Source organism: Bergeyella zoohelcum ATCC 43767, from assembly GCF_000301075.1.
Classification (GTDB): Bacteria; Bacteroidota; Bacteroidia; order Flavobacteriales; family Weeksellaceae; genus Bergeyella; species Bergeyella zoohelcum.
Genome location: NZ_JH932293.1, coordinates 1,399,673 through 1,453,797, shown reverse-complemented (window position 1 = coordinate 1,453,797; position 54,125 = coordinate 1,399,673). Strand labels below are relative to the sequence as shown.

General features: G+C 34.8%; 70 protein-coding genes and 2 pseudogenes (1 of these 72 cut by a window edge). 11 read left to right on the top strand and 61 right to left on the bottom strand.

Annotation, left to right across the window (positions count from 1 at the left end; translation table 11 throughout):
- Positions 1-350: the 3' portion of a JAB domain-containing protein gene (locus tag HMPREF9699_RS06715; protein WP_002663503.1), read on the top strand. 88 nt of this gene lie to the left of the window's left edge; 350 of the gene's 438 nt are visible here — the last part of the coding sequence; its start codon lies beyond the left edge, outside the window; it ends in the stop codon at positions 348-350.
- 87 nt (positions 351-437) lie between these two features.
- On the opposite strand, the gene HMPREF9699_RS06710 is transcribed toward HMPREF9699_RS06715, so the two are convergent.
- From HMPREF9699_RS06710 to HMPREF9699_RS06455, 53 genes are all read right to left on the bottom strand, one after another.
- A complete protein-coding gene (locus tag HMPREF9699_RS06710) occupies positions 438-704 on the bottom strand; it encodes a helix-turn-helix domain-containing protein (protein WP_002663501.1) in 267 nt (88 codons plus the stop codon).
- Positions 688-1,656, bottom strand: a complete 969-nt coding sequence (locus HMPREF9699_RS06705; protein WP_002663498.1) for a phage integrase SAM-like domain-containing protein — start codon at positions 1,654-1,656, stop codon at positions 688-690. Before HMPREF9699_RS06705 ends, HMPREF9699_RS06710 begins: the two co-directional genes overlap by 17 nt.
- Positions 1,657-1,680: 24 nt before the next feature.
- Positions 1,681-2,262 (bottom strand): IbrB-like domain-containing protein, encoded by a 582-nt coding sequence (locus tag HMPREF9699_RS06700; RefSeq protein WP_002663496.1) that lies wholly within the window; start codon positions 2,260-2,262, stop codon positions 1,681-1,683.
- Positions 2,244-3,374: a phosphoadenosine phosphosulfate reductase domain-containing protein gene (locus HMPREF9699_RS06695; RefSeq protein WP_002663494.1), complete on the bottom strand. Its 1,131-nt coding sequence runs from the start codon at positions 3,372-3,374 to the stop codon at positions 2,244-2,246. Before HMPREF9699_RS06695 ends, HMPREF9699_RS06700 begins: the two co-directional genes overlap by 19 nt.
- Positions 3,367-4,239, bottom strand: a complete 873-nt coding sequence (locus tag HMPREF9699_RS06690; RefSeq protein WP_002663492.1) for a hypothetical protein — start codon at positions 4,237-4,239, stop codon at positions 3,367-3,369. The genes HMPREF9699_RS06695 and HMPREF9699_RS06690 overlap by 8 nt, the downstream gene beginning before the upstream one ends.
- On the bottom strand, positions 4,236-5,459 hold the full coding sequence (locus tag HMPREF9699_RS06685; RefSeq protein ID WP_002663491.1) for a DEAD/DEAH box helicase: 1,224 nt from the start codon (positions 5,457-5,459) through the stop codon (positions 4,236-4,238). The genes HMPREF9699_RS06690 and HMPREF9699_RS06685 overlap by 4 nt, the downstream gene beginning before the upstream one ends.
- The gene (locus tag HMPREF9699_RS10825; protein ID WP_147292181.1) at positions 5,456-5,812 is read right to left on the bottom strand and encodes a hypothetical protein; all 357 of its coding nucleotides are present in this window, start codon (positions 5,810-5,812) and stop codon (positions 5,456-5,458) included. The genes HMPREF9699_RS06685 and HMPREF9699_RS10825 overlap by 4 nt, the downstream gene beginning before the upstream one ends.
- Positions 5,813-5,870: 58 nt before the next feature.
- Entirely contained in the window at positions 5,871-6,326 is a 456-nt protein-coding gene (locus tag HMPREF9699_RS06675) for a hypothetical protein (RefSeq protein WP_002663488.1), read from the bottom strand.
- Between the two features lie 128 nt (positions 6,327-6,454).
- Positions 6,455-8,170 (bottom strand): hypothetical protein, encoded by a 1,716-nt coding sequence (locus tag HMPREF9699_RS06670; protein ID WP_002663486.1) that lies wholly within the window; start codon positions 8,168-8,170, stop codon positions 6,455-6,457.
- Positions 8,142-8,792: a hypothetical protein gene (locus HMPREF9699_RS06665; RefSeq protein WP_002663484.1), complete on the bottom strand. Its 651-nt coding sequence runs from the start codon at positions 8,790-8,792 to the stop codon at positions 8,142-8,144. Before HMPREF9699_RS06665 ends, HMPREF9699_RS06670 begins: the two co-directional genes overlap by 29 nt.
- Positions 8,770-9,096 (bottom strand): hypothetical protein, encoded by a 327-nt coding sequence (locus HMPREF9699_RS06660; RefSeq protein ID WP_002663482.1) that lies wholly within the window; start codon positions 9,094-9,096, stop codon positions 8,770-8,772. The genes HMPREF9699_RS06665 and HMPREF9699_RS06660 overlap by 23 nt, the downstream gene beginning before the upstream one ends.
- 42 nt (positions 9,097-9,138) lie before the next feature.
- Positions 9,139-9,396, bottom strand: coding sequence for a hypothetical protein (locus tag HMPREF9699_RS06655; protein WP_002663480.1), 258 nt, complete (start codon positions 9,394-9,396; stop codon positions 9,139-9,141).
- Positions 9,393-9,977 (bottom strand): hypothetical protein, encoded by a 585-nt coding sequence (locus HMPREF9699_RS06650; RefSeq protein ID WP_002663479.1) that lies wholly within the window; start codon positions 9,975-9,977, stop codon positions 9,393-9,395. Before HMPREF9699_RS06650 ends, HMPREF9699_RS06655 begins: the two co-directional genes overlap by 4 nt.
- Positions 9,955-10,770 carry a hypothetical protein gene (locus HMPREF9699_RS06645; protein ID WP_002663477.1) on the bottom strand — a complete coding sequence of 272 codons (816 nt, stop codon included), beginning with the start codon at positions 10,768-10,770 and terminating at the stop codon, positions 9,955-9,957. Before HMPREF9699_RS06645 ends, HMPREF9699_RS06650 begins: the two co-directional genes overlap by 23 nt.
- Before the next feature lie 85 nt (positions 10,771-10,855).
- Positions 10,856-11,074 carry a hypothetical protein gene (locus HMPREF9699_RS06640; protein ID WP_147292182.1) on the bottom strand — a complete coding sequence of 73 codons (219 nt, stop codon included), beginning with the start codon at positions 11,072-11,074 and terminating at the stop codon, positions 10,856-10,858.
- A gap of 1 nt (position 11,075) precedes the next feature.
- Positions 11,076-11,342, bottom strand: a complete 267-nt coding sequence (locus HMPREF9699_RS06635) for a hypothetical protein (RefSeq protein WP_002663469.1) — start codon at positions 11,340-11,342, stop codon at positions 11,076-11,078.
- Between the two features lie 5 nt (positions 11,343-11,347).
- Positions 11,348-11,692 (bottom strand): hypothetical protein, encoded by a 345-nt coding sequence (locus tag HMPREF9699_RS06630; protein ID WP_002663466.1) that lies wholly within the window; start codon positions 11,690-11,692, stop codon positions 11,348-11,350.
- 201 nt (positions 11,693-11,893) lie between these two features.
- Positions 11,894-12,388: a hypothetical protein gene (locus tag HMPREF9699_RS06625; protein ID WP_002663464.1), complete on the bottom strand. Its 495-nt coding sequence runs from the start codon at positions 12,386-12,388 to the stop codon at positions 11,894-11,896.
- A gap of 2 nt (positions 12,389-12,390) precedes the next feature.
- Positions 12,391-13,302 carry an exonuclease domain-containing protein gene (locus tag HMPREF9699_RS06620; RefSeq protein ID WP_002663462.1) on the bottom strand — a complete coding sequence of 304 codons (912 nt, stop codon included), beginning with the start codon at positions 13,300-13,302 and terminating at the stop codon, positions 12,391-12,393.
- Between the two features lie 111 nt (positions 13,303-13,413).
- Positions 13,414-14,262 carry a hypothetical protein gene (locus HMPREF9699_RS06615; RefSeq protein ID WP_002663461.1) on the bottom strand — a complete coding sequence of 283 codons (849 nt, stop codon included), beginning with the start codon at positions 14,260-14,262 and terminating at the stop codon, positions 13,414-13,416.
- A 114-nt stretch (positions 14,263-14,376) separates the two neighbouring features.
- Entirely contained in the window at positions 14,377-14,766 is a 390-nt protein-coding gene (locus tag HMPREF9699_RS06610) for a DUF5053 domain-containing protein (protein ID WP_002663460.1), read from the bottom strand.
- A gap of 48 nt (positions 14,767-14,814) precedes the next feature.
- Entirely contained in the window at positions 14,815-14,967 is a 153-nt protein-coding gene (locus HMPREF9699_RS11215) for a hypothetical protein (protein ID WP_002663459.1), read from the bottom strand.
- Positions 14,968-15,109: 142 nt separating this feature from the next.
- The gene (locus HMPREF9699_RS06605) at positions 15,110-15,505 is read right to left on the bottom strand and encodes a hypothetical protein (protein ID WP_002663458.1); all 396 of its coding nucleotides are present in this window, start codon (positions 15,503-15,505) and stop codon (positions 15,110-15,112) included.
- A 27-nt stretch (positions 15,506-15,532) separates the two neighbouring features.
- Positions 15,533-15,712, bottom strand: coding sequence for a type II toxin-antitoxin system HicA family toxin (locus HMPREF9699_RS06600; RefSeq protein WP_002663457.1), 180 nt, complete (start codon positions 15,710-15,712; stop codon positions 15,533-15,535).
- A 149-nt stretch (positions 15,713-15,861) separates the two neighbouring features.
- Positions 15,862-16,281, bottom strand: a complete 420-nt coding sequence (locus HMPREF9699_RS06595; RefSeq protein ID WP_002663456.1) for a hypothetical protein — start codon at positions 16,279-16,281, stop codon at positions 15,862-15,864.
- Positions 16,282-16,299: 18 nt separating this feature from the next.
- Positions 16,300-16,743 carry a hypothetical protein gene (locus HMPREF9699_RS06590; RefSeq protein WP_002663455.1) on the bottom strand — a complete coding sequence of 148 codons (444 nt, stop codon included), beginning with the start codon at positions 16,741-16,743 and terminating at the stop codon, positions 16,300-16,302.
- A complete protein-coding gene (locus tag HMPREF9699_RS06585; RefSeq protein WP_002663454.1) occupies positions 16,721-17,590 on the bottom strand; it encodes a hypothetical protein in 870 nt (289 codons plus the stop codon). The genes HMPREF9699_RS06590 and HMPREF9699_RS06585 overlap by 23 nt, the downstream gene beginning before the upstream one ends.
- A 13-nt stretch (positions 17,591-17,603) precedes the next feature.
- Entirely contained in the window at positions 17,604-18,515 is a 912-nt protein-coding gene (locus HMPREF9699_RS06580) for a DUF6712 family protein (protein WP_002663453.1), read from the bottom strand.
- 109 nt (positions 18,516-18,624) lie between these two features.
- Positions 18,625-19,974, bottom strand: a complete 1,350-nt coding sequence (locus HMPREF9699_RS06575) for a hypothetical protein (RefSeq protein ID WP_002663446.1) — start codon at positions 19,972-19,974, stop codon at positions 18,625-18,627.
- The gene (locus tag HMPREF9699_RS06570) at positions 19,955-20,248 is read right to left on the bottom strand and encodes a hypothetical protein (protein ID WP_034985730.1); all 294 of its coding nucleotides are present in this window, start codon (positions 20,246-20,248) and stop codon (positions 19,955-19,957) included. The genes HMPREF9699_RS06575 and HMPREF9699_RS06570 overlap by 20 nt, the downstream gene beginning before the upstream one ends.
- A gap of 60 nt (positions 20,249-20,308) precedes the next feature.
- Positions 20,309-21,115, bottom strand: coding sequence for a hypothetical protein (locus HMPREF9699_RS06565; RefSeq protein WP_002663440.1), 807 nt, complete (start codon positions 21,113-21,115; stop codon positions 20,309-20,311).
- A 63-nt stretch (positions 21,116-21,178) separates the two neighbouring features.
- Positions 21,179-23,257, bottom strand: a complete 2,079-nt coding sequence (locus HMPREF9699_RS06560; RefSeq protein ID WP_002663438.1) for a coiled-coil domain-containing protein — start codon at positions 23,255-23,257, stop codon at positions 21,179-21,181.
- Between the two features lie 6 nt (positions 23,258-23,263).
- Positions 23,264-24,076: a Clp protease/crotonase-like domain-containing protein gene (locus tag HMPREF9699_RS06555; protein ID WP_002663436.1), complete on the bottom strand. Its 813-nt coding sequence runs from the start codon at positions 24,074-24,076 to the stop codon at positions 23,264-23,266.
- 127 nt (positions 24,077-24,203) lie between these two features.
- Positions 24,204-24,647 (bottom strand): M15 family metallopeptidase, encoded by a 444-nt coding sequence (locus tag HMPREF9699_RS06550; protein ID WP_002663434.1) that lies wholly within the window; start codon positions 24,645-24,647, stop codon positions 24,204-24,206.
- Between the two features lie 2 nt (positions 24,648-24,649).
- Positions 24,650-25,207: a hypothetical protein gene (locus tag HMPREF9699_RS06545; protein ID WP_002663433.1), complete on the bottom strand. Its 558-nt coding sequence runs from the start codon at positions 25,205-25,207 to the stop codon at positions 24,650-24,652.
- Positions 25,179-25,655 (bottom strand): phage holin family protein, encoded by a 477-nt coding sequence (locus HMPREF9699_RS06540; protein WP_002663432.1) that lies wholly within the window; start codon positions 25,653-25,655, stop codon positions 25,179-25,181. The genes HMPREF9699_RS06545 and HMPREF9699_RS06540 overlap by 29 nt, the downstream gene beginning before the upstream one ends.
- A 2-nt stretch (positions 25,656-25,657) precedes the next feature.
- Positions 25,658-26,095, bottom strand: coding sequence for a DUF1353 domain-containing protein (locus HMPREF9699_RS06535; RefSeq protein WP_002663431.1), 438 nt, complete (start codon positions 26,093-26,095; stop codon positions 25,658-25,660).
- A complete protein-coding gene (locus HMPREF9699_RS06530) occupies positions 26,095-26,544 on the bottom strand; it encodes a hypothetical protein (RefSeq protein ID WP_002663430.1) in 450 nt (149 codons plus the stop codon). Before HMPREF9699_RS06530 ends, HMPREF9699_RS06535 begins: the two co-directional genes overlap by 1 nt.
- A gap of 6 nt (positions 26,545-26,550) precedes the next feature.
- Entirely contained in the window at positions 26,551-28,518 is a 1,968-nt protein-coding gene (locus HMPREF9699_RS06525; protein WP_034985724.1) for a hypothetical protein, read from the bottom strand.
- Positions 28,519-28,573: 55 nt separating this feature from the next.
- A complete protein-coding gene (locus tag HMPREF9699_RS06520) occupies positions 28,574-29,116 on the bottom strand; it encodes a hypothetical protein (RefSeq protein ID WP_002663428.1) in 543 nt (180 codons plus the stop codon).
- Entirely contained in the window at positions 29,109-29,510 is a 402-nt protein-coding gene (locus HMPREF9699_RS06515) for a hypothetical protein (protein ID WP_002663426.1), read from the bottom strand. Before HMPREF9699_RS06515 ends, HMPREF9699_RS06520 begins: the two co-directional genes overlap by 8 nt.
- 585 nt (positions 29,511-30,095) lie before the next feature.
- Positions 30,096-30,368, bottom strand: coding sequence for a hypothetical protein (locus HMPREF9699_RS11325; RefSeq protein ID WP_245946030.1), 273 nt, complete (start codon positions 30,366-30,368; stop codon positions 30,096-30,098).
- Positions 30,332-30,745, bottom strand: a complete 414-nt coding sequence (locus HMPREF9699_RS06505) for a hypothetical protein (protein ID WP_245946031.1) — start codon at positions 30,743-30,745, stop codon at positions 30,332-30,334. Before HMPREF9699_RS06505 ends, HMPREF9699_RS11325 begins: the two co-directional genes overlap by 37 nt.
- The gene (locus tag HMPREF9699_RS06500) at positions 30,738-33,689 is read right to left on the bottom strand and encodes a primase-helicase family protein (RefSeq protein ID WP_002663420.1); all 2,952 of its coding nucleotides are present in this window, start codon (positions 33,687-33,689) and stop codon (positions 30,738-30,740) included. The genes HMPREF9699_RS06505 and HMPREF9699_RS06500 overlap by 8 nt, the downstream gene beginning before the upstream one ends.
- Before the next feature lie 87 nt (positions 33,690-33,776).
- Positions 33,777-34,025: a hypothetical protein gene (locus HMPREF9699_RS06495; protein WP_002663419.1), complete on the bottom strand. Its 249-nt coding sequence runs from the start codon at positions 34,023-34,025 to the stop codon at positions 33,777-33,779.
- Positions 34,026-34,122: 97 nt separating this feature from the next.
- On the bottom strand, positions 34,123-34,338 hold the full coding sequence (locus tag HMPREF9699_RS06490) for a hypothetical protein (protein WP_147292183.1): 216 nt from the start codon (positions 34,336-34,338) through the stop codon (positions 34,123-34,125).
- An 84-nt stretch (positions 34,339-34,422) separates the two neighbouring features.
- On the bottom strand, positions 34,423-34,689 hold the full coding sequence (locus HMPREF9699_RS10820) for a hypothetical protein (protein ID WP_002663415.1): 267 nt from the start codon (positions 34,687-34,689) through the stop codon (positions 34,423-34,425).
- Positions 34,676-35,083: a hypothetical protein gene (locus HMPREF9699_RS06480; protein ID WP_002663414.1), complete on the bottom strand. Its 408-nt coding sequence runs from the start codon at positions 35,081-35,083 to the stop codon at positions 34,676-34,678. Before HMPREF9699_RS06480 ends, HMPREF9699_RS10820 begins: the two co-directional genes overlap by 14 nt.
- Positions 35,080-35,814 carry a methyltransferase gene (locus HMPREF9699_RS06475; protein WP_002663413.1) on the bottom strand — a complete coding sequence of 245 codons (735 nt, stop codon included), beginning with the start codon at positions 35,812-35,814 and terminating at the stop codon, positions 35,080-35,082. Before HMPREF9699_RS06475 ends, HMPREF9699_RS06480 begins: the two co-directional genes overlap by 4 nt.
- Before the next feature lie 3 nt (positions 35,815-35,817).
- On the bottom strand, positions 35,818-36,660 hold the full coding sequence (locus HMPREF9699_RS06470; protein ID WP_002663411.1) for a tyrosine-type recombinase/integrase: 843 nt from the start codon (positions 36,658-36,660) through the stop codon (positions 35,818-35,820).
- Between the two features lie 22 nt (positions 36,661-36,682).
- Positions 36,683-36,859, bottom strand: a complete 177-nt coding sequence (locus HMPREF9699_RS06465) for a hypothetical protein (protein WP_174266622.1) — start codon at positions 36,857-36,859, stop codon at positions 36,683-36,685.
- A gap of 40 nt (positions 36,860-36,899) precedes the next feature.
- Entirely contained in the window at positions 36,900-37,232 is a 333-nt protein-coding gene (locus tag HMPREF9699_RS06460) for a hypothetical protein (protein ID WP_002663409.1), read from the bottom strand.
- A 40-nt stretch (positions 37,233-37,272) separates the two neighbouring features.
- On the bottom strand, positions 37,273-37,518 hold the full coding sequence (locus HMPREF9699_RS06455) for a hypothetical protein (protein ID WP_002663408.1): 246 nt from the start codon (positions 37,516-37,518) through the stop codon (positions 37,273-37,275).
- Between the two features lie 141 nt (positions 37,519-37,659).
- Between HMPREF9699_RS06455 and HMPREF9699_RS06450 the strand changes: the two genes are divergently transcribed.
- Positions 37,660-38,094 carry a hypothetical protein gene (locus HMPREF9699_RS06450; RefSeq protein WP_002663406.1) on the top strand — a complete coding sequence of 145 codons (435 nt, stop codon included), beginning with the start codon at positions 37,660-37,662 and terminating at the stop codon, positions 38,092-38,094.
- A 363-nt stretch (positions 38,095-38,457) separates the two neighbouring features.
- Positions 38,458-39,573, top strand: a complete 1,116-nt coding sequence (locus tag HMPREF9699_RS06445; protein WP_034985715.1) for a site-specific integrase — start codon at positions 38,458-38,460, stop codon at positions 39,571-39,573.
- A 43-nt stretch (positions 39,574-39,616) separates the two neighbouring features.
- Here the strand turns inward: HMPREF9699_RS06445 and HMPREF9699_RS06440 are convergent, their stop codons facing one another.
- Genes HMPREF9699_RS06440 through HMPREF9699_RS06430 form a run of 3 tightly spaced genes read right to left on the bottom strand, consistent with a single transcriptional unit; the run spans position 39,617 to position 42,983 of the window.
- Positions 39,617-41,521, bottom strand: a complete 1,905-nt coding sequence (locus tag HMPREF9699_RS06440) for a hypothetical protein (RefSeq protein WP_002663404.1) — start codon at positions 41,519-41,521, stop codon at positions 39,617-39,619.
- Positions 41,512-42,753, bottom strand: a complete 1,242-nt coding sequence (locus tag HMPREF9699_RS06435) for a hypothetical protein (protein WP_002663403.1) — start codon at positions 42,751-42,753, stop codon at positions 41,512-41,514. The genes HMPREF9699_RS06440 and HMPREF9699_RS06435 overlap by 10 nt, the downstream gene beginning before the upstream one ends.
- Positions 42,750-42,983 (bottom strand): hypothetical protein, encoded by a 234-nt coding sequence (locus tag HMPREF9699_RS06430; RefSeq protein ID WP_002663400.1) that lies wholly within the window; start codon positions 42,981-42,983, stop codon positions 42,750-42,752. The genes HMPREF9699_RS06435 and HMPREF9699_RS06430 overlap by 4 nt, the downstream gene beginning before the upstream one ends.
- Positions 42,984-43,188: 205 nt before the next feature.
- On the opposite strand from HMPREF9699_RS06430, the gene HMPREF9699_RS06425 reads away from it, so the two are divergent.
- The 4 genes from HMPREF9699_RS06425 to HMPREF9699_RS06410 all read left to right on the top strand — a co-directional run bounded on the left by HMPREF9699_RS06425 (position 43,189) and on the right by HMPREF9699_RS06410 (position 46,365).
- On the top strand, positions 43,189-44,199 hold the full coding sequence (locus HMPREF9699_RS06425) for an AAA family ATPase (RefSeq protein WP_002663399.1): 1,011 nt from the start codon (positions 43,189-43,191) through the stop codon (positions 44,197-44,199).
- 207 nt (positions 44,200-44,406) lie between these two features.
- Positions 44,407-45,051 carry a rhomboid family intramembrane serine protease gene (locus HMPREF9699_RS06420; RefSeq protein WP_002663397.1) on the top strand — a complete coding sequence of 215 codons (645 nt, stop codon included), beginning with the start codon at positions 44,407-44,409 and terminating at the stop codon, positions 45,049-45,051.
- Between the two features lie 73 nt (positions 45,052-45,124).
- Complete coding sequence (locus HMPREF9699_RS06415; protein ID WP_002663395.1) at positions 45,125-45,364, top strand: hypothetical protein; 240 nt, start codon at positions 45,125-45,127, stop codon at positions 45,362-45,364.
- Positions 45,365-45,489: 125 nt separating this feature from the next.
- Entirely contained in the window at positions 45,490-46,365 is an 876-nt protein-coding gene (locus HMPREF9699_RS06410; RefSeq protein WP_002663394.1) for a hypothetical protein, read from the top strand.
- 62 nt (positions 46,366-46,427) lie between these two features.
- Here the strand turns inward: HMPREF9699_RS06410 and HMPREF9699_RS06405 are convergent, their stop codons facing one another.
- Complete coding sequence (locus HMPREF9699_RS06405; RefSeq protein ID WP_002663391.1) at positions 46,428-46,904, bottom strand: cytidine deaminase; 477 nt, start codon at positions 46,902-46,904, stop codon at positions 46,428-46,430.
- A gap of 99 nt (positions 46,905-47,003) precedes the next feature.
- On the opposite strand from HMPREF9699_RS06405, the gene HMPREF9699_RS06400 reads away from it, so the two are divergent.
- Positions 47,004-48,050 (top strand): NADH:flavin oxidoreductase/NADH oxidase, encoded by a 1,047-nt coding sequence (locus HMPREF9699_RS06400; protein WP_002663390.1) that lies wholly within the window; start codon positions 47,004-47,006, stop codon positions 48,048-48,050.
- Positions 48,051-48,148: 98 nt separating this feature from the next.
- Here the strand turns inward: HMPREF9699_RS06400 and HMPREF9699_RS06395 are convergent, their stop codons facing one another.
- From HMPREF9699_RS06395 to mnmD, 3 genes are all read right to left on the bottom strand, one after another.
- Positions 48,149-48,481 (bottom strand): 2Fe-2S iron-sulfur cluster-binding protein, encoded by a 333-nt coding sequence (locus HMPREF9699_RS06395; protein WP_002663389.1) that lies wholly within the window; start codon positions 48,479-48,481, stop codon positions 48,149-48,151.
- Positions 48,482-48,523: 42 nt separating this feature from the next.
- A complete protein-coding gene (locus HMPREF9699_RS06390; RefSeq protein WP_034985711.1) occupies positions 48,524-49,579 on the bottom strand; it encodes an NAD(P)/FAD-dependent oxidoreductase in 1,056 nt (351 codons plus the stop codon).
- A gap of 100 nt (positions 49,580-49,679) precedes the next feature.
- On the bottom strand, positions 49,680-50,375 hold the full coding sequence (gene mnmD, locus HMPREF9699_RS06385; RefSeq protein WP_002663387.1) for a tRNA (5-methylaminomethyl-2-thiouridine)(34)-methyltransferase MnmD: 696 nt from the start codon (positions 50,373-50,375) through the stop codon (positions 49,680-49,682).
- Positions 50,376-50,454: 79 nt separating this feature from the next.
- Here mnmD and HMPREF9699_RS06380 point away from each other — a divergent pair, with 79 nt between their 5' ends.
- Positions 50,455-51,534 (top strand): branched-chain amino acid aminotransferase, encoded by a 1,080-nt coding sequence (locus tag HMPREF9699_RS06380; protein ID WP_002663386.1) that lies wholly within the window; start codon positions 50,455-50,457, stop codon positions 51,532-51,534.
- Between the two features lie 97 nt (positions 51,535-51,631).
- Positions 51,632-52,639 carry a peptidylprolyl isomerase gene (locus tag HMPREF9699_RS06375; RefSeq protein WP_245946146.1) on the top strand — a complete coding sequence of 336 codons (1,008 nt, stop codon included), beginning with the start codon at positions 51,632-51,634 and terminating at the stop codon, positions 52,637-52,639.
- Between the two features lie 177 nt (positions 52,640-52,816).
- Here the strand turns inward: HMPREF9699_RS06375 and HMPREF9699_RS11630 are convergent.
- A pseudogene (locus tag HMPREF9699_RS11630) lies at positions 52,817-53,678 on the bottom strand (IS982 family transposase); the annotation flags it as partial.
- Between the two features lie 270 nt (positions 53,679-53,948).
- Between HMPREF9699_RS11630 and HMPREF9699_RS11435 the strand changes: the two are divergent.
- Positions 53,949-54,125: pseudogene (locus HMPREF9699_RS11435) on the top strand (CRISPR-associated endonuclease Cas2); the annotation flags it as partial.

Sequence of the window (54,125 nt, the reverse complement as noted above, 5' to 3'; positions counted from 1 at the left end):
TTAAAGCATTTCGAAATATTTATGAAGATTTGGAAATTTACGAGTCTTTTTATGCTCTCTATCTTAATAATTCTAATGAAATCATTGGATGGCGTAAAATTTCACAAGGGGGAATCACTTCCACGGTAGTCGATGTCAGATTGATTTTTGCACCCGCTTTTCAATGTTTGGCAACCGCAATTATAGTTTGCCACAACCATCCATCGGGAAAATTAGAACCAAGCAGGGAAGATATTTTGCTAACTAAAAAGATTAAAGACATTGGCGAACTTATGAATATTAAATTATTAGACCATATCATTTTGACGCTTGATGATTATTATAGTTTTGCAGACAATGGACAAATTTAAAGCCGTATTTTTTTTACGGCTTTTTTTATGCTCAAAAAAAATTTCGGCTTCGCCGCTTAGGCGTCTCAGCCGAGCAGAGGAATTCATTTATATCTTTTCTCCATCAAAGGAGATTTCTATGTCCAATACTTTGGCGATTAGATACAATTGGTCTGCATTGGGTGAAAATTTACAAGTTTCTATCCTTAATATAGTACTCGTATTGAAGCCCACCTTTTCGGCAAGTTCTTCTTGTGTTAATCCCATGCTTTTTCTTTTATTTCTAATAATTTCGGCGACTTTTTGTCGCTTCTTTATAATTTCTTCTGTTGCCATTACGATATTATTTCCGGCAAAATTACTTAAAAAAATCATATTCTTTCGATTTTAACGCAATTTCATGATTATTTGCTCTTATGTATCGGAGCAAACTTTCTTCTGTGGTATGGCCTGTGATTTTTCTAACAAAAGATGTAGGTACCCCTTTTAAATAGGCATTTGTTGCAAAACTTCTTCTTGCCGTATGGCTGGAAATCATTTTCCATTTTTCCAAATGAATTTCTTTTCGTTCGCCTCCTATGGTAATATATTTTACTATGGTTTCATTTATTCCTACAGACTTAAATAATTCTTTTAGTCTTTTATTATAATGATGTAATGTGAAAGGTTTTCCAAATTTAAAATTTCTCCGAACAAGAATATCTACAACTATTTTTTTTAACGGAATAAATAAATCTTGCTCTGTTTTTGTTGATTTTAAACAAAAATAAGCTGTTCCATCTTGCTCTTTATAATAGGATTGTGGTGATTGTATTACTTTTATCATATCAGAAAAACGCAATCCTGTGTAAGCCTGAATGATATACACATCCCGCACTCTACATAATTTTTCAGTAAGGCTGAGATCCATATTAGCAAGTAAATCTATCTCAGCTTCTGTTGTGAAAACTGCCGTTGTAATTTCCTTAGGCATATTGATAGTAGGCACTTTGAAATCTTTGCCTACAGTAATTCTACGCTCTATTATCAATCTATCTACTAGCGTAATAAGAGACTTTACATTGTTGGTAACGCTATTCATTGACAATCCTTTTTCATTCATAAACATACCAAATCCTTTTAAGAAATCAGTGGTAAAATCATTGATATACAAAGGGGCGTCAGATAAAAATTCTTTGAGATTTACCAAAGCAGTACGCCCCGAGTGAAAGGAATTATCTTTATAAGGTTTGTTTTTCAAAGTCAATATTTTTTTATTCTTTATATCTGAGATAAGTACCTCTAATAGAGGTACTATGTCTTGTTTTTTTTTGAAAATAGATAACATAATTTTATTTCCATTTTTTCTAATTTAATTACCTACTTCCCAAGAATTTGAAAATTCTAAATCCTTATATATTTCTGCGATTTTTACGTTTCGTTTTAGTCGTAAAAACTCGTCAGCATCTATGCCTAACTGTTTACAAATGTCGTAATCCTCCATACCGAGTTCTATCATTCGCTTAACCAGTTCAGCATTCAAGTCGATTTTGTGAACGCCCCGAGCTTTGTTGAATTGTACCGTTGCTGCTAATCTTTTTTCCATAGAATGGTCAAGAATAACTAATGGCTTGTAAGTAAGATCAAGCCACTTTTTCCCTGTGATAACATCACGGTGATACCCGTCAATAATAACAAATTTGTCGATTTCATTGTCAAAAATAGCGACAATCCCGAAAGCAAAACCATTTTCAACGATGGAGGTTTTCAGTAACTCCATTTTATCCTTTGCTACGTGATTAGGGTTGTAATCGTTGGGTAAAATCATTGATTTATGAACCAAAACGGCGTTCAAAACAGGGAATTTTATCCCATTTTCTTCATATATACATTGGTTGGACTTCCATTTTAGGAAATCTTCTTTAGTATTTATTTTTATAAAATTTGCATCCATTTTTCTCGTATTTTTTCTGCTGGGTCAAATTCAAAATTGTTTATTTTCTTGAAGTTGTGAATGTCGTAAATAAGTATCCTATTTACCTGTTGCTTCACAACATAATCATTCTGATATTGCTTGGAGTATCGTTTTCGAAAAATATCGGCGTGTTCCTGATTAGGCAGTGTGTCCAGTAGATAATCCCGATATTCGATCCAAGTAGCAAAGTTTTTGGGCAATTTCTCAGCTTTGTAAATTCCGCCACCACGCCCTGCGTATTCCTGTGCTGTGGAAACTCCCTGACATCTGTCAATCATTCGGTCAAATAGTTTCGGTTCAAACTCCTGCAGATCGGCAATGCACTCGTAGGCTTTTTCATGCAATAGATTGGATAATCGCATTTTATTAGGCGAATAACCTTTGAGCCAAAAGTAATCGTACATCTTGTTGTAGTCCAAATTATTCTTTGCCAAGTAAATCCAAATGTCTCGGAAGTTCCAATCGTATATCGGATAAAATTTGATGTGATGATTTCCTTTGGTTGACCAAGGTATGCCTTTTACGCCGGGATTCTTTGTTACAGCTCTGAATCGGTCAAGGCTTTCATCGGCTCGTAACCCAATAATTTGTGCTGTTGATTCTGCATTACGGAACAAAGCCTCCATACATTGTACTAATCCGTAAAATCCGTACATTTTCTTTTCAGGAAATTGATACGGCACATCGGAAACATCCCAAGTAATTTCTTTGGTTGCCTTTATTTTTTGTCCACGAATCCAAACCGATTTTTTTTCGGGATTCCAAGGGTCTATTTCGTTTTGACTCATCGAACTGGTGTTCGTAAGCATACACGGAATTTGAAACCACAGCGGAATAACTGTAGGCAATTTCATCATTTTATCAATGAAATCAATAGTACTGCTGTATTCAATTTCTTGGTCAAGATAGAACAAATAAAATTTTCTTCCTTTTTTTTGAGCTACTTCGTGAGCCAAGTAAGTACAAATCGTGCTGTCTTTCCCGCCCGACAACGAAACCACTACATTTTTGTAGTTATCAAAAATATATTCCATCCGCTCCAAGGCAGCTTGATACACATTTTTATCTCTATTGTATATTTTTTTAGCCATTGAGTAACGCTATAAGTTTGTTATGTCGTTCCAAAGCTCCAAAGGTCAAAGACAATTCTATCTCGTCAGCTCCGTAATATTCAGAACTGTAAAAAATTACTTTTTTAGGATTTTTCAACAGAATTTCTTTGTATAAATTTTTCCTGCCATTCGCATCGTTGCGAATGATTTGAATGGCGTCCGCATCAATTTCTTTTTTAATCGCTTTCTTTTTGCTCTCGGTATTTTCAATGTAATCGATAAGCATCCGGATTACTTTCGGTTTGCTGAATTTATCCACCATAATAATCTGTTTTTTCAGTTTTTCATATTCTGCCTTTTCTTTTTTTGTAGGCGAATATTTCACAACCTCCAATTCCAGCGGTTGGGTAGAAATCTGCATATACGGAGCAATTTTTTTATAATAGTTTTCGACTTGATTCCCATCAAAATCTTTATATGCACCCGTGTTATAAAATTCTTGTACTGAGCTTCCTATGATATTTGGGTCGATGTACAAAAATGGGCGATAAATTGCTTTTTCCGTGTTGTAGAATGCAAACCCGTCAATGATAAAAGTTTCTTTCGCTTGTTGCGAAAGCGGATGCAACTTCGTGTAAGGCTTGATGTAATTCGCTTGGAATGAGCAATAATCTAACCCTAAATCAATCAAAAATAAAGTCGTTTTGCTATCCACTTGCCCTAAAAGTTTTAAAAAGGTTTGATCGTCATAAAGTTCATCCAGCTTTATGAATTTATCAAAATAACTTTCCAAACCCCTTAACGGTATTTTGTTGTAAACCGCAAATCGCTTCCCGAATGGTTTTACTTTTTTTATAAAATGCATTCTTTCGGGAATACTATTGGAAACCAAATATTTTTTCATAACACTTTTCTTAATTGTTCTCTACTAATTTTCTTCAGATATTCCGAAACTCCAATTTTCTTCTTATTATTTTCAGAAATCAAGGTTTCAAGCCCGACATCTCCAGTAAGGCTCAAATATCTGCAGTCTTGCTCTTGCCCAACACGATAATTCCTGTGTTTGGATTGGGCAACATCGCCATAATCCCAAGTCTTGTCAAAATACACCGTGTATGGTAGATGCTGTAGATTCAGTCCGTAGCTTCCCGTCTTGTAATTCAGTACGGTAGCTTTCGGAAATCTCCGTTTGCATTCTTCCATTGAGCGGATATATTTCACGAAAATTATGCTTTTTTCTTCGGGATATTTCCCGAACCACTCTTTGACCGCTTCAAATTTCTCTTCGGAACAGCAGTAGCCGTGTTGCATTTTCTGCGTAAGTTCCAAGAAAATATTATTATTCATCATCATCAGCTTTTCATCGTCTAAATATTCCGTTTTCAATCGGTAATACTCCTGCTTATCTTCATCACTAATGGAGTAGCTAACATCTTCGTAAATCTGCTGAATTTGTAAATCCAAATCGGACTCAAATACATATTGCCCAATGAGTGAGTACAGATAATCAATGTTTTCGTATCCTGTAATGAACTCTTTGGAATACTCCTTATACCCACCGAAACGCTTGGTGACAGTGGTGTATCTGCAAAAAGTATTTTTAAATTCTGGTAAACTCATTCGCAAAATGCGAGGGTCAAGGAAATTCATCTGCGGGTACAAATCCAATAAATCACGGGTTACGGGTTCACCGTTCAAAATCAATTTGAACTCTACCATTTCCGATAGTTGCAGCAACCGTTGGGTTCTTTTGGCACCGATGTTCTTAATTTTGATACTCTCGTCCACGACAAGGAAAGTCTTCCAAGTGGTAGATATTTTTTTGAACAGCTGCAAAAATTGCCTATCCGACTGCCCAATAGTTTCTACGCCGATGTAAATCACTTCTTTGGCTTTGAAGCCGCCCCATTTCTGTACTTCATCGGAAATCTTCGGAATATTTGGTTCTTTCGGTTGAATTATCCGCAGGGGAGCGACATATACTACTAAATCTAAATCTTCTACTTGATTGACCAACTCAACGGTAACACGGGTTTTGCCTGTACCCATTTTCATAAATAAAGCCCCCACCTTCCAGTCAGAGCGGTGGGCAAGGGCTTTTTCTTGTTGGGGTAAGAGCCTCATTTCTTTAAATCTTTTATGCTGTTATCTGAAATAGTCTCTACCCTCTCGGGTTCGTGGTGGGTTATTTCCACTTCTACCGTTTCTTTTTCTATAATTTTCAAGGTCTCTTGCTCAACAGCTCGGTTTACCTCTTTATCTACTACCCCGAAGGCTTCTCGCATTTCATTCGGAGTTAGGTACTCTTGCCGAATAATGGTTTTACTATTAAATCTTCCTTGCCCGTAAAGAATTACCCGAAATTCAAAATCTTCTGTAAACGAAAAAGTTATATGATAGCCCTTTCCTCCTTGTAACCGAACTAATTTCTTCGGATGCCAAAATGCATATCCCTTATATTGAGACCTATTGGGCATTTTTATTAGAAATGCCCGGTCAGTCTCTGAAATAATATTTTGGGAGTTTATGAATATTTTATCCCAAGTTGCCATTTTTAACGCTTTTTAGAAAATCGTAGTAATCGACATAAGGGACTCTATTCTCTAATTCCCAATCTCTTAACTCTTGCTCTCTTTCTTTTTGCCCTTTTTTTTGCCCATATACATACTTGTATGTGTTAGTGCCGAAACGCTTATCTCTTTTTCTGTTTACTTCTTCACATAATCTGTTGTATTCTCGTCTTTTTTCAAGAAACGTTTCAAATTCTGCTTCATCTACTTCTACTTCTTCTATGGTTATAAATCTATCCGAATCTGAGAAAGAAGTGCCTTCTGCTTCATATACATTTTTTACTCCGTAAGATAATTCGGAAATGTGGTCTCCGTATCCTTTAATTACATTGCCTTCATTATCTGTAAAGGCAATTGAATAATAAGAACCATAATGTCCGTTAGCTCTGTAACAAGGCGACTGAATTAAAAAAGTTTTCATTTTGCGTTCGCTGACTTTATCCTCCTGCTCCGGAGTTTTAAATAGTTATTGAATTATTTATACTGCAAATATAAGGCGTTTACGCCTTATTTCCAAATTTTCAAGTGTTAAAATTTTGTTAAAATTTATCAATCCCCTAGAACTTCAGGAGTTCCCCAGTCTTGAATTTTCTTTTGATCTCCCAGAATTTGCAGCCATTCTTTACGGCATATCAAGTACTTCATAGCATCGGACATATTTGTAGAGTACATAGGCAGTTTCTTTAGTGGCAATTTCTCTGAACTTTTATCTTTGAACAACTGTTTTACTCCCTTTTTGTTGGGCTTCACGATCTGTTTGGCCACATTCATAGACGAAATAAGTTCACGGCACTGATATTTATCAATGAGGATTTCAGGCAATCCTTTATAGGTTCCGTTCATCATCGCTTTTGCCATTTGAAACTCTGTTTGTTGCTCTATATTTCCTTGATTTCTACTTTTGAGAACAACAGACCACCCTGTCTTAACTCCATTGGCATCGAATTCTAAAAATTTCTTAATCTCCGATGCCCAATCCCTTCCTAGGTTCTGATATTGATTTCCTGAGCGGTCAAAATATAAATCGATAACTTTCTTCTTATGATTTTTAAAGAATTCCAAGAATTTAGAGCAAAGTTGCTCCGATGATTCAGGAGCTAAAGTGTAGAAGTTCTTGAGTATTCTAATCAGAGATTTATTTGATTGAGCCACTACCATGGAACATTGTGAACCGAAATCCACCCCTATTTCCAATGGTATATTCGGATTACAGTACTTTAAACCATCAGCGTTTAGTTCCGCATCGTCTCCAGTACTGAACCGCTGATAATAATGGAAGTCAATACCATCATCATATATATGCCTATTTTCAAAGGATACATAGAATTTGTCTCCAGATTCCACCTGTGGCTTAAATGATAATATAGAAGTGTTAAACTCTATTTCTCCTAGTGATGCTAAGGCTGTTTTAAAATAATCCAGCCTTAGCACATCCACATTAACAAACGATGAAGCGATGTAAAAAAATGTAGAATCCTTTCTTAACCGCGTATGAAGCTCCAACAACTTGGCTATTTTCCTTTTAGCCTTGTTTAGCAATCCTTTGTTTCTCTTCCGTGCATATCTCAACGCATCAGCTTTGGCTTCATTCAGTTCCAAAGAAATCTGTAGCAGATATTTCATCTGCTGCACATTCATCTCCTTTTCCCTATCCAAAATCCAGTCATACTCCCCTGGCATAATCACATTAGGATAGTCAGTAGTAAATGTAACTCCCAAATAATATGGAGAATGCCCAAAAATAGTAGAATCTCCACGCAAGGCGGGGAAAAGTCTATCTATCCTCTTTTTTTCCAAATACTTCGTTTCATCTCCTATCAAATGCTGATAAGAGTTTCCCGCTCCAGAGCTGGGCGTATCCATGGAAATGTAATTGAAGAAATTCCCCGTAAATGTAGAAATAGTATGCTTATAAGTTTGTGGGGCTTTGTACGGTTTTTTAAAATGAGCAGGAGGTGGTTCATCCACCACATAATGAATTCCTTCCACCCAACCTTTTCTATTCCAACCCTCAATAAGGGAAGGTACTACATTCTTCAGCAAATTAGTATAAGTATCTCCCACAATGGCAATGTAGCATCCTGGCATCTCATAGCAGATGTCCATGGAGCGTTCAGCCAGATAGTCGGTCGTTTTTCCCGTACCACGCCCAAGAATAAGATATTGATTCTTAACTTGCATCAGGTCTGTAACCATCTTGAGCCAAGTAGCAAAACGCACTTCTACATCTTTAAAATCAGTCCTTGCGTGGATTTTCTTCTTCATCCTGAAAAAGTTTAACTGGTAAAATCAAAGATTCTTGTTTCAGCCTTTCCCTGTGTTTCTCTGTAAGTTCTGGTGTATTTTCGTCTATCCATAGTTCTATGGCTTTTCTATCTTCATTAGGCAGTTCGAAATGCTTATCCATTTCCATGGTGTATATTTTAAATGGCTTTTGAAGTGCTTCATCTGGAAGCTGTACAGGATCATCCTTGTCCAAGCCTCGCATCTTGGCGGCTCTTTCTTTTATTTTGGAAGCCTTTTCTATATCTCCAGTATTTTCGGCCAAAGCTATCGCTAGGTTATATGCCTTATCTAGTTCATCGGCATAGAGATTTCTCCAAGCTACTTTGGAAATTTGATTATCTGAATAGAAGTACTCTATGGCTTCATTATAGAATTGTGTAGCCTTTAATCTATTACCTTTCAGTTCTGGTTCAAAGGCAATAAGATGTTTTATAATAGCTTCTTTACTTCCATAAATGTCGTGCCGAAGCATCATACCACGGATTTTATCCAGCAGACTGACATACGAGGCAAATGCTTCAGGAACCGCTGAGGGCTGCCCTTCTTCTATCCATTCGTACAAATCACTAAGTTCATAGTCAATCAATCTCTTCTTCGCCATATAAAATCCTTTTTTTCAATGCATCTAATTTTTGCCCCCTTCTTACTTTCTCCAATTGCTGATGAGCCGTAATATTCCCCGCCATTGCATTTTCTGCCAATTTCATCCCAGCCTGTGCATCTACCAGCAAAATACCTCTGTCATAATGATAACGAATAAGGGAATCTTTATTGTTCCAATCTTTCATAAATTCCTTTTTGGGTACATCTAGATACATGGCTATTTGCCAAGGAGCATATCCTGCACCAGCCAATTGCTCTATTTGTTCCAGCTGTTCATCGGCAAGACGAAGTGTGGCTATCATATTTTTTTAAAAAAAAGTGATAAAATAATTGCCTACGGTGGCTCACCGTTCAAAAAAATTCATTGAAATATATTGCATGGATACAGAACCTAATACAGAGCCTATGAGATAGGCTATCATCATAATAGGTCGGTCAAAATTCTGAACTATTTCGCGAATAACCAATAGCCAAATGCCATTGCTGATAACACTGGCAATGGCATTATACCCTAAGCTATTGCTATTTCTCGCACGGCTTACCATTGTAAAGCTGGCATTTTGGAGCAATACCAGTGCGAACATTTTTAAGATTTCTATCATTCAAATATCGTTTTTCTGAAGTTAAATATGGCTTCTGAATTGGCAAGAACATACTGCTCCAGCTGAGCGTTTTCGCTCCAGTTCCCAGAACCTTCTAAAACAAGGTGAAAATCCCCCGCTTTTATCAGGCACACTTTGCTATGATTCCAAAAGTATTTCACTTGAAAATTAGCATTATGTTTTGCTACGCCCTCTAGTACATCTATGGTAACGGGATTCCGTTTTATCATAGAATCCGAGATAAGTAGAGTTACTTCACCTATTCTTCCTTTTTGCTGCAGTTCCTGCAAGGCTTCTATCACACGCCTACTGATGCTGTAAGTAGAAGCATAGAGTTCTTCTATAAAATGCCTTTTTGCCAACCAAGGGATAAAAGTAAAGGCATTAAATGCCTTTACTGTATGCAAGAAAAATATTTCGCCCTCCTGAGGAATACGCACCAAATCATTAAGATTATCAATCCGTTCCAAATGACTATTGAGATAGGCAGAATGGGATTTGGATTCACCCAGTTTTGGCAGCTCTTTTTTTTCGCTAAAATCTTTTAACGAAAAAAACTTATTCTGCTTTAAGCCTTTCATTGATTAGAGATTGCTCTTTTTCAAATTCAGCCAGTTTTTTAGCGTGTTTCTCTTTGTCTTCTGTAGTTTGAGACTCTTCTATTTTCTTTTTTGCCTTAGAAATATTTGATTTTACATTATTACGGGCCTTGGCTAAATCTTCCATGCTCATAGCATCTACCTTTCTCTGAAGCCTTAGATCTCCAAAAATTTCATGCTCCCCAAGAACTTCACCAGTCTTGGCATAATGTTCTAGCTCAGCATGTATCTCTCTATTGAGTTCAAAATTTTTCAGAAGGTCCTCTGCTATTGCATAAATTTCTTCATTATTTTCTGCTTCTTCCTTATCTCCCACTGCTTGTAGTACCTCATGCTTTTCCTTTGCCTTTGTAAATGCAGTGATAGCATCATTTACCAAAATTTTAAATTCCACTGGACAATTCTCATCTCTTAGGAATGGATAACTGGTAGAAAGTTTTAGCCCTGTTTTTTCTTCGTCATTGAGTTCTTGGAGGATTTCAGAGAAACGGCTTTTCAATGGCTGACGCCCTACTGTTACTTCATTTTCAGCTTCCTGTGTATTGATTTTAGCTTCTTCTTCCTTGAAATTTCTGATTTCAGAATCAGATATCTGTAGATGTTGCTTTATATCATATTCCAAAGAAACCAACCCTTCTTCTGTATATCCTCTGGCGTTATAACTACGAATCAAATTAGGATTACCGCTGCTAAGAATAAGGATATTCAAAAATTCATTGAATTTTTCTTGTGGTCTTTTCGTGCTTTTAATAATCGCTATTGCCTTATTTTTCATTATCTCAAATTTTACACAAAAAAAGGCAACTCATTTGAGTTGCCGTGCATCACTATTTAATAAGAAAAATCGTTGGTCAAATGTCTTATTTATAGTGATTTTTTTTGTTAACTAATCCTACAGATGAAGCCGCCATCCCCACATATCTAAAAATATTCTTATCAAATGGAAAAGTAATGTACACATCTTCATCTTCTAATATCATTGTGTCCCCTTCTCGGTAGAAAAGACTTTCTGCCTCTACGAAATTTTCATTCTCATCTTCTAAATCTACCGTATTCCTATAGTAAACCCTCGTTTCCATGCTATCCATTTTCTTTCCTGAATATGTAGTTAAGATCTGCAAATGCGTGTAAAAACTTATAAAACTCATCCTTATATGCTTCGCAAAGATGATGGAGTTTTATAATCTCATCCAGAAGCTCTTTTATAAACTCTGTTTCCGAAACTTCATCAGTCTTCAGTATCTCTTTTTGTGCTTCCAGAATCTTGTAGATAAACTTCTTATCCTCCTTAGCCTTATCATGAAAATCTGCTAAGAATATAGCAAGTGGGTAAGTAAAATCCTCCATTATAATTACGCTACGGTTTTAGGGTTTGACATTTGAAGTTTGATATTTGATATTTCAGAATATCTCTCGTGGAATATCTGCAGGCATCTGCGGTACGCTCTAGTAAAGGTAGCACCACAAGCGTACGCATTTTGCTCTTTATTTTTGAAACGACAGAAATACACGCCGTTTTCTCTCTTCATTTGGAAAGAACCACCGTATAGCTTAATAAATTGAGCTGGAGAAACTAATGACTTTTTTAAGCTGAATAGCTTTCTTCTTCTTTTAGAAATGGCTCCGTGTCGTGGAGTAGCCGCTACAGACAAGATACTATTATTCCCTTGTGTGTGATTTTTTACCGAGTGTTGCATTTGTAAAAAATATATTTTGATAAAAAAGAAAGCGTGGCTTTCCCTAAGTTGCAACACTCACTACTTGCGAAACAAATAGAACGGAATCACCACGCCAATGCGTTTATATATAATATGATAAAATCTAACGGAATGCCCCGCAAATAATTAAGTGTTGCGGTGCAAATATAGACATTTTGTTTGGACAAAAAAAGAAAAATTTTAAAATAATTCGTTTTGTGGCTTTTTTAACATCTCCTCATACAAATTATCTTGGTATTCTGCTTTAAAATATTTTTGTATAAACCTTTTTCTATCAGAATAATATTGTAAAAAATCCGTTTCTTTTATTATCATAACATCTGCAGATATTTTTTTATTTTTTTCATCTGCAAGGCTTTGCCTTTTGTTCACTCTATTAATAAAGAACAAAACATCTTCTGAATAATTACCATTCAAAGCATTGTCATAATCTTCATCACTGATAATGAAAATAGAAAAATCATTTTTTTCCTCTTTCCAAGAATCACTTACACATATCCCATTAAATTCGCCTACTTTGTAAGGTATGGATTTCTCTTTAATGTTTTTAGAACAATATACATATATCCCAGAAAATGTATTAAATCTAACATTCACCAAAAAACGCTCTCTGAAAATATCTATCACTCTAGAATTAAGAAATAATGGTTTGGGGAAATTCACTCTTTTTGCCATAATTATAAGTTGAATAGTTTCAAAAATTCTTGTTCATCTATGGTGGCTATTCCAAGTTTTTCTATTTGTTCCAACTTTTTTGGACCAGCCTTTTCGCCTATTACTACAAAATCGGTTCTGGAAGATATAGAGGTATTAATATCTGCTCCTATGTTGTATAGTAATTTTGCCATTTCTTCTCTTACAGGAAACGACTGAAATACACCCGTTATCACCACTCTTTTTTGATATAAAGGATGAGAGGTGTCTTCCACATCAGTTTTCATTTGTTTTAGTTCCGATGATATTTTTCTTGCTTCCTTATTTTTAGCAATTTCTTCTTTATTACTACCTAATAAACTTCCTTTTCTTGCTCTTGATTTAGGAACATAATCTAAAGTAAAATTAAAATTAGAATCCAAAGTAAAATGCTCATATAACAACAATCCCAATTCTGCTGTTTTCTTAGCATCGTATAAAGCATTGTGATACTTTGAATTTTCAAAAGGAACGGCAACCAATTGACAAATATCTTGAAGTGTATAATCTTTTAGATGTTTGAATAAATTTTTAGAAAGCGTAAGCGTATCAACCATTTTAAAAGAAAGGTCGTAAATGGAGAGATTGTATAACTTCAAAGTTTGTTCTAAAACAGTTCTTTCAAAATTTTCTCCATTATGAGCGATAATAGTTCTGTTATCAATGTAAGGTTTTATTTCATCCCACACCTCTATAAATGTAGGTTTGTCAGCTGTCATTTCTGGAGTAATACCGTGAATATTGATATTTATCTTACTATAACGATTTTCAAAAGGCTGAATAAGCCATTCTCTTTCTTCTACAATCTTTGAGTTTTCTACCACGCAAACCCCAACAGCACAAGTGCTTGAACGAAGTTCATTCGCTGTTTCAAAATCTATTGCAACAAAATCCATAATATATTTTTTCCTACAAATATACGCTTAAATAGTTTTTGTCTTGACATTTTGTAAAGACAAAGAGTAAATACAAAAAAATCTGCAAAAAGTTGCAGATTTTTTTTAGATTTATTTCCCTTCCGCTTTATCTAATAGACTATTCAATAAATTAATGTTATCTATTATATCATCATCTAGCCAAACATCATCTGTTATTTTAACGGCTTTAGAAGTTCCGTCCATATATATAATATTTACAGAGAAAAGTTTGAGCGTATTTACCACATCTGTAAGCCATACATTATCAAACTCCCAAGAACCTGTATCGTATTGTTCTACTGGACCTATACCTTTTCTTGAAGCATTATAAGCACCAGCTTTATACAAGACCTTGTCTTTTACAGGGTTTAGCCCATAGAAATTGAAAGTAATGTATTTAATTGTTTTTTTAGAAACATTCATTATCTTAAACTCTGCCCCAGTCATAGAATAATTATCCGTAGGCACAGCCCTCATAATAGCTACTCCATACTTTTTATAAGAATCAAGCTTTTCAAATTCTTTTAAAAATAAATATTTCAGATTCACTATGGATTTCTGTTTAGAATACTCTCTAAGGTCTGTTTTTTCCTTTGCGATATTTACATTATCTATAAATTGATTCAGTTCTATCTTTTCAGTATCTTTATATAAAAGAAATGTTTCAGCATCATATTCTGAAAAATATTCACCCCCTGTATGATAACCTTTAAAAACAATTTTATCCCCACATTTATATACATCATTCACTTGGAAAATATTTAGACTATCTCTATACGCTTCGCTATCTAATACTTTATTAGACAATTTACATCCATCTTGTGAAAATGTTTTGTACAACGGAGTATCAATATCAATGGAAGCAAAAAAATTTAAGGAATCAGATTTTTGAGCCAACGCTAAAAATGGCATAAATAATAAAAGTAATAGTGTTCTCATATTTTTTAAATTTTCCCACAAATATACTCTTTTTGTCCATATACTTTGTAAAGACAAAAAGCCCCAAACTCGGCTCAAGGTTTGGGGCGTGGTGTTAAAAAATCATACAAGTATCTACAAAGAAACACTTATAGAGCCTAATTTTTGTGATAAATCTTGCAGGGCAAAATTTAGGGTTTTTATCTCTTCTTCTGTAAAAGACGCAGGTTTACCATTTACGGAATTTCCGTTTAATCTTTGGTAGAACCACGCTTTTGATTTACCGAAATAATTTTCTGCAATATAGGATAGTGGTAAAATGGGCAAAACGCTTTCTAGCTGTTGCCTTATCACTATTTTTTCGGCGTGTATTCTTGTTTCTTTTAAAGTTTCTACCATTGCTTCTGCCCATTGTTCGCTGTCTTCATTCATGAGTAGTTGCATTTCTTTATCTATGGCTTCTTTTTCCTGCTCATTCGTAGCATTTACGAAGCGTTCTTTTAGCTCTCTTACTTTATCTATCATCTTGTTTTTTTTTATTGTAAAGCCCCCTTGTTAGAGGGCTTTTAGTTATTAATCCATTTTTTTAATTTCTTTCATTAAGTCTCTTATTTCATTATCCATTGTCTTTTTCATTCTTGGAGACCTTACACTTAGCTCTTTGTAGTAGGTAAGATAGAAAACCAATTCGTCTATCTTTTTCTGCTTTTCTTCTGATACTTTCATTTTGTATGATTTTTTTAACACTACAAATATAATAATCTTTTTATTATTACGCAAGTTTTTTGAGGAAAATTTTTGAAAAAAAATAAGAAACCCCACATTAGTTGTGGGGCGGTTGAACTGAAGTAAAAGTGTTGAATTGATACTAAAGTTCTATTTGTAAAAGTTCTCTTCCCAAAGCGTGAAGTCCCTCTTGTATTTTTCTTCTTTGGGCTTCTCGTGGTTTTTTCAGCCCAGTAGCATAGTGATGTATTTGTTTTTGATTGATGCCCGTGATTTTCTCAAAGGCGGGATTTCCCAATATACCTTTGTAGTACTGCAAAAGGCTTTCTGTATCAAATTTATATGCTATCTCGTAAGAGCCTTTCAATATTTCAGGCACTTCTGAAAAATTTTCTTTTATGGTATCTATACCATCTAAGATGCTTTGCTTCACTGCTCTTACATCATCGCCCATTCCGTAAATCCCCTCTACATTTTTCGCATAAGCACCGTATGTACCGTCTGATGCTCTTTCTATTATGATTTCTATTTTTTTCATTGCTATTATGGTTTTAATAGGGGCTTTTTACAGCCCCATTTGTTTTCTTAAACTTTTTTCTAATCCGTAAGGTATTTCCTTACTTCCGTGGTTGGGGATACTCACTTCTATTGTTCCGTTTGTCCAAATTTCGTGACTTCCCTTTCCTTGTCTGAGAAATCGCCAACCTTTCTTTTTGATTTCTCTGAAAAACTCGTTACATTTCATAGAACTTTTATCTTTATCAATTCAACAGCACAAAGATATACATTTATATACTTATATGCAAGTTTTTTTATATTTTTTTTGAAAAAAAAGCATCACCTAAAGGCAATGCAAAATTTTTAAGGATTTCAAATATCTTATCATTTTGTTCATCAATTATTTACATCATATTCCAATTGTCTGAATTTTTCTTTTATTTCTTCTGTAAATCCAAAAGAAAGTGTACGAATTAAATAGCGTTTATGTCCAGAAGTAGGCTTATTATGTACTGGATGATTGCGTTTCTTTTTTTGCTTTTGTTTCTTCATATCCACAAAACGCATGGGTTTAGGGATGGTATATGTCATCTTATTTTTATCTACTTTAATGGTAGAAGCACTATCCCACTCTGAAGAGCTAAATCCTGTTTTATATTTTCGTTTTTTGCCCGTTCTATTTGTATCTATAGTTCGGGCTTTGCTTCTAGCTTTTTTACTAGAATCCATTACATCTTCACCATACCGCTGGAGGGCAGCACGGATAAATCTCGCTTCTATAACGCCATCGGAAGAATTGCGTTCAGATATTAACATGCATTAAATATTATCATATTATTCCAATGAAAATTCTACGCTCCAGCCATTGCATTGTCCCTTTTTCCATACAGGTACAATATCCAAATCATCTATCTCCAGCATTAGCTCTGGACTGAAACAATTCTCTGAAATTTTTTCTACTAGCTTATCGGCCACTTTTTTTGCTAACTGATAAGTTCGCTCAAAAACATCTATAAATTCATCCTCTGTTAGTTCAGAATAGTCTGTTTTTTCCAAAATCAGAATCTGAGAAATGAGAGTACGCTTGTAGGCATCATTATGTTTTACCCTTGTGCCATAGGAAGGCAATACACCTATAATATAAGCATTGTCTACCTTTTCCCTTTGTTCTAGAGTATTGACCAATTGGCTGTCATCTATTACCAACCATGCCCTATTGATGCCTTTAATCTCTGTTTTTAATTCGTGAATAAATTCACGGAGTTCCTTTGGACTCATTACTTTTATTATTTTCGTCTATTGCTTTTTTCTTTAGTTCATATAGCCGTAGAAGTATCGTCCACATATTGGTAGCCCTTACTTCCTTGTAATTTCCAAATACTCCACTTTCGGCCAAATCATGAATTACGCTATGTATCCCTATACCTGGAATCGTAGATTTTGTTTCTTTTTCATTTCCAATATCTTGATAGATAATGGCTAAATCTATTTCACTCCCCATTACGGAAAGCTGCCCACTAAGAATATAATGCTGCATAGAAGTAAAGAACAAATAAAATCCGAACAAATGCCGTATGTCCGTGTATTTCAGAATGCCTTTTGCTCTTTTTCTGCTCATTTCTATATTGTAAATTTCGCCTTTTGGTAGATAAAAAATAGAAAAGAGCAATCGTAGTGCTTCCACATCACCTGTTTCGTGGAAGTATATATACTCTTCTAAACCATCTACATATTGCCCAAAACTCACATTTTGAAAACCATCTTCAGGTCCGTAATATTTTGTAAATATTCTATAATCAGGGAGATTATTATGTATAAAATCTAATTTTATCGTAATAGTTTCATTTCTATCATCTTTATAAAAAAAATCATCTACCAATTCTGATAATTGGTAAATATTTTGCCATTTGAGACTATTTTGATTGATGTTTTTTAAATCTTTTGGCTTTTTTAAATTGAGCAGTGCATACACCGCCAATACTCTAAAATCAAAATAGGAGATTTCTTTGGCTTGATACATATATAGTAGCTTTGCCATATCAGCATATTGCTGAGCATCACACTCAGCCAAATTCTCTGGAAAGTACAGCGTTTTATTCAAGGAAGGAATATCTATAGGAATCATTACATGTATTTTATTATAAATCCACAAATCCATCACCCACACAAAACCCTAAATCCAAATCAGCATTTCCTTTCTGTACTGAATTGTTTTCCTTGTGTATTCTAGCAATTTCTTCTTCTATTTTTTTTAATTTTTTCTCATAATCTTTTTCAAAAAGCATGGCGAGTTCTAAATACTCTAATTTATCTCCACGCTTTTTATTTTCCCCTTGGCTGATAGCTTTAGAAGTTTGTAAAACTCCATTAGGGAACAATTGAATATTTAATCTACGAAGCCCCCAAGACATAGCATAATCTACGCATGCACTTTGAATATGATACCATATACCTCTGGAAACTAAAGTATTTTTATCTTGATATAAATCTCTTACCCTTGGCTTTATTTCACTTGCTTCAAAGTCCCGAATAGCGGGAATAAGTTTGAGGTATAGATAATGAGATTCATTGATATTAAAAAAACTTTCAAAGGTTTTCAAGTTCGGTATGATAAGTTTAGAATGGTCATACTTCTGAAGATGAATGGTGATATTATGTTCATTCATATATTTCAAAAGTCTATCTAAATGACGGTAATAGAGATTCGCTAATCCCTTATCGTTCTCTTCTATCTGCCACTGGAACGCAGATACATTATGTTCGTCCCTTCGCATCAAACGCCCATTATTAGTAACAGCTAAATCTGCCGTAGGAGCATATATTCTATATGCCTGTAAGGCTATAGCATATTTAGCCATCTGATGTATTTCACTAGGTTCTGATTCATTGGAAAATGAATCGTAAACACTTTGACCAATAAGATCTATCATTTCTGAAGTAGCAATTTCAATAGAAGATTTTAGTCTATTAAATCGCATATCGGCATCCACAAATCCGAGCAATGCTTTAAACTGCTCGGAAAAATTTTCTTTACTAAATAACAGTTTCATTATTTATCTGAAAATTAGTTCAAATAGTTTATAAAAACCATAGCCTGTGCAAAACATCATAAAGATGAAAAGCAGTACAGCTATGAACTTACAGCCTTTTGGAGGATTATTATTTTGCATAGTTTTCAAATTTATTTCTATCGTTTTTACTTAATTCTTCTTGTCTTTTCGGCGTGGTGTGATAAAAGCCCATTTTTAGCCTTTTATTCGGAAAATTAATTCTCAAAGCAGTATTTATCATCTTCATCACTACCATTTCTGGCATATCAATACCAGATTTTAAATAATTATCAAAAGCATAATATTGTTCCGAACCACTATCACTTTTTCCACCATGAGATAAATTCCCCAGTGCAGAATGGATTCCGATGCCTGTAGCTACAGAAGCATCTGCTTTATTCGCAATATCTATTTGAGACTGAACCGTGTCTCTCATTTTTTGGTCTATTACGGTAATCTTCCAGCCCAATTCGGTCAAATTATGACCTTCCACAAACATTACATTTTCTGTATGCCAAAATTTCCCAGCGTTTTCAATTCCAGAAAGTACATTCGTTATTTCTTTTAATAATTTTCTGCGGAATTTTCTGAGCATAGATTCTCTATACTCGATATTTTTATCATCACATTCCCTTTTTAAATCCTCCCTTTTTGCATCCCAAAATTCTTTGGGAGATGTGATATGGTACTTAATGTTAATAGAATTTTTAGAAAGTGCCGCTAAAAATTTAGGTACATTGCTACTCTGAACTATCCAAGGAATAGACCCTAGAATATGGGGAATACTAAAAAAACTTGAACAAAAAGTATAAAGATTTGAGTATTTCACAGAAATACCTGCTTTGAACGGATTTTGTTCATCAAATATTGGGAAAACATTGTACTCCATTGGTTCATCTTCTCTATGGATGATAATATGAGTAGGAGTAAATTTCTTACCTACTACCATTGGTTTACAAGGAGAAATATGTTCTAATCTTGCTATTTTCTGCTGAGAGCCTATACGCCATCCTTTAGTTAAAATGACTTTAGTATAACAACTCTCAATATGAGAAAAATCAGTAACACAACGAGCCAAATAATCTTCATAGTCCCAAGAATCTAACCATGCCTGTACCTCTGAATCATCTTTATAGAACCTTTGAAGTTGTCCATTTTCAAAACGCTCTTCATACAACTTTGGACCTTGTCCCCAATTAAGTTGCGTTTTTTTATTCAAAATACCAGGAGCAATGGAATTGCCATAAACAATGTTCCGAATGATTAAAGGTAACTGGTTATTTTCCCCATAGGGAAAAACATTCCAATCTCCATAACGAGATACAAATGGTTTGGCATCAAATACATCTAGCGGAGACCATGGCTGATGTGTATCTCTCTTGCTATCAATCACCTCATAAGTGAATGAACTATTAGCGTCAGCAACGATGGCATTATTATCATCTATGAACTCTATCATAAGTAATTTTTATTCCATTAAATTTCATTAAAAGAGGCAGCCAAAAATGTCGTCTTTGTCCTGTTTCAGCATTTTCATAAGCGATTAGATTCATAGCGTAACCACTTTGATCTTTCCTATAACCTTGAACGAGAATGGCTTTATCTACACGCTTCCAACCTTCCGAACTTTTTTCACTTCTATTACAGGAGATAAATTCAATACTGAAGGGAATATTTTCTTTTGAAAGCTTTCGCATAGCACGAAGAGCATTGTAGATGTTTATTTTTCTCATGCTACAAAAAAAGGAAAGGCACGATTATTATCGTGCCTCACTATTTAACAAAAAATCAGGTTATCGCCGTGCTACTTCCACCAAGTAAGTTTTTTCAGCAACTACCACGCGGAAATCAATCACTGCTCCTTGTAGTGCTACCCAATCACTTGCTTCCTTTGTCAATATAGATACCGTTCCTGAAGGTTTATTCTTTATTTTATATGGATCATTTCCACCCCCTCCTATAAATGAAACAATAGTATCATGCTGAAAATCTGATGCTGTGATAGCAATATCAGCAGTGGTATTTGCAGAAGCTAATTGAATTATATTTCCATTAGCTTTCTGTAAAGCAATGGAGTTTCCTGATGCCGAAAAAGCAGAAATAAAATCTATGACACCATTATAGAACATTACTCTATCATCATTGAGCATTTCTTGCTCAAAAGTAAGCGTAGTAATGTTACTATCTTTATCATCTTTGGTGGAAGCAGATAACTTCATAGGGTGACATTGGGATCCCATTACTTTGTATTCATCTGTCCCACAACCTCCGTAAAGAATGATAAACCCTTCATTGGCATATTTTTTCAAAAATGCCATTGCTTCTTTCTCCGTTCCAGGATGTTCTCCCACAAATTTTGATTTAGAGCCCATTCCATCAGGATTACCTCCTGCCTCAGAAGTAGCTGCTTGAGTAGAAGAAGTCATATAAATTTTGAAGAAAGACTTCCCTGGCTTAAAAATGAAATTTCCTTCTAATGTAACTCCATCAGCTCCAAGTTTAGGAAATTTCAATACATCTTTATTCAGTACCGCAATGGCTTCCCCGCGTTTCGGAGTAGGCAGTCCTGCATTGTTTTTTGATTTTAATAACTGTCTCATAATAACATTATTTATTTTGAATAAAGCCATTGGCTATTAGCTATCTGCCAATGGCTGCTAAATTTACCCTCTACCTAATTCTGTCCAAATCCCATTTACAAAAACTAAATCGAGATACTTGGCAGCATTATTTAGTACGCACTGACTATCCACCTTTATATTTCCCGCCACATTATTGACAGTAAGTGCATTTGCACCACCATAGATTCTCAATCTATTTCCTTCTACACCTCCATTAATTTTAGTAAGTGTAGTAGCACCACTACCAACAAATGAATGATTATCTGCTTTATAATCTAGAACACTAGAATCAAACTCCATTGTAGTAACCTCTGAATAAGGCTCAGCAGTTCTAGAAACTTCTTTGTAAGTACCATCAGCCACTTTTATCAAAGTTAAATCTCCACCTAGTTTAAGATTAAAATCAGCATTAGAAGCTAATTTAATCTTAGTACTATGCTTTACTTTTACGGCACTACCAAGAGAAATATCTCCACGAATAATTAACAGATCTCCTACATTACCGGATATTTCCCTAATATCTGTAGTAAAATCTACATCTGGTTTTATTCTGTTATGGTTTACCTTTAAAATACCCGTTTTATCATCATAAGATGTTGCGAAAAAATTAGACGAAAACATAGGAACATTATTGGTCCAAATGACCTGTTTAACCAATGCCAATGGATCTCCTTCTACTGTAGCCAATCCAATGTGATTGATACCAATTCCTAATCTGTAGTCTGCAAAAGCATATACATCTCTTAGAAATTTTTCAATAGTGAACAATGATTTTTCTTCTGGCTTATATTCCAAAATTTTGATGTTGTCCATAGTGGTTACCAAAATCAAGTCTGACCCCTCCAAGAATGGAACAGGCACGAATTTAATATTTTGGTAGTCCTTCGGAGTTTCTGGATAACCAGTGTAATCGGTATTTCCACCATAGATTTGCTCGTATCTTCTCTTGTAGTCTAAAACTTTGGAAGGAGCCAATACCATCTGCAACTGCTCGGTATTTCTTACATTTTCTGGCAGCTGCTTAATGAAGTTATCAATGTAATCTACCGCCCCAGCAAAAGACCACGCACCGAGATTGAACGGTCTGTATTTACCCGCAGTTTTTGCATCAAAGATTAATTTCAATAATCCATTCGCTCTGAATAGATAATGAGCAGGTTTGTCTTTTTCTCTATCTTCTGGAGTTTCTACATGCACCCCACGAATTAGCACATCCGCATCTTCTTGTCTTGCTTTCTTCAAGAACTCCATCAATAGGAAAGCAATGAAAGGCATTTTATAGGCTTGATTTCCTACCTTGTTGAATCCATTCAACCAGTTGGTTTCAATCTTTTGCATTTCCCAATAATTGAATTGCAAGTCAATTTGGGTAGGATACACCCTCATTTCTTCAGCTTTGAAAACGATGTCTCCTTTAGGTGCCCATCTCGCTTTTCTTGGCTGAGTAACATTAGCTACGGAAATAGTAGCCGTCATCAGTCTATCCATTACCCCAGTAACACGAGGCCAATGTTCAGGCAATTTAAAATACTCATTAAATAAAGTTTCTATTTTCTCGGGATACTGCCTTACATAATCCAAGAAATCATCATTCATTCTTTGAATCACTGCAGAAGATCCAAAATCCGTAGTAGACCCCTTGGCACCATTTAACGCTGAAGCATTCCATGGTGCAGAGATATCCCACACTTTACCTTCTAAACCAAATAACTGTCCCGCTATAGCAAAAACCTTAGTCATAGTTCCTTCCTTTATTTTTTCTACAATAGCTGAAATTTCCGTTTCAGGCTCATTGCTGAGCTTTGTTACTTTTTCAGATAAATCAGCTTTCTCTTTTACCAATTGCTCTACTTTTTCTTCCAATGCAGTAATAGTGTTTGCCTTTACTTCTGCGTCTTCTTCTTTTTCCGCAAGTGCTGTTTTTACCTCCTGCAATTCTTGCTTTGCTGTTTTCACTTCTGCTAATTCTTCATTAACTTGTGAAATCAAAAGAGAAGCATCTTCTTTTCCAAGGTAGCTTTCCAAAATCTCCATTTGCTCAGCAGATAGCTCCATCTTGCTGTCTCTCATTGTTAAGGTAGATAACCCTAACAATTTCATAATCATTTTTTTAAATTTCATATAAAATTATTTTAATTGTTTAAGTTCAAATAGTGTTAATACTAGATTATATGCTTTATCCATGTCTCCTATACTATCTGCCAACCCTACTTTAATAGCTTCTTTAGCTAAATAAGTTTTACCATGAAGAGCTTCATCTTTTACCTGTGGACGATAAGTTTTAACATCATTCATAAATCTTTGAGATATTATCGAAAGTCTTTTTTCCAACCCTTCATAATTCCCCGCCAAAGCATTAATAACATCTTCATTTTTATCTTGAGATTCTGGAGGTCTGATGATAATGATTTCATCTTTTGGTTTTTGAAAAACTATCATAGCACCAATAGAACCACACTCTGAAGTAAAATCGTTTCCTAACATTATATGATCACTAAGCATAGACGCAATCCAATAATGCAATGAACATGCTCTATCTACTAGAGCGATAACAGGTTTTTTGATTTTTGACTTGATGGATTGAAAGAGGGTAATAGCATCAGCATTTCCACCAGGTCCATCAATGGACAAGATAATCCCCTTTATCTCTGGATTGGCGTTTGCTTTTAAAATTTCATTGGTATAATAATTTGCACCAAAAGAACAAGCCCCTCCGTATTTGGTCATTTCTCCAATCATAGAGACCACTGCTACTTTATCCACTTCAATAACTTCCCCTTTACTGGTTATCTCCTGTTTAGATATATAACTATAGCTTTGTGGTTCAATTTTTTTTACTGAAGCATTTTCTAATATAGCTTTTGCTACTTTCTCATAATGCTGAAGATTAGCTCCCTCTAGCAACCAAGTACCACGAATGATTTCAGATATTAAATTCATAATGCAAAAATCATATTACTTATTGCATCTCCATGCCTCACTATTCGGAAGACATTTGAATAATCAAAAAGACTAACAAAGTTATTTGTCAGTCTTTTTCTTTGATATGAGATTAGCTGAATTTAATCTATGCTAGCTGAAAATGCGGCGGGTCATAAGGCTTTCGCCAATCACCACCCCAAACGATATTAATCCCTAATCTCTTAGCCGTAGCTTTGATATGGTCAGAAATCTCTTTTAATGCTGGAATAACATCATCACCCCGTGTTTGTACTTTGTCATCAATGAATGGGTATAAATCTACAGCATAGCCATAGCCATCTGCCTTAACTTGATGATTAGATTTCCGTTTAACACCATCTGCATAAGTTACTTTGGTCATTTTCCCCGTGTGAGGATTTTTTTTAGTTCGGCCCCAAGAGTAATACTCTTGTTGAGCCTTTGCCGTTCTCACGCCCTCGGTAATGGTAAAATCTACGGGGCTATCTTTAATAGCCTCTTGCATGAGTTTTACCAAATTAGGGTGAACTCCTTTTAAATTATCAAGACTTCTTTTGCTAAATACTGCCATGTTTATTTAATTATATATTTCACAATGATTTTCAAAGCCTCCCAAATAATAATACTGCCGATTACCCAGTAATACCACGGATAGGCTTCTCGTTCGGTCTTTTTCGTTTTGTTCCTTTCTTTTAGAGAGTGGATTTCAGATTTGTAGGCAGATTCTCTTTTCTCTAATTTTTCATTCTCTTCTTTCAAAGCAACAGCCGATGATTTTAAATAATCATTCTCCAAAGTAAGCCGATTTATCTGCACTGATTCTGTAATGCTTTCCTCTGACTCGGATTTCAGCGTACCGTTTTCGTGGTACTCTTTTTTTCTGCTCGTCTTTTGGCGTTGCTTCTGCTGTTGAATTTCTTGTTTGGCTTCGATTTTTTGTTCCAAATAAACCGTATCTCTGACGGTTCTAACACTCTCCCTGACGACATCTCTGTACTCGATTTTCGTTTCAGTCTTTTGTTGCTGCTTTTCGTTTTTCCGAGTGTCGATTTTACGGCTTCCGCAATTTATAAGCAATAGGCAGGAAGCTATAAGCAATAAGCTAATGATTTTCGGTTTTGTTTTTTTCATCTTTTAAATGTGTTAATAAATTATCCATTAAGTCTTGTCGCTCCTTGATTAATTTTATTACTTCTCTGAATGTTTGGTCGCTTCTTCGTCTTACCTTATCTTCAGCTTTCTCCCTAACAGATTTTGCTTCATTGAGCACCAAGCCTAAAGCAACGATGATGGTAAAGAATGGAATTGTAGCTATTTTATTCGGAATGAAGATAGGTGTAACGACATCAAAAACATCGAAAATCACTCCGAATGTCATCAGTGCATAATAATAGGTGGCTTTGTTTACCGTCCTGCGAAATCCCTCAGAGGTAGTGCATTCGCCTAAACTCTTTGCCTTTTTTACGCCGAAGATTAGGTCTATGCCTATTGCTAAACCTACAGCTAACCACGCTATGGAAACGATGAGTAGTGTGAGTAATATTTTGTCGTAATTTTTATCTAAAATGTCTAATATCATGGCTATTTAGGTATTTTTAGTTGCTGAGAGTAGTAGAACCCTCCTATTAATCTAATCACGGCGTGGCTTATCCAGTTAAACGCCCATTTCTTCGGGGCGTGGGCTTTTCGCCATCGTTTCCGCTCGTCATCGGCGAACTTCCGAGCTTTATATATGTTGTACCCAAAGTACTGGAACTGCCCCTGCTTGTCCTCCCAAAGTCGGTCGTGGATTAAATCCCCAATAACCCCCTCGTCCACGGGAGGAAACAGCCAATGTAACCAGCTAGGTACACTTGCACCGTCCCAAATGTAGCCTTTGGGAATATTCAGAATATAGCCGTCAGAGAGCTGTATTTCTAAGTCTTCTAATAATCTACAATGGCGGGGATATTGTTCGGATTTGGGTAACAGTTCAAACCATTTTACTCCTTTGGGTTTATGTAAGTATAATATTTTCATTACTTTAAAATTTCATCAAAAAAACCAACGGCATCATTTTGTGCAATATGAATTGAGAGTAATTTTACCAAGTTAGAAGCATCTGGATTTAAAATTATTTCCGAAAAATAATCAAAACTAGGAGCTTTCATGTATTCATCCTTTTGATCCTCCGTTCTTGTATCTTCTTCATCTTCTGATGGAGGTGTTACATAATTCGGATTAGGGATGGGGTTTCCGCTTAAGTCTCTCATGGTCGTCTTGGTATCGTTATTTACAATCCAATCCTTAATTCTCTTAACAAATAGATGAGAGACATCTTCTCCATTCTCGTTTTCGTGCATAAAATCTGCATCGATAACGATCTGCTCATGCCTACCGTCAATATTAGTTCCATATACCGTAACAAATCTTTTTACTTTTGGGAATAGCTGATTCCCGCTTATTTGTTGCTTTAATAATATTTTCATATAAAATTAATTTTTAATCCAATAGCTTACATCCTTCATGTAGAATTTGGAGAATATTATGGCATTTAAGTTTAATCCGAAAACCATGTATTTCATAGTATTTATATAACCCATTGCCCCCATTTGCAAAATACCATCGTGATAGCTCCTAGTAAAGAGCGTTACGATGTTTCCCTTCTTTATCATATAGAAGTCATTGTTCTTAAAATCTAAAAAATCTTTCGCTATTAATCTCGAATTATTCCTATAATCAAATGAACTTCTGAATCCCCCACTACCAAACCTTGTAAAAACAACATCATTGATTAAATCATGATTAGGTTCTAGATTAACACTTTCTCTGAAACCAAAGAAACTATTTACCCCACCTAACAAATCAGAACCGAAAAGTCTAAACCTAAGTACCCAATCTTTATCCACAGGTAATTCCTTGTTGATAAAGATGTTTATCAACGCGTTGTTCTCTTCGTTATTAGCTTGGTAGTCTAAGTCTCTGAATCCAGCGGGAACCTGCACTGCGTTACCATTGTAAAGCATTTCGCCATTTCTAAATTCAAAATCAGGAATCACAAACGATGACGCCGAAGAAGGAAACTTACTATTAGGGAGCTTCCTTACGACAAACTCGTTCGCCAATACTGGCGTAAATCCAATGCTATCAATACTCTTAACGAAATCCAGCGTATCGGTCAAATCTTGTGGATAGCTCGGGTTGGGTAGCCAGTTTACATTGGCTACATTGGTATTGTGATTAATTGTTATTGAGTTGGGCACCGTGAAATTGGTAATTATCTGAGGCTTATCGCTTTTAGCTATCTTCCCCGTAGCAGGGTTAAATACCAAATATTCGGCATAAGCAGGGTCGTAAGAATTATTACTCAGTTTATTACTTGGTAAGCCCTGCATCAGACTCTCGATTACGGGTTTACCACTGCTGACTGCCTCTTCTCCTAGCTCATTCTGAACTTTCATTTTATTGAAAGATGCGTCCGCAGACTTGTCCTCCAAACCTTTAATCCTCAATTTCGCCCCCGTGACATCAAGCTCACGGATTTGTCCTTGTGGGATTTTTAGATTGGAATTTGCTAAATTCTTACCAATATCTTCCAAGCTGTACCGCACTACATTATAATGAGGTTCGTTCTGCCCTGGCACTGTATTGAGTTCCTCTTCATAGCCTACTAAGAACTGTTGCCCAGCAAGTCCTAAAAGGGAACCTGCTGGCGTAGCATATCTTGTGGGAAAAGCTACTTTAGTTCTAAGTTTTTCTTCTATCTGCTCTTTAGTATAAACATTACCATTATTAATTTGATTTTCAGAATCTATTGTTGCTATATTCTCAGGTAAATTTCCTATTTCTAATATATCTTTTAAAAATATTTTATGCTGCTCAGATATATTGCTACCATCCAGCCTTACATACAAATCATTATATTCTACTCCAGAACTAGTAATATCTTCATCTACAATAATTTTCCCTTGATAAAAAAGCACAGGATTTTCATCTGCAAAATTTTGCTCAAAAGTAAGCTCATAGCCCTTCTTATCATTGTCATCTGTAAATGAACCAGTAAAATAAAGAGGATTATTTACAGAACCATAGATTCTCATAAATTCAGAGTCACATGATTTTATGATAGCAATAAAACCCTGATTGAGATTATTTTTTACAAATTCATTTATTTCTAATTCATCTCCAGGGTAATGACCTGTTATTTTCTTTTTCCAACCTCTAGAATCCACATCCCCTTCTGTTTCACGATAATGTACTTGAGATGTAGGCGTAGTATATAGGATATGAAACCTCCTTCCTGCTTTAATCATTATATCACCAGAAGTGAGAACCCCTCTTTTATCAATGTCAGGCATTGATACGATGTCTTCTCGATATAATAAAAATATTTCTCCCTTCGGAGTTCCTAATCCAGCGTTATTTCTTTGAGGCTTACGAGCATTCAAACGGAAATTACTCATTGACAAATTTTTGTCAAAAATAAAATGAGCACGGAATTTATCGTGCATCACTATTTTACATGAATAAACCCGATAACCTTTCGTGTTTATGTAGTTTGTAAATACCTCCTTTCTTTTGAAAACGATTAAACATATTACGAAGCTGTTTTTCAGAGTAACCATATTCAAGAAGTTCATAATGATCACAGAACTTCTCAATAGCTTCTTTAATCTTTTGATGAGAATTAGAACCTAGACTGTATCCTTTCACAAAAAAATAAAATGATGAACGAAAATTACAATCTAAAAATTTATAAAAAGAATCCAATTCTTCAAAACTCAAATCCACACGAAATTGAGCAGAGTTTTGAAATTCCAATAATTCAGAAGAAAACGCTCTTTTATATCCCACTTTAGTAGAATATAAAGTAAGGGCATAAAATTTTACTTTATAATCTGGTCTGATTTTTCTTGTAAGAAACATGCCTAAAATAGATTTAGGATCCACTTCTATTTCAGTGAAATCCCCTTCATCTTTCATTACGGTAACTCCATTCATTTCTTTTTTAATAAAGGGAATCAAATAACCAGGAACACCTATAGGGCAAATTCTAATCATAATTTAGCGATAATGTACTAAAACTAATAATTGTTTTCTTCTCATCTGATGAAATATCAAAAGAAAAAGGTGCATTCGATTGATAATCATTACCGTAAAATACAAATAAAAATTCTTTTTCTGTGGAAACGACTATCGCTCCCACAGAAAAAATATTATTCAACTCTGAAGGTAATAGTGTACTAGGAACACTATACATAATTTTTTTTTCGAAAAAACTTCCTTGTTTATCTTGTTTTAGTTCTATTGTCATTTTTGCTGTACCTGGAGTACAATAAATAGAATTTACTTTCTGAGCGATATGCAAGATTTCATCATTACTCATATCCTTTTCGAGCAAATCTTTAGAAATAAGTTTTATTTCCTTCAATATATGTGATTGCTTTTTTCTCATAAAACAAATTTACAAAAAAACAAACATAAAACAATGATTAATAATAAAATAAATTATTTACTTAAAGTAAAAAAATTAATATTAAACATCCTGTATTCCTATTCATTATTTTGAGATTCTAATTGTGTGGATTTTATTTGAAAATAAAATCACAGAATTAAAATAAACTCTAAAAACGGGATTTTTTTTGTAAGATTGTAAGGATTGACATAACTATATAATTTTCAATCATTTGTGCATTAATTTTAATTTGTAAGGAAGCCCAAAACGGCAAAAATGATTTTGTAAGGCTGTTTTTCCTTACATTTTTTTTGTAAGACTATCCTATTCCTTACAAAAAGAAAAAAGATTTTGTAATGCTCTAAATCCTTACAAATCCGACACTTTCGGTAATTCCTTACAGTCTTACAATTTTTTTACAATTTTTACGAGGGGAGTGGGGAGCAGGTAGTGGTCCGCTCGGCCGAATGGCTACGGTGTAAAATCTCGTTATAATTTCAGTAAATTAGGACGCTCCCAATCGCTGAGAATGGCATAAAAAAATCCTCCCGAAGCACGGGAGGATATAATGAAATCTCGCGGTTTTTACTTGATTAGTATTTTACCAAAATAGAAAGCGGCTAAACTGCCACACATCGCTCCAAGTGAGTAAATTACCCGTTGTTTCTCACTTCCAAAGGCTACTTTCTTCACATTGTGAGACCATATATAGCTGATTAGGAAACCACAAATCAGCAATCCCATAATGAAATCCTTAGCAATAAAGTAGGTGTTTAGCACCACTAAAAATACCTGGGTAAATCCCGTAAGAAACAATGACTTCATTTTGATATTTGTTTTAATTTTTTCTTTTTCCACTCTTTACGGGTTTTTATATTCTTTATCCCCGCTCTTACCTCTCTTAATATACCAAGCTGCCGGTCTTTTACCCAAACAAAATGCTCACGGCGTGGCCGAATTACCTGCACTTTACCTTCTAATTTCTCTTCCCAGGTTTCTAAGTCTTCTATACGGTTTGGGATGTCCTTATAAACTCTGGTCTGTTTATCCTCTGTAAGCCCTTCCATTTCATAGGTAAAGCCTATTTTTTCTCCCTGTCTGTACAAAATAGTCATCACTTGCCCTGTCTTGAGAATCCAAATACCGACTATGTCAATATTCATCAGGGAGCAATGCAAGGAAAACGCTGGAAACATTTTCCGCATTTCATCTGTTGTTCTGAAAAAATCAGCCATATAGATCGTCGTTTTCTTCGTTATCCTCGTGGGTTTCCTTAGGAATTTCTATATAAAAATGTTCCTCTGTTTTGCCCTCGTGCCAAGCCATAATACGGTGGTTAGACTTGTCCGTTACTCTATCTGCAGGGTTAAAAATGTAGCCCTTCAGCTCACAGAACTGCTGAACCTTCTTCTTGAATGCCGTGGAGGAGATATTTTGCATCGTCTTATTGTAATTCTTCAGATGCTCGTATGCCACCTTACGGCACACCATATTGTCCACATTTTCATTTTGGAAATAATCTTCAGCCCACTCCAGGAATACCACACCAATTTCCGCAATAAGATTGCGTTTACGGATATTGCCTTCAGGTGCTCCTATTTTTTCTGTTACCGAAAGGTAAAACTGCAGACATTGCATCGAGAAATTCAGGAATAAATTCCACTGAGGCATATCCCACTCCGAGAACAGACGATGTTCAAAATCGTGCATTGGGTTTCGCTCGGCAAAACCGTCTATTTCACCGTGATACCAATTGGCAAAAGACATAAATAGCACCCTGCCTTTGGAGGAAGAATCTAAGCCTACGGGAGCGTAATTGGTAGATATGCAGAATTTTGGCGACAAATAAAACGGAATGAGATAAGCATTTTGGTTCTTCGGATTGACATTTAAGTCGCCCGTGATGTCTGTGAATAACTGCTGGAACTGGAAACGCTTATCGGCATCATCAAAGAGAACATAATCCGTTTGTTCCGTGATGCCATCGTACAAGAACTCGCTATCCAATAACCCTTTCTTTCTTGCACCTAAATATTTAGAGTTCATAAATAGTCTGAGTGCCAGGGATGAGAATAGGGATTTCCCTGTGCGGCCGTGCGACTCGTTATCATCCACCACCTCATTGTCCATAATGTAGAGACACCAGGCTTTGGACGGATCTTTGTAGCGATGGAGCATATAGCCGAAGCAAAATACCTTATTGATGAAATGTAACTCCTGCTCGTAGATTTGATCATCAGTAAGCGTATGCTTATCGATAATGAACTTGTTTTCATTCAGATATTCGTCGTACTGATAAGTCTTAACTTCTTTCAGTTCTTCCTTCCAATAGACACGGCTGGCGTTGATAAGATAGTTCATAAAATCGCAGTCCTTGCGGAGAATACTCAGGTCCCAGTTGCCATTGTCGTCTTTTTTAATATTAAAAAACGGCTCTTCTACCGTGAGTTTAGACGAATCGATTTCGCAACGAGTTTGCCTGAAGATGATTTCGTTCAGAATATCTTGCTCCATCACATAGTTACGATACCCCTTATCAATTCTCTCTATTTTGTCTTTGGTCACTTCCCAAATGAATTTATCAAAGAAAAAGTACTGGGATTTAGGCGTGTAATCTGTGAAATCAAATTCTTTGGTTTCCAAATTCACGAGCTTTTTCTCACTCACTGCCTCTGTGCCGATGACCATATTTAACAGTTCATCGGGGAAAAGTCTCAATCCTTTTTCCTTTTGTTTTTTATCTAAAAAAACATTGAAAAAGTCTTTGATTTCTTGTGAATTAACCTCACGAAGTATATGTTTGGTCTGCTGAACAAAGTAGTACCCTTCCTTGCGTTGTGGATCCTTGATTCTGAAAAAACCATTTAGCTTCAGAAAGTTAAATGCGTTTTTATAATTTACTGAATAAGTAGGTGTACCATCTACTATTTTGCCCTCCTTATTTCGCTTGTATTTTACCGTCCAGAACCGTGCAGGTCTTGCCAGTTCCAGCAGTCTTTTGACTTTACGGCGTAGCTCTCTTTGCTCTTTATCGCCAAATTCGGCTTCCGTTTTCATATAGTCCGTGAAATCTTTCATCGGACTGCCACGAAAATCCTTTCTCTTGCCCAATTCAGTAGGCAACCAAGCCGTTTTGACTTCGATATGTTCTAAGGCCAATTTCTTCCCAGCTTCATAACCTGTAGGGTCAAGATCTGGTACATTTACCACTTCTTCGGCATATTTGAACAACATCCCAATTTGACTTTCAGTGATGTCGGCTGTCTCGGAATTAAACCAGACAACTACTTCCCCAGTGGAAGCCATATTGAGTGAATCCCTATCGCCTGAGCAGATAACGATGCGTTCCAGCTTCTTTTCCCGAGGTTCTATAGCGTACCCTTCTTCATCGTATTCTATCTCATTTTGCAAAGCATTGTATATGCTTTTAGCATTTTCCAGTCCGAAAATATGCTGTACTGGTTTTTTGCCTAAATAAGAGAAACGGTACTTCTTATCAGCTGATTTTGGCTTGTAGATTTTGAGCCACTCTCTTTGTGGCTGAGGCTGTTCCACGGAGGGTTTGCCCTCTTGTAAAGATAGTTTAGGCTTTCCGCCGCCCTCGGTTACGATGAATGCAAACACAGGGAAAGTGTCCGATGATTCCACCGTATATACCTTGCACAGCTCACGCTGTACGCTCTCTTCTTTTTTGAGCCAGGAATAAGACTTCAAGGAATAAAGTCCGTATTTCTGGCAAACCTCCTTGGTTACCAATGGGCCAAGAACTTCCAGTTCATAGTCTGTAAATTCTTTAATCTCATAGCAGTAACCGTCTTCATTCAGCTCACCTTGGAACTCGGAAAACTGGCAAAAGGAGATGTTTTTTTGCTTGGTTTTGGAATCATCAAGAATTCCCAACTCTTTGCCTAGCTGGAGCAACGCCTCGAAATAAGTAAGCCCCATTTCCTTGGCGTAAATATGAATTCCATTTCGGCTTTGGCTGTAAAACCCACCTGTATCGCCCCAGTCTTTCACGAAATACACGCCGTCTTTCTTAGAAATATTAGCAGACTCCGTACCCTCTTGACGAATTTTAAAATGCTTGTTCAGCCGAGCCTGTGGCAGAAACCTGGTAATAAGATCCAGCCCTCCGTTGGTCGCTTGAAAAATATTATCTTGATTTATAGGGAAACTCATTAGGCTTATGAAATATTGCGTTAACAAAACCCTGCACTGCACGATGGCAGTGCAGGGAAAAAATAGTAAATATGAAAATGAAATGTGTCATTCAAATATTTTTGAATCTATTTTCATCTGAATTTCATTTAAAATAGAAGACTCCTCGCTGTAGTCTCTATTCATTTTCTTTTTAGATGAAATAATAGTGGTAAACAACTCTTTTAATTTTTGAAGCTCTTCAATGGTGTATTTCTCTTTTTCAATTCCTTGATTGTCGAAAAATATATCACGAGCTTCTCTAATGCAATTATCTATTGTCATTAGATGCTTTAAAAAATCTTTGATTTTTTTCATATTTATTTTTAAAAAAACTACCCCGCATTGCTTTTGATTCTTTTACTTCCTGTTTTCTAACAACGAGGTAGGATTGTTACCTTTGGTAGAGACTCTGTTATTTATTTAATATAGGTTCAGCACAGTAGGGACAATAAGTGTGCATAACCTTTATTTTTTTAGGGCGTTTTAAACCTTCAAGAAGAACTTCAAATTCTTCATATGTAGCAGATACAATGCTATTATTTATTATTGAAAAACTTATTTTGTTAAAATCAATATCCTTGATGATCTTGTCATCTATTTTCTGTTGTTCTAACAATCTTTTTTTCATGTTTTCAATACAGTCACACATTTTTTTATTTTTTTCAAAAAGGTAAATCATCATCTTCTTCAAAACCCTCAGCTTTTACTTCTGTCAACTTTTTTGTTCAATCCCTAAAATATTACTAACAGAACAACCAATATTGTTGTTTATAAAGCCATCATTTACAGCCTTTAGCATTAATGCAGCTTTATCTATTGTTACTCGTTCTGTTTCTATTATTTGTTTAGCAATACCTTCTATAGCTTTAGATTTTTCTATTTCGGATCTCATTTGTTCTTCTGAAATAGTTTCATCATTCAAACGCTCAAGCTGAGCGAACAAATGATTTTTAAGGTCTTCAATTTTATTTCTTGCCATATTTATTTATTTTTCTCTTAATTCTTTGTAATAAAATGTTAGCCTTATATAGTTCAATCATTTTAGGTTCAGAAAGTATATTTTCATAATTATCTCTATTCTTAATCAATGTTCTTACATAACAATCTTTCAGAATGGTCCTATACTTTCTTTTCTTTAGCTTTGATTTTTCAGTTAAAACCTGTTTGTTTCTCTCTCTATAAGCCTTGGCGTATGTCAGCACTTTTTGTTTATTTTTCTGATAATACGCTTTAGCTCGTCTATTAGCCTCAATCCTCATGCAAGATTTGCAATAATTTTGGGGTCTATATTTTTGCCGTTCTTTGGAAAAATATCGGTCAAAAGATTCTATACTTTTGACTTCATTGCAGATAGGACATTTTTTTTGCTTCATTTACCTCTGAAATCTATTTCTATCACTTCGCAAAGAGGAGATACGCCATTCCAGTCATTCAGATAACAAGCTGTATCTATACAGGCATTAATCTCCATTTCAAACCCTGTTTCTTTTAAGAATTTATCCAACTTAGCCACAGGTTTAACCCTTTCATAATGGGTGTTTTGTGAAAACTTAAATGGTGTGCTTTTTTGTGGCACAATGAATGTTCCAAGCTGTGCTACTTGAGAGGCAATATCCATCGTGATAAACTCAAATTCAGAACCTGTGTATCTTTTACAAGTTTTGTTTGAAGCTGTTTTTATTAATCCAAAAGGTGGGTTAGATATAGCTATGTCAAAATCTGATAATTCTAATATTGCTCCATCTGTAATAGAAGCATTTAACCATTCGGCTTCTGGAAGAATCTTCCTTCCAACCCTAACATAATCAGGATTAAGCTCAACGCAGGTAACACTACACTTTTTAAAATGATGAGCGAAAAACGCCAACTTTCCAATCCCTGCACATAAGTCTATAACTTTAGCACCTTCAGGAATACAGCAGTTAGCAAAGTCCATTGCCAATTGCAGGGGCGTAAAAAATGCTCCAGCTATGGAATTAACATTGGTTGCTGCTTCGTGCCAGTGCTCCATTATGAAGTATTTATCGTCTTCAGTAAGCCTTTCTTTCTTCAAAAGAACTTCTGCCTCATTATGAAGTGTTGCTTGTTTCTTGGTGAGTTTCATTGATTACCATTTTATTATTTTGTCAATCAAAGCTCTTTGTTCTTCAGCTGTTTTCCTGAGGTAAATTCTCGTGGTTTCAAGTTTATCATGCCCCATAAGATCTGCCAAAAAAACTATATCATTCAGTTTTTTAAGGAATTCTTTAGCGAACATGTGACGGAACGAGTGAGGATAAACCACCTTGGGGTTTAACCCGTATTTTTTAGCAAAATGTTTGAGCTGTCCTGCAATCCCTCTCGTAGTAATTCGTTCGCCAAATTTATTCTGAAAAACATATCCTCTAATACCGTTCTCTTTAATCCATTTTCTAATTTCTTTACAAAGTGTTTTAGGAAGCCATAGTCTCCTGTACTTGTCGCCCTTAGAGATAACATCTAGATAGCCATCTTCAAAATTTTCAGTTTTCAACTGAATTAATTCTGAAACCCTTGCCCCTGTTGCCCCCAAACACCATATCATAAAGTAGTCTTTCATTTTATTATCTTCCTTAAGTCTGTTTTTAAGGAAATTGTAATCCGAGATGGAAATTACATTCTCTAAAAAAGACTTCTGTTGAACCTTTACAAACTTTACCTTTAACCTTGGGTCAAAGTCCTTGAATATTAAAAAACTATTAATCGCCTGTAATCTAAGATTAACCGTACTTGCTCCTTTATTTTCCGTTAAATAGGCTTTATATGCCATTAAGGTGTTTTTTGTAATAGTTCCAAATTTTTCACAAAATAACTTGACACTATAGAGATAAACCTCAATTGTGTTTTTGCTTTTCTCTTGAGAAGCAAGATATTTTTCAAAAGACTTTAAATCTTCTTCTGTTATAGTATATTTGATGTCTTTTACTTTCATATTTAATACAGTTACACATTTTTCAAAAAGGCAAATCATCATCTTCTTCAAAATCCTCAGCTTTTGCTTCTGTGATTTTTGGCGTATGCTTCTTGAGATTTCCAATGTAGGGGTTCTTTTCCCCTGCTTTTATAAATTCTTCTTTCAGCTGCACTTGGATAGAAGCATCGTTGTCGTAGTCATCGGGCTTGTCATTCACCCAAATATTAATATTGACTAACCTTACGCCACTTTATTTTTTATTTTTCTTCATATATTTTTTTTAATCTTTGGTTTGCTATTTTCCTCAGTAAGAAAATATTTTCTATAAACCCAAAACGGCTCAAATCACTAATAAATTCACAGAATTTTATCAGTTTATCTTCATCATCGATGCTGAGTAACTGTATAGTTAATTCTCCAATGGACACTTTATATCCCATACCTATTCTTATTAAATCAGAAGCCGTAATTATTCCTTCTTTCTTATACTGGAATAGATTTTTTAACAACTTAATAGATTTTATTTCAGATAGATGATTAATATTTTCTATCATCTCCGAAATGTTCAATTTCAAGGGGAGTTTTTCCATATTGAATATATTTTTAAAAAAACCAGACGACCTATAAAATCTATGAGGTAGATTTTATAGAATCATCTGATTCTTGACCAACGATATCTTCTTCATTAAAGCCATTTTCTTTATAAAAATTAATGGCTACAGGCTGCATTAGTGAAAAAGGTTTGGAATTTCCACTTAATGCTCTTTTAGCAGAACGCTCTACGCTATTCTGCTTTATTCCTAAAATTTCTGATAACTTCCGACTAAAGTCAGAGTCAGAAATAATCTTATGTAGGATTTTTTTATCTAATTTCATAATAAAAATTATTTATATTTGTCATTACATTTTGTAATTACATTGTATTATTACAGAGTGACCTGACAAAGTTACAGATTTTTCTGTGAAAACAAAATTTTTACAGAAATTTTTGTGAAAATTTTCTGTAAAAACAATATCATGGAAATAAATCTAAAGAAATTCAAAGCGTTAGTAGAGGATCTTAAGAAGAAAAAAATTGCTACAAAAGGACAGGTTGCTAACGCAATGGGATATAAATCCAACAATAATCTCACTGAAATACTTAGTGGGAGGGTTAAATTACCAGAGGAAAAAGTTCGAATGTTCTGTGAGAAGTATAAAGTAGATATTAATACTTTAACTGAAAATGAAATTACAGAGCGAAAAGATTTTTTTACAGAAAATATTTTAAACGAACCATTATTCAATTATTCTTCAGAAACCACATTAAAAAGAATTGAAAATATAAAAAGTGAATTTACTCTATTATACCAAACTCAAAAAGAAATAGAACAAATAACGGAATCTACTTATAAAATAATGAAACACCAAACAGAAAGATTGAATCATTTAAAACAACTAATCGGGCTATAATGTCTCAATTTTGTCACTCAGTTTTTGACAGTTTCTCATATAAGACTAATTATCAATATATAATGAACAAATAAAAAAGAGTAAAATACTCCTCCCGCGTTCACAGACTGAGTGAGGATTTATATAGTATAAATCCTCATTTGTCTTTTTAAGTTAAAGAATATTAAGGGTTTAGGGTTTAAAAATTTCACCTTTCTAAAATATCTCTTATTGTAGAAATTTGCAATTTTGTCCCAAGTCCTGTCCCATAAATAAAAATGTGGGACAGAAGTCTGCCGGTTATAATTTTTTTTAATCGGTATGGAGCAATTTTACAACTTAAATTTTCAGGAGTTTCATAGTGCTAAATCAAATTTTGCTAGTATGAAACATTCATTTTTCTTGAAGGATTATCAAGATAAAAATGGAAAATCCCAAATTTATCTCAATCTTTACATTCATCAACAAAGGAAAAAGATTCCTTTAAAAATTTTCGTTCATAAAAAATATTGGAATAAGAATAAGCAAGAAGTACATAAATCATTTGAAAATGCTGTGGATTATAATTTACTTCTTCGTGATATAGAAGCAAAAATAAATAAAATTGAAATTCAATTCAGACTGAGCAATCAGATACTTACAGTAGATAAATGTGCGGAATTACTTCAACGACCAGATTTAACAGTGGATTTTATTGCTTTCATGGAGTATGAAATGAGCCTTAAATCAATGGAAGAAAATTCTCTGAAGAATCACAACTCTGTATTAAAAAAACTGAAATCTTATAGACCGAATTTATTATTTGCTGATGTAAATGAGGCATTTATTGCTAAATATAGACGGTACTTAGCAAATCAATTAGGAAACCAAGAAGTTACTATTGATAGTAATATAAAAGTCATTAAACACTACATTAAATTAGCTAAAAAAAGGGGTATTATTCTTAATATTGATATAGAGCAAATAAAAATCAGACAGCATCGTTCTCACAGAACTAACCTTTCTTTATCTGAAGTAGAGATAATGAAAGAGTATTATTTTTCTAAGTTCATTAAAGATAGTCACAAAAAAACATTAGGATATTTTTTATTTAATTGTATGACAGGACTTAGAATCAATGACTTACTAAAAATAAAGAGAGAACAGCTTGATGAAAGCTTTTTTAATTTTTGGAATCAAAAATCTAAAAAACAACAAATATTGATGACCAATGAAACATGTAAACAAATACTTGCATACGATGAAAGCCTTTTTATTGAAAAAATTACACCTAAGACTATCAATGAAACTATTAAAGAAATTGCAGTTTTTTTAGGAATTAAAAAGCATATTACATGTCATGTTGCTAGACACACTTTTGCAACTAATTATTTACGAAAGGGAGGAAAAGTTGAAAATTTACAGATTTTATTAGCACATTCGGACATAAAAACCACCATGATTTATGTCCATATCGTAGAATCTGATACGGTAAAAACAATGACTTTACTAGACGATTAAAACCTCTCAAAGGCAATGATTGCCTTTGAGAGGTTTTTGTTTTTTATAAAACAGTTTCGGTAGTGATTTCCACTTCATAAGTGTTACTACTTATTTTGTCTTTATTGATTGTTTTAATAATATGTTTTTTAGAATAACAATACAAATAATCTGTTACCTTAAAATGGCTAAATCTTGCTATGTCAGCTGTAAAACTCCATTGATATTCATCACTATTTATTCTAGTACTTAGCCATTTTTCCCAATTCGTTTCAAATAATAAAGGAAAAGTACAACCTGGAGGATTGAGAGCATCATTCATACCATTTATTAAGCCTTCATAATGAACTAAAGATAAAATCGTATCCGAATCTTTTTTAACTTGAGCGGTAGGCGTATGGTTTTCTTTTGCCTTAGCTATAGGCATTACATAACCATTAATTTCTATAGTAGATGTTGTTTTTCCTGGAACACCATTTAGTTTCATTCCATTCTTATCATAATAGACGGCATCTAGCTTATATCCATCATCTAAATCCATGAATTTTAAAAAGAAGGATTTTTCATTTTTTAGAGTTCTCTTAGGAGATTTTACCTCATAGGCTCTAAAATCCTTAGGCTCTGGAGGAGCTTCAAAACCTATTTTATTCATATAAACAGTACGCCCTAATATCTGTACATCGTAGTTAAACCAATTTTGAATAATATTAACAAATTCATTAAAAGTAAGATTGGGAACAGCCCTAGTTAAGTCAATCTTGTTTTCATTGACTACTACTTTATATTCTTCTGCATTTTCATTACTATCATTCTCTTGAGCAGACTGAGAACGAAGATGAGCAAGAAGAATTTCAGGGATTACAGGATCTGTTCCCGAGCCGCTTCCATGAAAACCGCCCACAGTTCCACTTCTTAATTCCATATCATACCTAAAGGAAACTTTTACTTCAGTATTTGCATTTTGAATGATCAGAAAGTGAGATTTAAAAAAATCATATTCGTTGTTAGTAGGAATCACCGTTACCACCCCATTAACTTCTATTTTTAAATAGACAATACGAGGGGCTACCCATGTAGGCTGAGAAGCGGTAAAATGAAAATCCAGTCTATACTGATCCGCTTTCTCAACAGTAAATACTGCTTCGTATTCATATTCTCCATAGGTTTTCGGGGGATTTTTTATTATATTTCTTCTTTTATACTGGTTTTTATTCACTCTCAGTACTTCTTTATTTAATATCCATTGATTTTTGAAATATTGCCCTCCAGAGAAAACCCATTTATCTTGTAAATTTTTATCCTGTAAAATATCTCCTTGTAGCTCATATCCAGCGTCTTCAAAACCCGTTTTCAGTAAATACAAAATATGGGGACAGGGATGAACAATGTTTACATTATCAATAGTCCAACCGTTTTGTTCTGTAGGATATACATTCTCTGCAAATTTTAATTGACCGTTTACATTTTTAGCATGGTTATAGTACCCCTCGAAAGCATCCCACATTACTTCACTTGGTTTATATTTTTTTGTGTGGATCCTCGGAAAATTAAAGTTAGTTTCTGGATATTTTTTAGAACAAACTACTGCAGCATATTCATATATATTAGCCACTTCTATAACTTCCAATGGTAATTCTGATAGCTTTTTATCGTGATTAGGAATTTCCTCAAAGCCAAAATCTATTTGGCCCGTAAGAAATTTGCCTTCTATACTCATTATTTCAAGTTTTGCATCATGAATTCTATTTTCAAAGAGTAATTTCCCTTCGATAACTTTGGGAATATCCCAAACTTCATGGCTTACATAATCACCAAAGGTATGGGTAAATTCTTCATCTACATAGATTTCAAACGGAAAAGTAAATTTCGTTAATTGTTTATCATTTAGTTTTGAGTTACCTTCTTGAAAAGAGATTTTTTGTGAGGATAAATCCATCACTCCTTTTTCTGTGAAAAATTTTACTTCCATATCTCGCTGATGATTAAAAATTCAAGTTCAAAAGTAACAAGCTGATTTGTACTATCTTCGCCATCTAATTTTTCCCCATTAGGGATACATTTTAATAACCTATCATCCATTTCTATATAAACAATAGAGCTAGACATCATTTCTTCTATCATAGGAATTTCTGCTTTCAGAATAAAACCTGTATTGATTGATAAGGATTTTTCTTTTTCCGAATCGTACTTCTTCTTTTTATTGGTAAAAACACTTTTGCTTATAGTATGATGATAGGCAGTTTTAATTTTAAACTCACCAGTAAAAGTGGCCCATTCTGGCACTAAGTTTTGATTCAGCCACTGAATATGAAAAGCATTTTGAGGAGCTGGAAAAGAAATCACCTTCATTGTTCCAAAGTTAAAAACTTTGGGAAAATTTAGATTGTATTCGGTAAGAATGAGGCAACTTATATCATATGCCGCACCATTATTGATTGACTTGAGTATTCCCCAAGTATTAGGGACAGCAACCCCTTCAATGTAGGATATAAGCATTTTAGATAAATTCACACGCTTACGAATACGATGATTAGTAAGTAAGGGATAAGCTTTAGGTTTTTCCCCTGGATAGAAATAAAAAGTTCCCAAACTTTTCTGATGAAGTTCCTCAAACTTATCATTTAAATTTGCTATATCTATTTGAATGGATATAGGCTTCATAATATGTTTCTTCAAAGCCATATCAAGTAAAATCTCTTTAAAGGGCTCTATAAATTGTTGTACTTTTTCTCCTATATCTATATTGGTCTCTCCATTAAAATATATTAGGTCATAGATTTGCTGTATATGATGTTCTTCATTGGAAATATACTGTGTGCCATTTATTTTTACCCGCTTGTATTTTAGATTCGGATGATATTGTTTGAAATAGATTTTCTTTGCGTCTAGACAAAAATTATATTCTTCCAATTCGTTAACAATTTCTGCATCTATAACATTGATAATCATATTAACAATAACTTGATTTACACTATCAGAAATAATCACTTCCCCAGTGTATATACCTGGTAAAAGCGTAGCAGAATTAGCCGTAATTACTTCAATTTGATTTCCACCAACAGCCTCTACTGTAAGCCAATACGGTGCAGAAATATTTACCGTAGAACTATCTACTGAAAGAGTAACACTTTTGGATTTTGATTCCCCCTTTGAGCGATCTAAATGCAATACCAGTGCGAACATTTTTAAGATTTCTATCATTCGAATATCGTTTTTCTGAAGTTAAACACGGCTTCTGAATTGGCAAGAACATACTGTTCCAGCTGAGCGTTTTCGCTCCAGTTCCCAGAACCTTCCAAAACAAGGTGAAAATCCCCCGCTTTTATCAGGCACACTTTGCTATGATTCCAAAAGTATTTCACCTTGAAATTAGCATTATGTTTTGCTACGCCCTCTAGTACATCTATGGCAACGGGATTCCGTTTTATCATAGAATCCGAGATCAGCAGAGTTACTTCACCTATTCTCCCTTTTTGCTGCAGCTCCTGCAAGGCTTCTATCACACGCCTACTGATGCTGTAAGTCTTACAGCGTAAACTCTGGAAAGAAGGATTTTAATTTTGAACTTGTATTGACTTTTTATCTCTTTTTTGATAGGAAATACTTAAATTTGTGAATTAAGAATCATTAACATTCATGGAAAATCTAGAAAACGCTTCTTTAAATACCTCCTCTACTCCTCCTTTTGAATCTAGAATAGCACTTACTGAGTTGAGAAATAGCTTAGAAAAAGTAAAAACAGAAATCAGAAAGGTCATTGTAGGGCAAGATTCAATGATAGAACACCTTCTTGCTGCATTGCTTTCTAATGGACACTGCCTGATAGAAGGGGTGCCCGGAGTGGCAAAAACCATTACTGCAAAATTACTCTCTAAAACGGTAAAAGTAGATTTCAGTAGAATACAGTTTACTCCAGACCTTATGCCTTCGGATATTCTGGGTACTTCTGTTTTTAATATTAAAAATTCTGAATTCGAATTTAAAAAAGGACCTATTTTTTCTAATTTTATTCTCATAGATGAAATTAACCGCTCTCCAGCGAAAACGCAAGCCGCTCTCTTCGAAGTGATGGAAGAAAGGCAAATTACCATGGACGGAACTCGTTATCCAATGGAAAAACCTTTTATGGTATTGGCTACACAGAACCCTGTGGAACAAGAAGGTACTTACCGTCTTCCTGAAGCTCAGCTTGACCGATTTCTATTCAAAATTAATGTAGGTTACCCTGATTTACATCAAGAAATAGAGATTATTAATCATCAACATCATAGTAAATTAGCGGATAAAACAGAGGTAGTCCAAGCGGTACTCTCTCGTGAGCAATTATCAGAATATCAAGAAATAGTAAAAAATGTCATCGTAGAACAACACTTAATAGAATATATTGCTAAAATCATTATCAATACCCGAGAAAATCAATTTCTATTTTTAGGGGCTTCGCCAAGGGCAAGTTTAGCATTGCTTACTGCTTCTAAAGCCTTTGCGGTGATAAGAGGAAGAGATTTTGTAACGCCAGAAGATATTAAGGAAGTAGCCTATGCCGTGTTGAGACATCGTATAGTGGTTTCTCCAGAAAGAGAAATGGAGGGACTTACCGCAGACGAAATTATTAAGCAAATCTTAGAATCTATAGAGATACCGAGGTAAAATCATCCTAAAATGAAGAAGCTAAGGTGAGAGGTTGTTTGAAAAGTTTGAAATGGTTTGAAGGTTTTTAAGCAAAAAGGCAGTCATCATCCGCCAAAAATTTAAGGAGTTGAGGTCGTTTGAAAAGCTGTAAATTATTTGAAGTAAATCCTCCATTTCCCCTGCTATTTGAAACTTACAGCTTATAAATAAATATATACTATTTCCATGTCTATATCCATTATTACTATTGCCATCACTGTAATTATAAGTATTATAGCGATGAATAATCGTGAAGTTTTTGAAAAATATAAATTTAATATCGGAGCGATAAAATACAATAAAGAATACATCAGAATGATTTCGGCGGGGTTTCTTCATGCTGATTTTTTTCATTTGCTTTTTAACATGTATACGCTCTATATATTTTCACCCATTATACTGAGTACTTTTGGAACTTTTTCCTTTTTAGCCATTTATTTAGGCTCTATCATTGCAGGAAATCTCTTTTGCATGTACCTTTATAAGGACCAATCTTGGTATTCTGCTATAGGGGCTAGTGGTGGTGTCTCTGGGGTATTATTTGCTTCCATAGCACTCTATCCTTATTTAGGATTGATGATTTTTCCTATTCCTGTTCATATCCCTGGGTTTATTTTTGGTTTACTCTATTTCGGATATTCGATGTATATGATGCTTAACCCAAGGCAAGGGGACAATATAGGACATGCTGCTCACATCGGAGGTGCAGTCATGGGCTTAGTATTTGTACTTATTATGGCAACGAGTGCTGTCATCGCTCATCTCTTGGAACTCATAGTGATGGCACTCCCTCTTTTCTATATGGGGTATAAAATCAGAAATAAAAAATAGTAACGAAAAATATTTTTTATCAAAACCATTTTTATATGTGTTTTTTTGTTACCTTTGGTAAAATTTTAAACAAATGAAATTACCTAAATTTTTATTGGCGGATAATACTGAAATGCCAGAGGATTTATTCGTAGTACATACTGAATATCCAAGATTCATCCTTAATGTAGAAGAGGAAGAAGTAGAATGGCTAGATGATTTAGAAGGAGATGATGAAGAAACCATAGCAGATGAAGCTACAAAAGTAGTAGAACAAGCATTCAAATGGTGTGACGAAGAGCTTTCTAAATACGATGATGAAGAGCTCGACTAATAATTTTAATGAAACTGTCTCTATTTTGGGACAGTTTTTTTTTATTGATGTCATGAAAATAATACTCTCATATTAACCAAACACAAGAATAATTATTTATTTCTGAGTATATCAACCATCAAAATATGAAAAAAATCTTTTTTTTATTGCTGCTAAGTACGCAAATACTATTTTCTCAATCGCTTATCAAAGAGAATATAAGCTGGAATATTGTAGGAGAGAGTGTGTTTTATAAGTATGAAAATACCATGTTTAGGTTGATATTCACGGATTATACCGCTGAAAAATGGGAGATTTTTAAAAAAGAATATGTCTCTAAAAATACATCAGAAATTAAAACTGATGTTCATCTGAAATTCCCACATTTCTACACTTACAGAAGTTATCCATTTGCAAAAGATTTGTATGATCATATCTTCTATTATTATGTAGTGATGAAAGGAAAAATAGTAGAGATTGTTTTTTCCAGTGTGGATAGAGTTCCGAAAATTACTGTGGATACTGCTTTTTTTGATTTTCTCATGGCAGGCAAATTAGATACTCTTCCCATTGAACATAAAGGAGAAATTAATTTTTGGGGTAGAGTTATTCCTAAAAATAAAAATTGGAAATGGGTACAAATTGACCGTTTAGCAGATGAAACAACAGGCGAACAAATGAACTGGTCGGTGCACTCTAGTTTAGAAAAAGCCAAAGATGCTAACGCAATGCAGTTACAAAAAGCAACTTTACGCTTCCAAAATCCACCTCAGGGAAATCAAGTAAAATTAGTTTCTGATAAGGAGGAAGAAATGCTTTTTGAGGCTATTCCTACCAAGGTTCGTAAGTTGGTATACAGCATTACCTCCGAAAACAATATACCACAGGAGTATATTACTTATGTCATTACCCAAAAAGTACGAGGTAAAAATATGGCTTGTGTGATGAGTTTTTACCCTTGGGGAAATTATTCAGAAGACAGACTACCGCCTATGTTGAGTAGCTTTTTGAAACCAAAATAAACCCCGTCTATTTAGGCTTTTCAATAGCCTTAGTTTTTTTTTATTTTTTCAATTTTAAAAAATTACAATTCCGAGCCGTCAAAAGAAAAAGGCAATAGGTGCTGGATGCTGTTTACTTTAATAGCATTGCCGTCATAAGAAGAGAAGTAGAGGGAAATATTTTGATTTTGTTCTATTTCATATTGTAAAAGGCTTTGCCTACATGCACCACATGGAGAGGTGATAACGGATTTACTATCATCTTCTGGTCCTCCAATGATAAATATGGAAAGTACTTTGAGATTTGGGAAATTAGACTTTGCCCAAAAAATTGCAGAACGCTCAGCACATGTACCACTAGGAAAAGCGGCATTTTCTTGATTATTTCCTACAACAATGTTTCCATCCTCCATCAGTAAAGCACAGCCTACCGCAAAATGACTGTATTTGGCATAGGCTTTTTTACGAATTTCACTCGCTGCCAGATATAATTTTTGTTCCTCCGCAGAGAAATTTTCTTTTTGTATCACTTCGTATTCTAAGTGGATGGATTTCTTCATCGTATTTTCTTAATAATCATTGTAAACTTCTTGCAATATTGATTATTTTTGACGAAATAACCAAATCTATTCGTCTAAATCAATAAAAAAATACTTACTATGATTTATCAGCCTATTACTTTGAACCAATTGACCTTACAAAATCGGTTAGTGCTTTCCCCTATGTGTATGTATCAATCCGATAATGGCTTTGCTAATGACTTCCACCTTGTACATTATGGTAAATATGCTTTGGCGAATCTGGGGCTCCTCATGGTAGAAGCTACTGCCGTAGTTCCCGAAGGGAGAATCACTCATCGATGTTTAGGACTTTGGGAGGATAGTCAGATAGCCAGTTTAAAGAAAATTACGGATTTCGTGCATCAGCATAGCTCCACCAAAATAGGGATACAACTGGCACACGCAGGAAGAAAAGCCTCCACATGGGAAGGAAAACAGCTTACCGAAAAGCAAAATCCTTGGCGTACTGTAGCCCCCTCTGCTCTCCCTTACAAACCAGAAGACCCACTTCCACACGCACTCACGATTCCAGAAATACAATCTATAATCACGAGTTTTACCCATGCCGCTGCAAGGGCTGTAGAAGCTGGATTTGATGTTATAGAAATTCATGCTGCACATGGTTATTTATTACATCAGTTTCTCTCGCCACTGAGCAATACAAGAACCGACGAGTATGGTGGAAACTTTAAGAATAGAACCCGATTATTACTACAAATAGTAGAAACTGTAAAACAATCTATTCCAGAATGTATGCCCTTGCTAGTAAGAATTTCTGCCGATGAATACGCAGAGAACGGTTGGGATATTTTACAGTCCATTCAGCTTTGTCAAGAATTAAAAACAAGAGGAGTAGATTTAATTGATGTATCCAGCGGTGGGAATATCCATGGAGCCAAAATATCCGTTTTTGATGGGTATCAAGTTCCATTTTCGGAAGCCATCAGAAAAGAAGTGCAAATTCCTACGGGAGCAGTGGGAAAAATTACTACCATAGAACAGGCCAATGAAATACTTTTACAAAATAAAGCGGATGTGATTTTCATGGCACGGGAACTACTGAGAAATCCTACCATTTTTATGCAGTCTCTGGAAACTCAAAAAGCAGCAAACATAGTGCATTATTCTTATCTTAGAGGGTATTAATGAAAAATATTCCTCTCTGAAAAAAGCTGTCCGAGTAATTTCAGACAGCTTCTTTTTTATCTTTCAAATGAAAAAATATATCAGAAAAAATATAAATACTAAGGATATGGAGCAATTTCTACGGCTAATCCTTCCAATTCCTCTGTGATATGAATTTGGCAACCTAATCTAGAGTTGTCTTTCACATGATACGCCTCTGCCAGCATAGCATCTTCTTCATCTTCCATTGAATGAAGTTTCTCGGCTCCCTCTAATACATACACTTGGCAAGAAGCACACATTGCCATACCTCCACATACCCCAATGGTTCCTTCCTCTGCAAGTTCATATGAGCGAATGATTTCCATGAGGTTCATAGACATATCTGTGGGAGCTACTATAGAATGGGTAACTCCTGCTCTATCGATAATGCTTATATTAATATCAGACATATTGGATCAATACTAGGATTAGGAATTTAAATTATAACTCTCTTAATCTATTTTTTTCACTACGGCTTTTTCTGCTTCTTTTCTTGTGCCATCAAAACCATCTATACCGCTTACTGTGGTGTATTTAAGTACATATTTTTTTCCTGGATTCAGTCTATTGTACACGCTTTGGCACATGAGCGTACCTTCGTGGAAACCGCAAAGAATGAGTTTGAGTTTTCCAGGGTAAGTATTAATATCTCCAATGGCATAAACCCCTTCTATATTGGTCTGATAGTCTAGAGCATTGTTTACCTTAATGGCATTTTTTTCAATTTCTAATCCCCAATTCGCCAGTTCTCCCAATTTAGGAGTAAGCCCAAAAAGAGGAATCAGATAATCTGTTTCTATTTCTTTTTCTTCTCCATCAGCAGATACTACAATAGCGCGGAGATGTTCATCTCCTTTTAGTGCAACTACTTCTGCAGGAGTAATCAAATTGATTTTACCTTCGTTTTTTAATTTCTGTACCTTCTCTACCGAATCTAATGCCCCACGGAATTCATTTCTACGGTGAATAAGCGTAACACTTTTTGCTACATCGGCAAGGAAGATAGACCAATCTAAGGCTGAATCTCCACCCCCTGCAATGACTACCGTTTTCCCTCTGAAATGTTCAGGGTCTTTCACAAAATATTCTACTCCTTTTTCTTCAAACTGTGCAAGATTTTCCAAATGGTCAGGCTTTCTCGGCTCAAAAGTCCCTAATCCCCCCGCAATGGCTACAGCTTTCGCACGATGTACCGTTCCTTTATTCGTTACCACCTCAAACCATTCATCATCTATTTTAGTAAGAGAAACTGCGGTTTCTGCAAGGGTAAATCCAGGTTCGAACTGTTTGATTTGCTCCATTAAATTATCCACCAATTCTCCTGCATTTACAGATGGAAACCCTGGAATATCAAATATAGGCTTTTTAGGATATAGCTCAGCCAGCTGCCCGCCAGGCTGTGGAAGTGCATCTATAAGATGACATTTTATTTTAAGTAATCCTGCTTCGAAAACGGCAAAAAGCCCCGTAGGTCCTGCACCTATAATGAGTAAATCTGTTGTAATCATGGGTGAAATTTTGATGAGCAAAGTTACTAATTAAATATGGTAAATAGTGATTTTTAATATCATTTTTTTTGTGATATTCATCATCATTTCCTTTGTTTTATCATTTATCAGAAGTGTCCTTATCTTTCCAAGCATTGAGCATTTCTCTTTTCCCGGGAGGCCCTACTTTTTTCTCCACTTTTAGTCCCAGTTCTTGTAATGTTCTTCTCACGCTTCCTTTGGATGAATAGGTAGTTAAAAGGGCATTATCATTCATCACTCTTACTACCTTTTCGAATAGAGGTTTTTCCCAAAGGTCTGGCTGTACCCTTGCACCGAAACAATCATAATATACCAAATCTATTTCGGGCAAATCCAATTTATCAACATCAAAAAAATCTGCATTGATTTTTTTAAGTGAAAAATGAGGTACTATTTCTATTAGTTTCTCCCATTCAGAATGATGAATTTTTTGGTGAAAATCTTTTACTTTTTCATCAGAAAAAAGTGTCTCATAGCCCAAACTTACCATTTCAGTCTCCGAAACAGGGTATTTTTCAATGCCAAAATAATTAATTTTTAGAGGAGTGAGATTTTTTAAAAATTGAGCAAAAGTAACCAAAACATTCAAACCTGTCCCAAAACCCATTTCTAAAATATTGATTTCTGATTTTTTTATCAGATTAAGTCCATTTTTGATAAATACATGCTCTGCCTCTTGTAAAGCACCATGGGAAGAATGATAACACTCATTTAACTCATTTATTTTAAGAGTTTTACTCCCGTCTTTTGTAGTGATAATTTCTCTTTTTTTCATAAAAGTTTTCAAATTTACATGAAATTTTGTAATTTTCGGAATTAAATTTAATACAATAAAAAAATAAAATTTTCTTAAAATGATTATTCAAAAAACCACGAACTCTAAAGTAGGTCAATTTGACCCTAACAATTTCGAATTCGGAGATCACTTCATTGATCACATGCTTATCTGTGAGTATGAAAATGGAGCTTGGGGAGAAGCAAAAATCGTTCCTTACGGTGCATTACCTTTTTCACCGGCAAATATGGCGTTTAACTACGGACAAGCTTGTTTTGAGGGAATGAAAGCCTATAAAGATGCAGAAGGCGAAATCTTCCTTTTCCGTCCAGAAAAAAACTATGCCAGAATCAATAAATCAGCTACGCGTCTTGCTATGCCAGAAGTTCCTGAGGAAGTTTTCATAAATGGGCTTAAGGCTTTAATGGATATTGATAGAGATTGGATTCCTCATGGTGAAGACAAAGCACTTTACATCCGTCCGCTTATCTTCGCTACCGAAGAAGCACTAAAAGCCAGAGTAGCTAATAAATATATGTTCGCTATTGTGGCGGCACCTTCTAAGAGCTACTATGCTGCACCAGTAGCGGTAAAAATTTCTGATTACTATTCCAGAGCAGCCAGTGGTGGTGTAGGTTTTGCAAAAGCTGCAGGAAATTATGCCGCTTCTTTCTATCCTACTCAATTGGCCATCGAAGAAGGATATGACCAAATCATTTGGACCGATGACAGCACACACGAATATTTCGAGGAAAGTGGTACAATGAATGTTATGGTAAGAATTAATGATGAAATCTTTACGCCACCTACATCAGACAAAATTTTAGATGGAGTTACCCGTGATAGCTTCATTAATCTCGCAAAGAAAAACGGAATCACCGTACACGAAACACCTGTAGCTGTAAAAAAAGTAATAGAAGCAATTAAAGATGGTTCACTAAAAGAAATTTGGGGAGTAGGAACCGCTGTAGTAACTACGCAGTTCAGAATGGTAGGCTATAAAGGAGAACAATATGAGTTGCCTGTTTTGAGCAAAGAAGAAAGTTTCGCTTTGACTTTAAAAGAAGAACTCTTAGGAATACAAGCCAATAGAATGGAAGATCCATTCGGATGGAGACAAAAAGTAGAGAAAGGCTTCGCTCAGCAATTTGAAAAATAATATCTTAGCTGAAAATTTTCTAAAAATGAATTTAAAATTAATCTCGTACATCGGATTAGGAATTTCGCTCATCGGATGTACACCAATGTATAAAAAAATGAATGTAGATAAAGAATTGTTCAATGGACTTCAAGATGGAGTCTATGCTAACTTACAGACTTCTAAAGGGAATATGCTCGTGAAGTTTGAAGATAAGAAATCTCCTGTTACTGTAGCTAATTTCGTAGGATTAGCAGAAGGAAAAATTGATAATAAAGCGAAAAAAGCTGGAGAGCCTTTCTATGACGGAACTAAATTTCACCGTGTTATAGAGAATTTTATGATTCAAGGGGGAGATCCACAAGGAACGGGTATGGGAGACCCTGGCTATAGATTTGATGACGAAAAAAATGACCTGAAACATACAGGAAAAGGTATTCTCTCTATGGCGAACAGTGGCCCTAATACCAATGGTTCTCAGTTTTTCATCACTCAGGTGGCTACACCTTGGTTAGATGGTAAGCATACCGTTTTCGGTGAGGTGGTACATGGGCTAGATGTTATAGATACCATTGCAAAAGTAGAAAAAGGCCCTCAAGATAAACCCGTTACGGATGTGGTACTAGAAAAAGTCTCTGTATTTACTAAGGGAGATGAATATAAAAAGTATGATGCTGCAAAAATCTTTAATGAAGGAAAAGCAAAAATCCAAGAAAATAATAAAGCGTATTTGGCTAAATTAGAAGAAGAAGCCAAAAAACAATTAGAAGAGCTTTCTAAAGGAATGGAAAAGACAGCTTCTGGACTTTTCTATAAAATAACGCAAACCAACGCAGAAGGTAAAGCACCTAGTAAAGGAAGTATGGTAGCAGTACACTATGCAGGGAGATTAGTAAATGGAACGGAGTTCGATAATTCATTTAAAAGAGGTGAACCAATAGAGTTTCCAGTGGGGACAGGTAGAGTAATTCCAGGCTGGGATGAAGGCATCATGTTACTCAAAGAAGGTGAAAAAGCTACGCTACTCATTCCTTCAGAATTGGCATACGGAGCAAGAGGAGCAGGTGGGGTAATCCCTCCTAATGCTTGGCTCATCTTTGATGTGGAATTAGTAAAAGTAAAGTAACTAATCTTTAACACAAAAAAATACCTTGATGCTTTTTCGGGGTATTTTTTTGAGCCCTAATCACATCTTGAAGAACAATAAGAATATAATTTTTTATTTTCAATATGCTTTGGATACTTTTCTAAATTACTTCGAAATAGTATTCAGAAAATTTAAGTAAAATAACCCCAATTCGGTTTAAGCACATTCAAAAAATAACTGACCATCATTGACTTTTTGAATATTGAGAGACGGTTTTTTGGAAAAAAAAGCAATACCCAGTTAATGCTCCCAGAATATTCATAATAAAATTATTGACGCTCCTATGCCGACTGTGTTCTATCTGACAAAGGTTTTTCAGTTCATCATTAATTGTTTGTTCACTTGTAATTTTCAATTCATAGGTATTCACGAATGCTTTGCATTTCAATAATGGCTCTTTTTCTGAGTAAAATTTTGTCTTCCAAGGACATTAAGTGGTTCTTCATATTCTTCCTTAGTTTCGTAAATAACTGAATACCATTAGCAAACAACATCTGCTACAATGCTTTTGAAAGGTAACCTTTATCGCCAAAAAGTTTTCCAAAAGTTGTTCTGTTAGCTTTTTTATATGCTTTGGATTTCTATCATCCACATTTCCTTTTGTGAGATAAAATGATAATAATTCGCCTTTTTCATTGCAAACTAAATGCAATTTAAAACCGTAAAACCATCCCATAGAAGACTTTCCTCTTTCTGCTATTCCTTTGAAAACCTTATGATTATGCATCCGTTGATTCTTGCAGACTTTTAATGTGGTACTATCAATAAAACTAATTCCAGTACATTTCCCCAAGCATTTTTGCTTTAAAAATAGAAAGAAAACTAAAAAATAACGATGTTTTATCTCTACAAATCTGTTGTAAGACAATGTTTTAGAAAATAAATCTTTCCAATATTCGCAAACAAAATTTTGATAGTAATGCTTAAAAGTTTTATGATGTCCAAGATGGAAGCCTATCATAATAGTAAGAATCTCCGCATCGGACATTGTACATGGACGATTGCGAGTCTTTTTGCTTTTGCCATTGTTACCAGTGCCGATTTTCTTTAATTTTCTGATTTCTACATCAAGTCACCTCAGTTTATTCATTTGTTTTTCAGCGGTTTCGGTGATTACTTCGTAGTTCTTTACAAAAATCATCTACTTTTACAAAAATATCCGTAACTTGCTCTCTCAAATTCATAGGCAATAATTCGGTTTATATATTTGATTTTCAAAACATTAAACATACGAATTATTACCTTTTTTTGCAAATATTTTTTACTTTTTCTTATCCCGAACTCAGGTTATTTGAGGCACTGTCCGAGTAGAGAAAATGCAGAAGTGCATAAAAAACGAGTAAAAATGATGCTTCCTAAATACGGGAAAGTAGCCGTAATGACGATTACAGATAAGCAGTTTGGTGATATGGAAATATTCCATTCTAAAGTACGCGAAGATCCGCCACCTACTTACCAGCAGCTC

What these genes read in the sequence shown, in the direction of transcription:
- HMPREF9699_RS06710 (WP_002663501.1), bottom strand. Translation starts at nt 704, where the DNA reads ATGATTTTTTTAAGTAATTTTGCCGGAAATAATATCGTAATGGCAACA.
- HMPREF9699_RS06705 (WP_002663498.1), bottom strand. Translation starts at nt 1,656, where the DNA reads ATGTTATCTATTTTCAAAAAAAAACAAGACATAGTACCTCTATTAGAG.
- HMPREF9699_RS06700 (WP_002663496.1), bottom strand. Translation starts at nt 2,262, where the DNA reads ATGGATGCAAATTTTATAAAAATAAATACTAAAGAAGATTTCCTAAAA.
- HMPREF9699_RS06695 (WP_002663494.1), bottom strand. Translation starts at nt 3,374, where the DNA reads ATGGCTAAAAAAATATACAATAGAGATAAAAATGTGTATCAAGCTGCC.
- HMPREF9699_RS06690 (WP_002663492.1), bottom strand. Translation starts at nt 4,239, where the DNA reads ATGAAAAAATATTTGGTTTCCAATAGTATTCCCGAAAGAATGCATTTT.
- HMPREF9699_RS06685 (WP_002663491.1), bottom strand. Translation starts at nt 5,459, where the DNA reads ATGAGGCTCTTACCCCAACAAGAAAAAGCCCTTGCCCACCGCTCTGAC.
- HMPREF9699_RS10825 (WP_147292181.1), bottom strand. Translation starts at nt 5,812, where the DNA reads ATGCCCAATAGGTCTCAATATAAGGGATATGCATTTTGGCATCCGAAG.
- HMPREF9699_RS06675 (WP_002663488.1), bottom strand. Translation starts at nt 6,326, where the DNA reads ATGAAAACTTTTTTAATTCAGTCGCCTTGTTACAGAGCTAACGGACAT.
- HMPREF9699_RS06670 (WP_002663486.1), bottom strand. Translation starts at nt 8,170, where the DNA reads ATGAAGAAGAAAATCCACGCAAGGACTGATTTTAAAGATGTAGAAGTG.
- HMPREF9699_RS06665 (WP_002663484.1), bottom strand. Translation starts at nt 8,792, where the DNA reads ATGGCGAAGAAGAGATTGATTGACTATGAACTTAGTGATTTGTACGAA.
- HMPREF9699_RS06660 (WP_002663482.1), bottom strand. Translation starts at nt 9,096, where the DNA reads ATGATAGCCACACTTCGTCTTGCCGATGAACAGCTGGAACAAATAGAG.
- HMPREF9699_RS06655 (WP_002663480.1), bottom strand. Translation starts at nt 9,396, where the DNA reads ATGATAGAAATCTTAAAAATGTTCGCACTGGTATTGCTCCAAAATGCC.
- HMPREF9699_RS06650 (WP_002663479.1), bottom strand. Translation starts at nt 9,977, where the DNA reads ATGAAAGGCTTAAAGCAGAATAAGTTTTTTTCGTTAAAAGATTTTAGC.
- HMPREF9699_RS06645 (WP_002663477.1), bottom strand. Translation starts at nt 10,770, where the DNA reads ATGAAAAATAAGGCAATAGCGATTATTAAAAGCACGAAAAGACCACAA.
- HMPREF9699_RS06640 (WP_147292182.1), bottom strand. Translation starts at nt 11,074, where the DNA reads ATGGAAACGAGGGTTTACTATAGGAATACGGTAGATTTAGAAGATGAG.
- HMPREF9699_RS06635 (WP_002663469.1), bottom strand. Translation starts at nt 11,342, where the DNA reads ATGGAGGATTTTACTTACCCACTTGCTATATTCTTAGCAGATTTTCAT.
- HMPREF9699_RS06630 (WP_002663466.1), bottom strand. Translation starts at nt 11,692, where the DNA reads ATGCAACACTCGGTAAAAAATCACACACAAGGGAATAATAGTATCTTG.
- HMPREF9699_RS06625 (WP_002663464.1), bottom strand. Translation starts at nt 12,388, where the DNA reads ATGGCAAAAAGAGTGAATTTCCCCAAACCATTATTTCTTAATTCTAGA.
- HMPREF9699_RS06620 (WP_002663462.1), bottom strand. Translation starts at nt 13,302, where the DNA reads ATGGATTTTGTTGCAATAGATTTTGAAACAGCGAATGAACTTCGTTCA.
- HMPREF9699_RS06615 (WP_002663461.1), bottom strand. Translation starts at nt 14,262, where the DNA reads ATGAGAACACTATTACTTTTATTATTTATGCCATTTTTAGCGTTGGCT.
- HMPREF9699_RS06610 (WP_002663460.1), bottom strand. Translation starts at nt 14,766, where the DNA reads ATGATAGATAAAGTAAGAGAGCTAAAAGAACGCTTCGTAAATGCTACG.
- HMPREF9699_RS11215 (WP_002663459.1), bottom strand. Translation starts at nt 14,967, where the DNA reads ATGAAAGTATCAGAAGAAAAGCAGAAAAAGATAGACGAATTGGTTTTC.
- HMPREF9699_RS06605 (WP_002663458.1), bottom strand. Translation starts at nt 15,505, where the DNA reads ATGAAAAAAATAGAAATCATAATAGAAAGAGCATCAGACGGTACATAC.
- HMPREF9699_RS06600 (WP_002663457.1), bottom strand. Translation starts at nt 15,712, where the DNA reads ATGAAATGTAACGAGTTTTTCAGAGAAATCAAAAAGAAAGGTTGGCGA.
- HMPREF9699_RS06595 (WP_002663456.1), bottom strand. Translation starts at nt 16,281, where the DNA reads ATGTTAATATCTGAACGCAATTCTTCCGATGGCGTTATAGAAGCGAGA.
- HMPREF9699_RS06590 (WP_002663455.1), bottom strand. Translation starts at nt 16,743, where the DNA reads ATGAGTCCAAAGGAACTCCGTGAATTTATTCACGAATTAAAAACAGAG.
- HMPREF9699_RS06585 (WP_002663454.1), bottom strand. Translation starts at nt 17,590, where the DNA reads ATGATTCCTATAGATATTCCTTCCTTGAATAAAACGCTGTACTTTCCA.
- HMPREF9699_RS06580 (WP_002663453.1), bottom strand. Translation starts at nt 18,515, where the DNA reads ATGAAACTGTTATTTAGTAAAGAAAATTTTTCCGAGCAGTTTAAAGCA.
- HMPREF9699_RS06575 (WP_002663446.1), bottom strand. Translation starts at nt 19,974, where the DNA reads ATGATAGAGTTCATAGATGATAATAATGCCATCGTTGCTGACGCTAAT.
- HMPREF9699_RS06570 (WP_034985730.1), bottom strand. Translation starts at nt 20,248, where the DNA reads ATGAGAAAAATAAACATCTACAATGCTCTTCGTGCTATGCGAAAGCTT.
- HMPREF9699_RS06565 (WP_002663440.1), bottom strand. Translation starts at nt 21,115, where the DNA reads ATGAGACAGTTATTAAAATCAAAAAACAATGCAGGACTGCCTACTCCG.
- HMPREF9699_RS06560 (WP_002663438.1), bottom strand. Translation starts at nt 23,257, where the DNA reads ATGAAATTTAAAAAAATGATTATGAAATTGTTAGGGTTATCTACCTTA.
- HMPREF9699_RS06555 (WP_002663436.1), bottom strand. Translation starts at nt 24,076, where the DNA reads ATGAATTTAATATCTGAAATCATTCGTGGTACTTGGTTGCTAGAGGGA.
- HMPREF9699_RS06550 (WP_002663434.1), bottom strand. Translation starts at nt 24,647, where the DNA reads ATGGCAGTATTTAGCAAAAGAAGTCTTGATAATTTAAAAGGAGTTCAC.
- HMPREF9699_RS06545 (WP_002663433.1), bottom strand. Translation starts at nt 25,207, where the DNA reads ATGAAAAAAACAAAACCGAAAATCATTAGCTTATTGCTTATAGCTTCC.
- HMPREF9699_RS06540 (WP_002663432.1), bottom strand. Translation starts at nt 25,655, where the DNA reads ATGATATTAGACATTTTAGATAAAAATTACGACAAAATATTACTCACA.
- HMPREF9699_RS06535 (WP_002663431.1), bottom strand. Translation starts at nt 26,095, where the DNA reads ATGAAAATATTATACTTACATAAACCCAAAGGAGTAAAATGGTTTGAA.
- HMPREF9699_RS06530 (WP_002663430.1), bottom strand. Translation starts at nt 26,544, where the DNA reads ATGAAAATATTATTAAAGCAACAAATAAGCGGGAATCAGCTATTCCCA.
- HMPREF9699_RS06525 (WP_034985724.1), bottom strand. Translation starts at nt 28,518, where the DNA reads ATGAGTAATTTCCGTTTGAATGCTCGTAAGCCTCAAAGAAATAACGCT.
- HMPREF9699_RS06520 (WP_002663428.1), bottom strand. Translation starts at nt 29,116, where the DNA reads ATGATTAGAATTTGCCCTATAGGTGTTCCTGGTTATTTGATTCCCTTT.
- HMPREF9699_RS06515 (WP_002663426.1), bottom strand. Translation starts at nt 29,510, where the DNA reads ATGAGAAAAAAGCAATCACATATATTGAAGGAAATAAAACTTATTTCT.
- HMPREF9699_RS06505 (WP_245946031.1), bottom strand. Translation starts at nt 30,745, where the DNA reads ATGGCTGATTTTTTCAGAACAACAGATGAAATGCGGAAAATGTTTCCA.
- HMPREF9699_RS06500 (WP_002663420.1), bottom strand. Translation starts at nt 33,689, where the DNA reads ATGAGTTTCCCTATAAATCAAGATAATATTTTTCAAGCGACCAACGGA.
- HMPREF9699_RS06495 (WP_002663419.1), bottom strand. Translation starts at nt 34,025, where the DNA reads ATGAAAAAAATCAAAGATTTTTTAAAGCATCTAATGACAATAGATAAT.
- HMPREF9699_RS06490 (WP_147292183.1), bottom strand. Translation starts at nt 34,338, where the DNA reads ATGAAAAAAAGATTGTTAGAACAACAGAAAATAGATGACAAGATCATC.
- HMPREF9699_RS10820 (WP_002663415.1), bottom strand. Translation starts at nt 34,689, where the DNA reads ATGGCAAGAAATAAAATTGAAGACCTTAAAAATCATTTGTTCGCTCAG.
- HMPREF9699_RS06480 (WP_002663414.1), bottom strand. Translation starts at nt 35,083, where the DNA reads ATGAAGCAAAAAAAATGTCCTATCTGCAATGAAGTCAAAAGTATAGAA.
- HMPREF9699_RS06475 (WP_002663413.1), bottom strand. Translation starts at nt 35,814, where the DNA reads ATGAAACTCACCAAGAAACAAGCAACACTTCATAATGAGGCAGAAGTT.
- HMPREF9699_RS06470 (WP_002663411.1), bottom strand. Translation starts at nt 36,660, where the DNA reads ATGAAAGTAAAAGACATCAAATATACTATAACAGAAGAAGATTTAAAG.
- HMPREF9699_RS06460 (WP_002663409.1), bottom strand. Translation starts at nt 37,232, where the DNA reads ATGGAAAAACTCCCCTTGAAATTGAACATTTCGGAGATGATAGAAAAT.
- HMPREF9699_RS06455 (WP_002663408.1), bottom strand. Translation starts at nt 37,518, where the DNA reads ATGAAATTAGATAAAAAAATCCTACATAAGATTATTTCTGACTCTGAC.
- HMPREF9699_RS06450 (WP_002663406.1), top strand. Translation starts at nt 37,660, where the DNA reads ATGGAAATAAATCTAAAGAAATTCAAAGCGTTAGTAGAGGATCTTAAG.
- HMPREF9699_RS06445 (WP_034985715.1), top strand. Translation starts at nt 38,458, where the DNA reads ATGAAACATTCATTTTTCTTGAAGGATTATCAAGATAAAAATGGAAAA.
- HMPREF9699_RS06440 (WP_002663404.1), bottom strand. Translation starts at nt 41,521, where the DNA reads ATGGAAGTAAAATTTTTCACAGAAAAAGGAGTGATGGATTTATCCTCA.
- HMPREF9699_RS06435 (WP_002663403.1), bottom strand. Translation starts at nt 42,753, where the DNA reads ATGATAGAAATCTTAAAAATGTTCGCACTGGTATTGCATTTAGATCGC.
- HMPREF9699_RS06430 (WP_002663400.1), bottom strand. Translation starts at nt 42,983, where the DNA reads ATGATAAAACGGAATCCCGTTGCCATAGATGTACTAGAGGGCGTAGCA.
- HMPREF9699_RS06425 (WP_002663399.1), top strand. Translation starts at nt 43,189, where the DNA reads ATGGAAAATCTAGAAAACGCTTCTTTAAATACCTCCTCTACTCCTCCT.
- HMPREF9699_RS06420 (WP_002663397.1), top strand. Translation starts at nt 44,407, where the DNA reads ATGTCTATATCCATTATTACTATTGCCATCACTGTAATTATAAGTATT.
- HMPREF9699_RS06415 (WP_002663395.1), top strand. Translation starts at nt 45,125, where the DNA reads ATGAAATTACCTAAATTTTTATTGGCGGATAATACTGAAATGCCAGAG.
- HMPREF9699_RS06410 (WP_002663394.1), top strand. Translation starts at nt 45,490, where the DNA reads ATGAAAAAAATCTTTTTTTTATTGCTGCTAAGTACGCAAATACTATTT.
- HMPREF9699_RS06405 (WP_002663391.1), bottom strand. Translation starts at nt 46,904, where the DNA reads ATGAAGAAATCCATCCACTTAGAATACGAAGTGATACAAAAAGAAAAT.
- HMPREF9699_RS06400 (WP_002663390.1), top strand. Translation starts at nt 47,004, where the DNA reads ATGATTTATCAGCCTATTACTTTGAACCAATTGACCTTACAAAATCGG.
- HMPREF9699_RS06395 (WP_002663389.1), bottom strand. Translation starts at nt 48,481, where the DNA reads ATGTCTGATATTAATATAAGCATTATCGATAGAGCAGGAGTTACCCAT.
- HMPREF9699_RS06390 (WP_034985711.1), bottom strand. Translation starts at nt 49,579, where the DNA reads ATGATTACAACAGATTTACTCATTATAGGTGCAGGACCTACGGGGCTT.
- mnmD (WP_002663387.1), bottom strand. Translation starts at nt 50,375, where the DNA reads ATGAAAAAAAGAGAAATTATCACTACAAAAGACGGGAGTAAAACTCTT.
- HMPREF9699_RS06380 (WP_002663386.1), top strand. Translation starts at nt 50,455, where the DNA reads ATGATTATTCAAAAAACCACGAACTCTAAAGTAGGTCAATTTGACCCT.
- HMPREF9699_RS06375 (WP_245946146.1), top strand. Translation starts at nt 51,632, where the DNA reads ATGAATGTAGATAAAGAATTGTTCAATGGACTTCAAGATGGAGTCTAT.